We start from the raw sequence: 53482 nt of genomic DNA on the forward strand, positions 1-53482 counted from the left end.
ACCGCAGCAATGGATATGTACACAATCCAACCGTGTTGACTGCCAGGCCGCCTTCGCGAGCAAGCCCGCTCCCACAGCTGGATTGTGGGGTGTCAGGTAGATAGGTGTCGGCTGGCAGGCCGCTATCGCAGGCAAGCCAGCTCCCACACTAGGATCATTGGGGTGTCAGGTAGATGGGCGTCGGCTGTCAGACCGCTATCGCAGGCAAGCCAGCTCCCACATTTTGCCCCTGCCCGCTTGAGTGAACGCGCTTACTTCATGCTGGTGAAGGCCAACTTCACACCAATGGCAATCAACACCGCGCCCATGGTCCGATCAAACCAATGACCCATCTTCGCAAACCCGGCCCGCACGCGCTGCTGGCTGAACAACATGGCCACCAGGCAAAACCACAGGGCCGTGGCCACCGCCAGGTACACCCCATAACCGGCCTGCACCGCCAATGGTGTGTGGGGGTTGATCACCACGGTAAACAACGACAGGAAAAACAACGTGGCCTTGGGGTTCAAGCCATTGGTCACAAAGCCTGCGGTAAACGCGCCACGTGGGGTGCGCTCACCCGCTTCACGGTGCAACTCGCCTTCGGCCACAGGCTTGGCCGGCTGGGCACGCAGGGCCTTGAAGCCGATGTACAGAAGGTAAGCCGCTGCCGCCCACTTCAACGCATTGAACAGTACAATGGACTGGGACACGATCAAGCCAATACCCAGCAATGAGTAACCCACATGCAGGAAAATCGCCGAACCGACGCCCAAGGCCGTCCAGGTTCCAGCGCGGCGGCCATGGGTCACACTCTCACGCACCACCACGGCGAAATCCGGGCCGGGGCTGGCCACCGCCAGCAAGTGAATCAAGGCTACGGTCAAAAACTCGGCGACGTACATGCTCACTCCATTAAGTAACTGATTATTTCATCTGATAGGCTCGGCAGATTACGCCTTCGAACCTCGTCGCAAAAGGTACAGTTGATCATGAACAATCGCCGCGCCGTCTTCCTCGACCACCCTTCCCTGGACTTGGGCGACCTCGACCTCAGCGGTTTGCATGAGTGCTTCAGCCAGTTGCAGCTGTTTGAACAGACCACGCCAGAAAATGTGCAGGAGCGCTTGCAGGGCGCCCAAGTCGCCATCAGCAATAAAATCCCGCTCACGGCCCAAACCCTGGCCGCCTGCCCCGAGCTCAAGCTGATCCTGGTGTCGGCCACTGGCACCAACAATATCGACCTTGAAGCCGCCCGCGCCCAGGGGATTACCGTGAGCAACTGCCAGGGCTATGGCACGCCATCGGTGGCACAACATACGATCATGCTGCTGCTCAACCTCGCCACGCGCTTGAAGGACTATCAACAGGATGTGGCCGCTGGCAAATGGCAGCAGGCCAAACAGTTTTGCCTGCTGGACCATCCGATCGTCGAACTGGAAGGCAAAACCCTCGGCCTGCTCGGCCATGGTGAACTGGGCAGTGCCGTGGCGCGCCTGGCTGAAGCGTTCGGCATGCGTGTGGTGCTCGGCGCGATACCTGGGCGCCCTGCCCGCGCCGACCGTGTGCCGCTGGAAGAATTGCTGACCCAGGTCGATGCGCTGACTCTGCACTGCCCACTCAACGAGCACACTCGCGACTTTATCGGCGCTCGTGAACTGAGCTTGCTCAAGCCCGGCGCGTTTATTGTCAACACCGCACGCGGTGGTTTGATCAATGAACAGGCCCTGGCTGATGCATTGCGCAGTGGTCATCTTGGCGGCGCGGCGACTGATGTGCTGAATGTCGAGCCGCCAGTCAATGGCAACCCGCTGCTGGCTGCAGACATTCCACGACTGATCGTCACGCCCCACAACGCCTGGGGCAGTCGCGAAGCACGGCAGCGCATCGTCGGCCAGCTCACGGAAAACGCCCTGGGCTTTTTCAGCGGCGCCCCGCTGCGCGTCGTCAGTTGATAAACTGCGCCCCTTTTCAAGGAGCAGACCATGGATCCGCGCAGTGAAGTACTGCTTCGCCAGGCCGAACTTTTTCAAGGCAACCTGCTGCTCGTAGGTTTGCCTGCCGACGATTTGCTTGGGCGCCTGCCCAACGCCCACGGCTGGTGCTGGCATGCCGGTGACCAGGCGGCGCTCGATGCGCGCTTTGCCGAACGCAGCCAGTTTGGCGTGAATGTCCCCGAGCGCGCCTTTGATGCGGCCGTGATTTTCCTGCCCAAGTCCAAAGACCTCACCGACTACCTGCTCAACGCCGTGGCTGCGCGCCTGCCTGGCGCCGAGCTGTTTCTGGTGGGCGAGAAAAAGGGCGGTATCGAAAGCGCCGCCAAACAGATGGCTCCCTTCGGCAAACCGCGCAAGCTCGATAGCGCACGGCATTGCCAGTTGTGGCAGGTCACCGTCGCCAACGCACCGCAAGCCGTGGCGCTTGAGAGCCTGGCGCAAGTTTTCGACGTACCGCTGGCCGAAGGCCCGCTGAAAGTGGTGAGCTTGCCAGGTGTGTTCAGCCATGGCCGCCTGGACCGCGGCACCGAGTTGTTGCTGGAGCACTTGGACAAACTGCCCAGCGGCAACCTGCTCGACTTTGGTTGCGGCGCCGGCGTATTGGGGGCTGCGGTCAAGCGCCGCTACCCGCACAACAGGGTGACGATGCTGGATGTGGATGCCTTCGCCGCCGCCAGCAGTCGCCTGACGCTGGCGGCGAACGGCCTGGAAGCCGAGGTGTTGACCGGTGACGGTATCGACGCGGCGCCCATGGGTTTGAACGCGATTTTGAGCAATCCGCCCTTTCACGTCGGCGTGCACACCGATTATTTCGCCACGGAGAACTTGCTGCGAAAAGCAGCGAAACACCTGGCAAAAGGTGGCGAACTTCGCCTGGTCGCCAATAGCTTCCTGAAGTACCAGCCCCTGATCGAAGAGCATTTGGGCATCTGCGCAATCAAGGCCGAAGGCAATGGTTTTCGCATTTACCGTGCCAAGCGCCCCTGAGGGAGGTTTGAAAAAGAACGCTTGCCGAATGGGTTTTGCCTAGGCAGAATCCGCAGCGTCCTAGGGGAGTAGTCTCCCACGAGCGCCATGCTCGTCCGGCATACGTCAACATACTTGGTCAGCAGACCATGGCGTATGCGACCCAGGAGTTCGCACAGACGGACCGGGGTTTGACAAGACCTATGACACGCACACCTTACCCGGGGCGGGAAGGCTGTACGTGTCATAGCCGTGTCGACCCGCCCCTGGAAACTACCTGATGCTGGATTCACTACTCGTTCCTACCGCAATCGTTGCCTTGGCCGAAATCGGCGACAAGACGCAACTGCTCGCACTCATCCTTGCCGCACGCTTTCGCAAGCCCTGGCCGATCATCGCCGGCATTGTCGCCGCGACCCTGGCCAACCATGCGGCGGCCGGTGCCGTGGGCGCCTGGTTCGGGAGTTTCTTCTCGGATGCGGTGCTGCACTGGATCCTCGCCGCAAGCTTCTGCGCCACGGCGCTGTGGACCCTGGTGCCGGACAAACTCGATGATGACGAAGCCAGTACTACCCGTAAGTTCGGGCCCTTCCTGACCACCCTGATTGCGTTCTTCCTCGCCGAAATCGGCGACAAGACCCAGATCGCCACGGTGATGCTGGCGGCGCAATACCCGGAATTGTGGCTGGTGATTATCGGTACCACCCTGGGCATGTTGATTGCCAACGTACCGGTGGTGCTGGCGGGGAATTTTGCCGCGGAGAAACTGCCGCTGACCTTGATTCGTCGCTTGGCGGCTACGGCGTTCTTCGTCCTGGCGATTATTGCGGTGTACAAGGCCATGCAAAGCAGCGGCTGGATCTAAGCCGAACACCGCCTGTAGGAGCGAGCTTGCTCGCGAAAAACGTCAACGATAACGCGTGCTGCCTGAATAAACGCGGCGCCGGTGAGTTTTTCGCGAGCAAGCTCGCTCCTACGCGGCGTCGATCAGGACTTCTTGGCCTGCTGGTAAAGCGGCATTACCTTCGGAATCGCCGCCTGCAACGACGCGATGCGGCTGTCGGAAGCCGGGTGGGTGCTCATGAACTCCGGCGGTGCGCCTTCCGAAGCCTTGGCCATCTTGTTCCACAACGTGATGGCCGCGTTGGGGTTGTAGCCAGCGCGGGCGGCCAGTTCCAGGCCGATCAGGTCGGCTTCGTTTTCATTGCTGCGGCTGTTGGGCAAGGTCATGCCGTAGTTGGCCACGGTATCGGCCAGTGCCAGGCTGTCCTGGCCGAGACCGAATATCGCCCCGGCGCCCTGCTTGGCCATCTGGATACCGTAAGCCTTGGACATGGCTTCGCGGCCGTGTTCACGCAGAGCGTGGGCGATTTCATGGCCCATGACCGCAGCCAGTTCGTCATCGGTGAGCTTGAGGTTGTCGATCAAGCCGCTGTACACCAGGATCTTGCCGCCAGGCCCGCAGTTGGCGTTCATCTCATCGCTTTTGATCAGGTTCACGTCCCAGTTCCACTGGGCGGCATCCGCACGGAAGGTCGGAGCCTGGGCGATCAGGCGCTTGGCAATGGCCTGCACGCGCTTGGCGTTGGCGCTGGTCTTGTCCAGCACCCCTTTGCTGCTGGCTTCACCCAGGGTCTGCTGATAAGACTGGGCATACATCTGGTCGACTTCCTGACTCGACAGCATGCTGAACATGTACTGCTTGCGCTCTACCCCAACGGCGCCGCCGCTGGTGGTATTGACCGACTGACAACCCGCCAGCAGCATCGCTGCAACCAAACCACTTACCACCAATGACTTCTTCATGAACACGCTCCCTGAAAACATGGCGCGTATCGTAGGCGGTCATTTGTATCTGCGCCAGATACACCAGACGTTTAACCGCTGATTTTCAGATACATCTGAACGTGGCCCGACTGGCAAGCTTATGCCGGGGTCAGGCACTCCGGCCCATTGAGCTTCGGATCGTTGACCATATTGGCCAGCACCCGCTCGCGCAACACGGCAGGCTCAGCCGCCAACAGGCCCTGCAACACAGGCAGCGGTGTCGCGGGGTCGAGCCAGGCGGCCTGCCCTGCCGCGTCCAGGATCAATGGCCGGCGCTGACTTTGCGCAGCTTGGGTAATCACCGCCGTACTCAGCCATACCTGCTCCTGCACCGGATACGCTTCCCATACTGCGGCAAAGAACAACGTGGAGCCCTCCCCCGGTGTGAGCCAGTACGGGCGCTTGCGCTGGGTGCCGCGCCATTCATAAAAGCCATTGGCGGGCAGCAGGCACCGGCGCTGGCGGAACGCTTCACGAAACATCGGTTGTTCGGCCAGGGTTTCGGCGCGTGCGTGGGCCGGGGTGCGCGACAGGTCTGTGAGCCAGGGCGGCGTAAGGCCCCAGCGGGCACGCGCCAGGGTGAGTTGGCCCTCGCTCAGGCGCTGGATGAGCACCGAATCATTGGGAGAGATGTTCCACTGGGCCTGCTGGTCGGCGGGGAAGCCAGGCAAGGCAGCAAAGGCAGGGTTCCAGCGAAACAGGGCATAACGTCCACACATGGGGCAACACGACTCTTGGGTAAACCGACCGACAGCCTAACAGACCAATACGTCGGGGAAGCTGTCGGGTTCGTCGCCGGGCAACGGTTGTGCGCCGATATAGGCAGTGATCAGCTCGCGGGCGCAGGCGGCCTGATCGTTGTCGACCTCCAGCCCCAGCAAGCCGAATATCGGCAACTCGCCCGTGCCGCCGAGCAAGTGGCGCCCCATCAGGTGCGCCTCGATACCTTCACTGGCAAGCATCTGCTGCAGCAACTCGCCCTCCATCAGGTTTTCCGGTTCGTAGATTCGCTGCATGAGGCGTACCTGTATTCACTCTCGGCTATTCGTTCTCTGCATGGACATCAAGCATCCATTCACGACCGTCCGTTTGCAGGATGAAATAAATCGGCCGGCAGCACACCGGACAGTCTTCGATGTATGTCTGATCGCCGCCAGAAAGGTCCAGTACAGCCTCGGCCGGTTCCCCACAATAAGGACAATCGTACGGCTCAGTTTCCAGCATCGCAGTCTCCCAGGTGACTTGTGCGTATAATCGCCGGTCTATTTACAGGGCTATTTCCGGCAGAGCCAGTTTACTCACGCCGCCCCTGCTATTTCCTTTACTTACCCTAGCCGTTTCTAACAAGAGAGCATGATGGGCGAATTCGATACCATCCGACCTTACAACGACAGCGAAGTCCCGGCAGTGCTGGCGCGTCTGTTCAGTGACAAGGCCTTTCTGGACATCCTGACCCACTTCCGCTTCCCGCGCTTCGCCGGCGCCCTGGGCTGGCTGCTCAAGCCGATGATCGCGCGCAAACTGCGCCGTGAGTTCGCCGGCGTCACCACCGTGGCCACGCTGCAGGACAAAGTCGAGTACTACGTCGACCACACCATCGACCGGGCGACCGACGGTGTGACCTATACCGGCGTCGAGCAACTGAAATCCGGCACCGCTTACCTGTTTCTGGCCAACCACCGCGACATCGTGATGGACCCGGCCTTCGTCAACTACGCCGTGTACCACGCCGGCCTGCCGACGCCGCGCATCGCCATCGGCGACAACCTGCTGCAAAAACCGTTTGTCAGCGACCTGATGCGCCTGAACAAGAGCTTCATCGTGCACCGTTCGATCACCGGGCGAAAGGAGAAGATGGCGGCTTACAACCTGCTGTCGGCCTACATCAACCATTCGATCCGCAACGACTGCCAGTCGATCTGGATCGCCCAGGCTGAAGGCCGGGCCAAGGATGGCGATGACCGTACCGAATCAGCGATCCTCAAGATGTTCCACGTCAGCCGCAAGGACGAGCCGTTTGCCGAAGTCATCCAGTCGTTGAACCTGACGCCGGTGTCCATCAGCTACGAGTACGACCCTTGCGATGCCGCCAAAGCCCGCGAGCTGTATATCCGTGCCACCACCGGCACCTACACCAAGGCACCGGGCGAGGATGATGTGAGCATTGCGCTGGGCATTACCGGCTATAAAGGCCGGGTGCACGTGAACTTTGCGCCGCCGATCACAGAGCGTTTTGAAGACACCAAGCTGCTGGCCGCGGAAATGGACCGGCAGATCCTGGGCGGCTATCGGTTATTCCCGGTGCACTACCTGGCGTATGCGCAGTGGAGTGATGCCGACCCGCAATTGCAGGTGCCCAAGGCGGCGGACGTATTCCCGGCCGATGAGCTGGCCAAGGCCAAGGCAGAATGGGAACGGCGCTTGAACGCGTGCCCGGCGGAGCACCGGCCTTACCTGGTGGTGCAGTATGCGACGCCGGTACGCAACCAATACCGAGTCAAGGCTGGGATCCCGCTGTAATAGTGAGCCCACAGGGGATATGTGGCAGGCGCTGATTCTGCAGGCAGTGCATGGCCAGTGTGGGAGCTGGCTTGCCTGCGATAGCGGTGGTTCAGTTAAAGATTCAGTGGCTGATACGCCGCCTTCGCGGGCAAGCCCGCTCCCACATTTGACTTGCAGTAGCCTTAAAAGCGGGTGCTGAGCCAGGAGATGGCCAGGGCCAGGCCAAGGCAGGCGAACCCGACGCGGTACGCAAGGCGATGCGCCCGTTCGGTGCGCGTATCCAGAAACAGCATCGGTTGGTCGATAGCGCGCTCTTCGCTGCGCAGGGCCAGATCGGCCATCGCACGTTGCGCATGCAGACGGGTGATGAACAGCACCCAGGCGCCCGAGCAGGCAACCAACAGGGCAACAATATTGATGAGCAGTGCGGGCTGCGCCATCGCAAACCTCGGTGAACCAGTGTTCGGGTATCGGTCCAGATACACACCTGAACGACAGTCGCCTCCTGCGCCTTTAATGCTCCTTCCCCATGGACGGCTAATGTATCGAGTAATTTACGCCGTCACCTGAACGTCACCTTAACAAGCCACTCTGTTGCCCTTCGACGCTTGAGGAGCTTGTCATGTTGCATGCGCAAAACCAGGATCGGCTGTATCTGATCGCCCAGACCGAGGAACAGGAGGCCTTGATCGGCAGCCTCGCGTTCAACGTTCAGGACCGCCATTGGCTGGTGTATTGCGCCCTCGGCGGGCACCAGCATGCCGACCTGCCGGAGCTGGATTTGCTCACCGGTGTGAGCATGCTGGACTTTTATGTCGATACGGCGGCATGACCAAACCACAGGCACAAAAAAACCGGGCTCAGCGATGAACCCGGTTTTTTTATGAACGGCTTATTGCGCGCTGAGCAGTTGACCGATGCTTGGGTCCTTGAACAGGCGGGTCAAGGCATCGCTGAGCACGTCGCTGACCAGCTTGGTGTTGGTTTCCTGGTTGGGCGACATGCCGAAACGCTGGTTGAGCGAGGCGGCGTAGCGGCCACTGTAGCGGCGGGTACCGGCGCTGACGTCAGACTTGAAGGTGGCGCCGATTGAAGCCTCGGTCACATACAGGCCGTCTTTGGGCGACTGGTATTTCAGCTCGGCCAGGGTCACGGTCAGTTGCGGCACGCCTGGCGAGTTGGTCGGCGTAAAGCCCAACAAGCGCACGGCGGCTTCAGCCTGGGCCTGCAACTTGGGCAGCACATCCTGGCCGGTCACCGAAATCAGTGCGGTCTCCGGATACAGGCCGCCACGCGAGCCCAGGGTTGGCGACGGACGACCGTCGACCACGCGCACCGACACCGGCTGGCCGTGGCCTACCGCAGCCAACGGCGCAGTGACTTTAGGTTGCGGGCTGAGTTGTTGCGGGCTGTTGGCGCAGCCGACAAGGGTCAAACTGGTCACAGTGATCAAACCGAACAACAGGCGTTGCAACATCGCATTTCTCCAGGACTAGGTGCAGACAGGTCGCCAGTATAACGGTGCACGCGCGCCACTCACCAGCGATCCTGAACGGCGGCTGAAGCCGCTGTGCAAATTACAAATTCGCATAAATTCGTCACCCCAGTGTCATGCCACACTGGCAACCTTCAAGCATGTAACACACTAGGTACACAGCCATGCGCCTTCTCAAGACCCTGTTCATGTCGCACGCCCGTCACCGCCACTTTGCCCTGCTCGACGCCCACGGTCATTGCCTGGCCTTCAAGCAGTGCAGCCTGCCGCCCGTCGGTGAAGGCTGGGTGGAAGTGACTGAGACTCACCTGGGCTGGATGCACCGCCCACTGCCGGCCAGCGCCCGGGTCAGCCCGCAGGTTTTTCGCCCACGGCACCGGCAAGCGTTGGCCTCCTGACCGACGCCCTAATAAAAGTCATAAAACACGCCCATTTCCCTGGCGTTCTTCGCTACAATCTCCCCCCGATTATAAGGACGTCTCCTGATCGGGCCTCGCAGCATCGTTAATGCCCAGGCATTAGCCCCCAAAATCGCCCACAGAGAGCCGCCCACACAGATCGAGTGAAGCTGGCGTGCTTGCTGTTTCCTTTGCAAACCACCCCGTCTTTTATCGAATCTGCCAGAGCTGCCATTGCGCTCGGCCACTTGAGTTGTTTGCCCGTTTTGCCGCGTGTCGGCAGAGGTTTGCGGGCCAGGTGCCAGGCTGGGGCAGCCCTTTTTTGAGGTTCACGTCTTCAAAAGAGCGTGAAAAAACGGGTTTTCACAACTTCACAAGAGTGTGGCGAGCAAATGAATAGTTTGGCGTTTGTACAAGCACCATCAGCGTCTGGAACAGCCCAATTACACAGGACCGAGCACGCCTCAAAAACCGGAGCTTGAGCCTGTCCGCTACGGATTGGTTGCACGAATCGCACGCTTTGACCATAAGTCGAATTGCCACAGGCGCCCATGAATGCGTTCATAGGCAGATTAGCCCGGCAGGAAGCGTGTGCTGAAGTTGCAAAGAATTGCGAATCGGACATGGCGATCCTGGCCATGGGTAACCTGGGGCAACACGTGAACCGCCCCGTCACTCCTGGCAGCCATGCCGACAATTTGGTGCTGCAGATTTTGGAGACGCGTTAAATGGCGCATAACGAAGCAGTCGACGTAGTACTGGTAGGGGCCGGCATCATGAGTGCCACCCTGGCCGTACTGCTCAAAGAGCTCGACCCCGGCCTCACGCTGGAAGTCGTTGAGCTGATGGATTCGGGTGCCGCGGAGAGTTCCAACCCGTGGAACAACGCCGGTACCGGCCACGCAGGGCTGTGTGAGCTGAACTACACGCCGCAGGCCGCCGATGGCTCCATCGACATCAAGAAAGCCGTGCACATCAACACCCAGTTCGAGGTGTCGAAGCAGTTCTGGGCTTACCTGACCAAGAAGGGCACCTTTGGCTCGTCCAAGTCGTTCATCAGCCCGGTGCCGCACCTGAGCTTCGTGCAGGGCGACAAAGGCGTGTCTTTCCTCAAGAAGCGCTTTGAAACCCTCAGCCAGCACCACGCGTTTTCGGACATGCACTACACCGAAGACCGCAGTGAAATGGCTGAGTGGATGCCGCTGATGATGCCCGGCCGCCCGCTCGACGAAAAAATTGCCGCCACCCGCGTGATGAACGGCACCGACGTCAACTTTGGCGCCCTGACCAACCAACTGCTCAGCCACCTGACCAGCTCGCCGGACGCCCAGGTCAAGTACTGCAAGCGCGTGACCGGCCTCAAGCGCAACGGCGCGGGCTGGACCGTGAGCATCAAGGACGTCAACAGCGGCAACAGCCGCGACGTGGATGCCAAGTTCGTATTCCTCGGCGCTGGCGGTGCGGCGCTGCCGTTGCTGCAGGCCTCGGGCATCGAAGAGAGCAAAGGCTTCGGCGGCTTCCCGGTGAGCGGCCAGTGGCTGCGTTGCGACAACCCGGAAGTGGTCAAGCACCACCAGGCCAAGGTCTACAGCCAGGCTGCCGTGGGCTCGCCACCGATGTCCGTGCCGCACCTGGACACCCGCGTAGTGGATGGCAAGAAATCCCTGCTGTTCGGGCCATACGCCGGCTTCACCACCAAGTTCCTCAAGCACGGCTCGTTCCTTGACCTGCCGATGTCGATTCGCGCCGGCAACATAGGCCCGATGCTGGCCGTCGCCCGCGACAACATGGACCTGACCAAGTACCTGGTCAGCGAAGTGCGCCAGTCCATGGAACAGCGCCTGGAATCCCTGCGTCGCTTCTACCCCGAGGCGAAAGCCGAAGACTGGCGCCTGGAAGTGGCCGGCCAGCGCGTACAGATCATCAAGAAAGACCCGAAGAAAGGCGGTGTGCTGCAATTCGGTACCGAACTGGTCGCGGCCAAGGACGGCTCGCTTGCGGCGCTGCTGGGCGCGTCTCCAGGCGCTTCGGTCACCGTCTCGATCATGCTGGAGTTGATCGAGCGTTGCTTCCCGCAGAAAGCTGCCGGTGAATGGGCTACCAAGCTGCATGAGATCTTCCCGGCGCGCGAGAAAGTGCTGGAGACGGACGCCGAGCTGTATCGCAAGATCAACACGCAGAACAACATCAGCCTGGAGCTGGTGGCCCCTGTAGGAGCGAGCTCGCTCGCGAAAAACGTCAACGATAACGCAGCGCAAGTGGATTAACGCAGCGCTCTCAGGTTCTTCGCGAGCAAGCTCGCTCCTACAGGTAAAAGCAAAACGCCCCGGACTCTCATGAGGCCGGGGCGTTTTTTTGTAGCTCGGATAATCAGCGGCGGGCGTTGTCGATCAGCTCAATGTATTCGGCGGCGTTGCGCTGGTCCTTGATCAGGTCGACGAAGGTCTGGCCATGCTCGTCCTTGCCGTCCAGGTCCAGGCCTGCTGCCTTGAAGAACCCCAAGAACCGCTCAAAGTCGTCGATACGCAGGCCGCGATAGGCCTTGATCAGTTTGTGCAGGGACGGCGACGTCGCATCAACCGGCTCGAAGTCCAGGAACAACTTGATCTGGTCGTCACCGATTTCGTCGCCAATCACCTGTTTCTTATCTTTACGCATTACCGACTCCAGCCTGCAGACATTTACACGGGGCTTGAAGTCTACCTGCGCGACGCCGGATGTGGGAGGGGGCCGGCCTTAATACCTGTAGGAGCGAGCTTGATCGCGAAAAACTCAAACGCGCCGCGTTTATTCAGGAAGCACGCGTTATCGTTGACGTTTTTCGCGAGCAAGCTCGCTCCTACGATTTCAGTGTTCAGTCGAACTGAGCAAGCATCCAGCGGTGATACTCCGCCATCCCTTCTTCGCCTTCGCGGGGTGCCCAGTCGGCCAGCTCACCTTCACCGACAGCGCGGTAAGGGCCAGCCTTGCACTCAAACATGATGCTGTCCGGTTCAAGCACTACCAGGCCATGGAACACGCCCGGCGACAGGTCGACGCCCTGGCACTCTCCGCCCGCTTGCAATACACGTGTGCTCAGCACCTCACCTGTCTCACTGAAAATCAGGATACCCAGGCGCCCTTTGAGCACCAGCAAGGTCTCCGCCTTGTCGGCGCTCAGGTGGCGGTGAGGCTGCACATAGGTGCTGGGCTGCAAACCGACCGCCATGCGATGACAAGGCTCTTGCATCTCATGGAAGTTAACGTTTTGACGGCCACGGGGATTGGCGGCCGCTTTCTCGGCCAACTCGGCAAACAGCGTCTGATCAAGAAAGCGGGCCATCGATTACATTCCTTTAACGGCGTAGATGCCATTGGCGTTACGCCAGTAGCCCTTGTAGTCCATGCCATACCCGAAGATATAACGGTCGACGCACGGCAGCCCGACAAAATCGGCTTTCAGCTCTGGGCGAGCCTTGCGGTCGTGGTCTTTGTCGATCAGCACAGCGGTGTGCACTTTGCGTGCGCCGGCATGTTTGCAGAAGTCGATGATCGCACCCAGGGTGTGACCTTCATCGAGAATGTCATCGATGATCAGCACGTCACGGTCGATGAACGACACTTCCGGCTTGGCCTTCCAGAACAAGTCGCCGCCGCTGGTCTCATTGCGATAGCGGGTGGCGTGCAGGTAAGAGGCTTCCAGTGGGAACTGCAGGTGAGTGAGCAATTTGCCGGCGAAGATCAGGCCACCGTTCATCACGCAGAAGACCACCGGGTTGGTGTCGGCCATTTCGCGGGTGATGTGCGCGCCGACCTTGGCGATCGCTGCTTCGACTTGCGCTTCGGTGTACAGGCAGTCAGCCTCGTGCATGATTTGACGGATATGCTCGAGATCAGCAGACATGGCGCTCTCCAAGGGGGTGCTGTGGCAAGAAAAGCGGGCGAAGGTACGCTTCTCGTGCGCTCCAATCAAGCCTTTATGGACTAACGTACTTGATGTCTATAGGACAACACCCTCGGATAGATTAATCTAGGCCGGTTTTTTTGCCCGCCGCCGGAGCCTTTCCTATGCCCACTCGCGAGATCCGCCACCCGCTGATCCGACACAAACTCGGCCTTATGCGCCGTGCCGACATTAGCACGAAGAACTTCCGTGAGCTTGCTCAGGAAGTCGGAGCATTGCTCACTTACGAAGCCACCAAGGATTTGCCCCTGGAAACCTACGAGATCCCCGGTTGGGCCGGTCCCGTACAGGTGGAGAAAATCGCCGGTAAGAAAATTACCGTGGTGCCGATCCTGCGTGCCGGTATCGGCATGCTTGAAGGTGTACTCAGCCTGATTCCGGGCGCCAAGGTCAGCGCCGTGGGCGTGGCCCGCAATGAAGAAACACTGCAGGCCCACACCTACCTGGAAAAACTCGTCCCGGAAATCAACGAACGCCTGGCCATGATCATCGACCCGATGCTCGCCACCGGCAGTTCCATGGTTGCCACCATCGACCTGCTGAAAAAAGCCGGTTGCCGGGACATCCGCGCCATGGTGCTGGTGGCTGCGCCCGAAGGCATCGCCGCCGTCGAAAAAGCCCATCCGGACGTGCAGATCTACACCGCGTCCATCGATGAGCGCCTGAACGAACACGGCTACATCATCCCGGGCCTTGGCGATGCCGGTGACAAGATCTTCGGCACCAAGCAGAAGGACGCGTGAGCATGCAGGATGAATTCAACGACCCGCTTTGGCGCCAGATCCTGTCTGGCGCACAAATGCTCTTCGTAGCATTTGGCGCGTTGGTGTTGATGCCGCTGATCACAGGTCTTGATCCAAACGTCGCGCTGTTTACCGCAGGCTTGGGCACGTTGCTGTTCCAGGTGGTGACAGGGCGGCAGGTGCCGGTATTTCTGGCATCGAGCTTCGCGTTCATCACCCCGATCATTCTCGCCAAGGGCCAGTTCGGCCTGGCGGCGACCATGGGCGGCGTGATGGCGGCGGGTTTCGTCTATACGTTCCTGGGCCTGGCCGTGAAGGTCAAGGGCACCGGTTTTATCGACCGGCTGCTGCCGCCCGTGGTCATCGGCCCGGTGATCATCTCGATCGGCCTGGCCATGGCGCCGATTGCCGCCAATATGGCCATGGGCAAGGCCGGGGACGGCAGCGAGCTGATTCATTACCAGACAGCAATGCTGATCTCGATGCCAGCACTGCTGACCACCTTGATCGTGGCGGTGTTCGGCAAGGGCATCTTCCGCCTGGTGCCGATCATCTCCGGCGTGCTGGTGGGCTTTGCCATGTCGTTCTACTTTGGCGTGGTCGATACGGCAAAGATCGCCGCTGCACCCTGGTTCGCCCTGCCCCACTTCACCGCGCCGGAGTTCAACTGGCAGGCGATCCTGTTTATCGTCCCGGTGGCCCTGGCCCCGGCGATCGAGCATATCGGTGGCGTGATTGCGGTAGGCAGCGTGACCGGCCGCGATTACCTGAAAAAGCCTGGCCTGCATCGCACGCTGCTGGGTGACGGTATCGCCACCACGGCTGCCGGCATGTTTGGCGGCCCGCCGAACACCACCTACGCCGAGGTGACCGGCGCCGTGATGCTGACCAAGAACTACAACCCGAAGATCATGACCTGGGCGGCAGTGTTTGCCATCAGCCTGGCGTTCATCGGCAAGTTCGGCGCGCTGCTGCAGAGCATCCCCGTACCGGTGATGGGCGGGATTCTGTGCCTGCTGTTCGGCTCGATTGCTGCGGTGGGGATGAACACGCTGATTCGCCACAAGATCGACCTGGGCGAGGCGCGCAACCTGGTGATTGTGTCGGTAACGTTGGTGTTCGGGATTGGCGGTGTACTGGTCGGTACCGGCACCGGCCCGGATGATTTCGGCCTCAAGGGCATCGCCCTGTGTGCGGTGGTAGCGATTGGCTTGAACTTGCTGCTGCCGGGCAATGATGGCTGGAAGAACAAGAAGCCGGATGAGCCGCTGCTGTAACTGACTAAACGCAAATCAGTGTGGGAGCTGGCTTGCCTGCGATAGCGGTGTATCAAACGACAGATAGGTCGACTGTTACACCGTCATCGCAGGCAAGCCAGCTCCCACATTTGATTTTCAGCGTCTTTCAGAGCTCGCCGAGCCCGTCGATCAGCGCCTGGTTCTGCTCCGGCGTCCCGATACTGATCCGCAGGAACTGGGCAATCCGCTCCTGCTTGAAGTGCCGCACAATCACCCCTTGCTCGCGCAACTTGGCGGCCAGCCCTGCAGCGTCATGCCGCGGGTGACGCGCGAAGATGAAGTTCGCCGCCGACGGCAACACCTCGAACCCCTTAGCTTCCAATTGCGCGACGACCTGGTTGCGGCTGTCGATCACCCACTGAGTGGTCTTCTCGAAGTATTCACGGTCATCAAACGCCGCCGCAGCACCAACAATCGCCAACCGATCCAACGGGTAGGAGTTGAAGCTGTTCTTGACCCGCTCCAGCGCCTCGATCAGGTCTGGATGGCCCACGGCCAGGCCCACACGCAAACCGGCCAGTGAGCGCGATTTGGACAGGGTCTGCGTCACCAGCAGGTTCGGGTAACGGTCGACCAGACTGATGGCAGTTTCGCCGCCGAAGTCGATATAGGCTTCATCGACCACCACCACCGAATCCGGGCTGGCCTTGAGGATCTGCTCCACCGCGTCCAGCGCCAGTACGCAGCCGGTGGGCGCGTTGGGGTTGGGGAAGATGATCCCGCCGTTGGGCCTGGCGTAGTCAGCGGCGCGAATCTGGAACTGCTCGTCCAATGGCACCGCATCGAACGTGATGCCGTACAGGCCGCAGTACACCGGGTAGAAGCTGTAGCTGATATCCGGGAACAGCAGCGGCAGATCGTGCTGGAACAGGCCATGGAAGATGTGCGCCAGGACTTCATCGGAACCGTTGCCCAGGAACACCTTGCCGGCGTCGATCCCGTAATACTTGGCCACGGCCTGCTTGAGCAGGTCGCTGTTGGGGTCTGGGTACAGGCGCAAGTTGTCGTTCAACTCGGCCTGCATTGCCGCCAGCGCCTTGGGCGACGGGCCGTAGGGGTTTTCGTTGGTGTTGAGCTTGACCAGCTTGGTCAGCTTCGGTTGCTCACCGGGTACGTAAGGCACCAGGTCCTTGACGAAAGGGCTCCAGAATTTGCTCATGCCTTACTCTCCCTTGACGATGCGGTATTCAGCGCTGCGTGCGTGCGCGCTGAGGGATTCACCACGGGCCAGCACCGAGGCGGTCTTGCCAAGCTCGGAAGCGCCTTGTGGCGAGCAGAAGATAATCGACGAGCGCTTCTGGAAGTCGTACACCCCCAGCGGCGACGAGAAACGTGCAGTGCCGGAGGTCGGCAACACGTGGTTGGGGCCGGCGCAGTAGTCGCCCAGGGCTTCGCTGGTGTGGCGGCCCATGAAGATCGCCCCGGCGTGACGGATCGACGGCAACCAGGCCTGTGGGTCCGCTACGGACAGCTCCAGGTGCTCCGGTGCGATGCGATTGGCCACTTCGATGGCCTGCTCCATGTCACGCACCAGGATCAGCGCACCACGGCCATTGATCGATTTCTCGATAATCTCGGCACGCTCCATGGTCGGCAGCAGCTTATTGATGCTGGCGGCGACCTTGTCGAGGAACTCGGCATCGGGGCTGACCAGGATTGCCTGGGCGTCTTCATCGTGCTCCGCCTGGGAGAACAGGTCCATGGCGATCCAGTCCGGGTCGGTCTGGCCGTCACAGACCACGAGGATTTCCGAGGGGCCGGCGATCATGTCGATACCGACCTGGCCAAACACATGGCGCTTGGCGGTGGCGACGTAGATGTTGCCAGGGCCAACAACCTTGTCGACCTTCGGCACGCTTTCGGTGCCATAGGCCAGCGCTGCGACGGCCTGGGCGCCACCGATGGTGAACACGCGGTCGACGCCGGCGATGCAGGCGGCAGCCAGCACCAGCTCGTTGATTTCGCCACGGGGGGTCGGCACCACCATGACCACTTCGGTCACGCCGGCGACTTTGGCCGGGATGGCATTCATCAACACCGACGATGGATACGAAGCTTTTCCACCCGGCACGTACAGGCCGGCGCGGTCCAGTGGCGTGACCTTCTGGCCCAGCACAGTGCCGTCGGCCTCGGTGTAGCTCCAGGAGTCCTGCTTCTGTTTTTCGTGGTAGCTGCGTACCCGCGCCGCTGCGACTTCCAGGGCTTCGCGCTGTGGCGCGGTAATGCGCGTCAGCGCCAGCTCCAGGCGTTCACGCGGCAGGATCAGGTCGGCCATGGACTTTACGTCCAAGCCGTCGAACTGGCGGGTGAAGTCCACCAGCGCCGCATCACCGCGCTCGCGCACGGCCTTGATGATGTCGAGCACCCGCTGGTTGACCGAGTCGTCAGACACGCTTTCCCAGCTCAGCAGATGATCCAGATGATGGGCGAAATCCGGGTCGGCAGCGTTGAGTCGGGCAATTGCAGTGGACGTGGTCATAGCGAGGGCCTCAATAGAATTGGCAAAAACTCAGGCGCCCTAAACTAGCAGTCGTTTCCGCTTGGGCACCTGAGAATTCTGGCTATGAGGCGGATAGACGGGCGTAGCTTTTCAGCTACGCGGGTGAGTCAACCGCGGTGTCGAGACTCCACTGCCTTGCGCAGGGTGTCGATCAACGCCTGGATACGGGCGTGCTGCATCTTCATCGATGCTTTGTTGACGATCAGGCGAGAGCTGATGTCCGCGATAAAATCCTGGGGCTCCAAACCGTTGGCGCGCAGGGTGTTGCCGGTGTCGACCACGTCGATGATCTTGTCGGCCAGGCCGATGAGCGGTGCCAGCTCCATGGAGCCGTAGAGCTTGATGATATCGACCTGACGGCCTTGTTCGGCGTAGTAGCGCTTGGCAACGTTGACGAACTTGGTGGCGACCCGCAGGCGGCCCTTGGGTTCGACATCACCGACGCGGCCGGCGGTCATCAGCTTGCACAGCGCGATGCGCAGGTCCAAAGGCTCGTACAGGCCCTGGCCGCCGTATTCCATCAGCACGTCCTTGCCGGCGACACCCAGGTCGGCGGCGCCATGTTCAACGTAGGTCGGCACGTCGGTAGCCCGCACGATCAGCAGGCGCACGTCGTCCTGGGTCGTGGGGATGATCAGCTTGCGGCTCTTGTCCGGATTCTCGGTCGGCACGATGCCCGCTTCAGCCAGAAGCGGCAACGTGTCGTCAAGGATGCGGCCCTTGGACAGTGCGATGGTCAACATGGGAAATGTCAGTCCTTCATCAGGCTATTGCTGTCCGGTCGCAAACGGCGCCAGACACAGATCGAGGCCATGACAGCCTCGACTTGAAACAAACCGGTGTGTGTAGGAGCGAGCTTGCTCGCGAAGAACGTCAACGATAACGCGTTTATTCAGAGTCAACGCGGTGCACATGAGGCCTTCGCGAGCAAGCTCGCTCCTACAGGGCAGCGGGGACTAGCCCGGTACGCGGCGGATTTTCGCGCCGAGCATCTGCAGTTTCTCTTCGATGCACTCGTAACCACGGTCTATGTGGTAGATGCGGTCGATCAGGGTGTCGCCTTCGGCGCACAGTGCCGAGATTACCAGGCTGGCCGAAGCACGCAGGTCGGTTGCCATGACTGGCGCGCCCTTGAGCTTGTCGATGCCGGTGACGATGGCAGTGTTGCCTTCGACCTGGATCTTGGCGCCCATGCGGTGCAGTTCATACACGTGCATGAAGCGGTTTTCGAAGATGGTCTCGATCACGGCACCAGTGCCTTCGGCAATTGCGTTCAGGGAAATGAACTGCGCTTGCATGTCGGTCGGGAACGCCGGGTACGGAGCGGTACGCACGTTGACAGCCTTTGGCCGCTTGCCGTGCATGTTCAGCTCGATCCAGTCTTCACCGGTGGTGATCTCTGCGCCGGCTTCCTTGAGTTTTTCCAGGACGGCTTCCAGGATGGTCGGATCGGTGTCCTTGACCTTCACACGGCCACCGGTCACAGCAGCGGCAACCAGGTAGGTGCCGGTCTCGATGCGGTCAGGCATGACTTTGTAAGTGGCGGTGTGCAGACGCTCTACGCCATCAATCGTGATGGTGTCGGTGCCAGCACCGGAAACCTTCGCGCCCATGGCGTTGAGGAAGTTGGCCAGGTCGACCACTTCCGGCTCGCGCGCGGCGTTCTGCAGCACGCTGCGACCGTTGGCCAGGGCAGCAGCCATCATGATGTTCTCGGTACCGGTCACACTGACGGTATCAAAGAAGAAGTTCGCGCCCCGCAGGCCGCCTTCCGGCGCCTTGGCCTTGATGTAGCCGCCTTCGACGTCGATGACTGCGCCCATGGCCTCAAGGCCACGGATGTGCAGGTCGACCGGACGCGAACCAATGGCGCAACCGCCAGGCAAGGCCACTTCGGCTTCGCCGAAACGGGCAACCATCGGGCCCAGCACCAGGATCGACGCACGCATGGTTTTCACCAGTTCGTACGGTGCGATCAGAGTCTTGATGGTGCGCGGGTCGATTTCGACCGCCAGCTTCTCGTCGATCACCGGCTCAATGCCCATGCGACCGAACAGCTCGATCATGGTGGTAATGTCGTGCAAGTGCGGCAGGTTGGCCACAGTCACTGGGCCATCGCACAGCAGGGTCGCTGCCAGAATCGGCAAGGCGGAGTTTTTCGCACCGGAAATGCGGATCTCGCCATCAAGGCGGGCACCGCCGGTAATAATCAATTTATCCATAAGAATCTCGACGCCTTGGGGGCTCAGGTGCGCTCGGCCCAGGCCGCGCGGCTGAAAAATTTCATAGTGACCGCATGGATGCTGCCATCGGTGATCCATGGGTTCAAATGGGCATAGATCTGCTGCTGACGCTTGACCGGGCTCAATGCCGCCAGTTCATCGCTAATCACGTTCAGCTGGAAATTGCAGCCTTCGCCTTCAACTTCTACAGTCGTTTCCGGCAGCTTTCCTTCAAGGAAGCTCTTAACTTCTAGGGCCTGCATGCTCAACCTCTATCGGCGCCCAGTGCGCACGGGTCGCACATCATACAAAAAAGCCCCGCGCCTGCGAACCCCGCGTAGCAGGACTCTGACGGGGGGCTTTTCTAATAATGTGTATTAAGGATGCGCCAGCAGCTCGGTCAAACCGGAAACTTCGGCAATTTCACGCATGTCTTCCGGCAACGCACGGATGCTGACCGGCTTTTTCGCCGCCTCGGCATCACGCATGAAGCACAGCAACAACGACAGGCCGACACTGCTGGACTTGGTCACCGCCGAACAATCGAGCACCAGCTGCGGCGCCTTGCTGGCCTTGATCAACGCCTGGCCCTGCTTGCGCAGGTCAGGCCCGGTGCGGTAATCCAGCACGCCGCTGAGGAACAGCTCGCCGGCGTCGCCGATACGAACAGCCGACTCGGTCATTGCGCAGGCTTCCCGGCAGCTTTGTCGGTTTCTTCCTTGGCCTTGGCCACTTCACCGGCCCAACCATTGATGGTCTTGTCCAGGTCGTTGCCATTGCGCTGCATCGCGTCGGCGAACTGGTCACGGAACAGCTTGCCGATGTTGATACCGTTGATGATCACGTTACGCAGTTTCCACTCGCCGTTGATCTTCGTCAGGGTGTAGGACACCGGATAGATCGCGCCATTGCTGCCCGAGACTTTCATCCCGACCTCGGCACGGTCGCCCGACTCCTCCTTGGCAGGGTCAACGACGATGCCCTGGTTGTTGTATTCCAGCAGAGCGTTGCCGTAGAACTGGAACAGACCCTTCTTGAAGTTTTCCTGGAAAGTCTGCATTTGCGCAGGCGTAGCCTTGCGCGAATACTTGACCGTCATGATGCTTTTGGAGATGCCTTCAGCATCGACCACAGGGCCAACGATGGTGTTGAGCGCATTGTAGAACTTGGAAGGGTCTTGCTTGTACTGTTCTTTGTTAGCCTTGAGGTCAGCCAGCATTTTGCTGGTGGTGTCCTGCACCAAATCGTGCGCAGAACCTGCCGCGTTGGCCATCATCGGCAATGCTGCAAGCAGTACCAGCAGGCCACGTCGCAAGGTAGAGATCATGAACAGATTCCTCATTTGGCGTCTTTATTGACCGTATTGAGCAAAAATTTTCCGATCAGGTCTTCAAGCACCAGCGACGACTGTGTGTCGTGGATGGTCGAACCATCCTTGAGCAGGGCTGTTTCCCCGCCCACGCTGACACCGATGTACTTCTCGCCCAGCAACCCCGCAGTGAGGATAGATGCTGTGGAGTCAGTCGGCAGATTATCTACCTTCTTGTCCAGTTGCATCGTCACCCGACCGGTAAAGCTGTCGCGATCCAGATCGATTGCCGTGACCTTGCCGATGGTGACACCGGCCATGGTCACTTTGGATCTGACCGTCAAACCGGCGATATTGTCGAAGTACGCGTAAAGTTTATAGGTATCGGCGGTAGGGCTGGCCGAAAGGCCGCTGACTCGCAGGGCCAACAACAGTAAAGCCAGGATGCCAGCCAGCAAGAAAAGGCCGACACCGATTTCCACAGTGCGGTTTTGCATCAGAAATCTCCAAACATCAAGGCGGTCAAAATGAAGTCAAGGCCCAGTACCGCCAGCGAGGCGTACACAACGGTCTTGGTAGTGGCACGGCTGATCCCCTCTGAAGTGGGCTCGCAGTCATAGCCTTGGAATACGGCAATCCAGGTCACCACAAAGGCAAAGACAATGCTCTTTATGATGCCGTTGAGCACGTCACCGGTGAAGGTCACGCTGTTTTGCATGTTGGCCCAGTAGGAGCCGTCGTAGACCCCCAGCCAGTCAACCGCCACCCACGAACCGCCCCAGATACCCACCACGCTGAAGATCATCGCCAGCAATGGCAGGGAAATGAAGCCGGCCCACAGGCGCGGGGCAACAATGTACTTGAGCGGGTCCACGCCGATCATTTCCAGGCTGGACAGCTGCTCGGTGGACTTCATATTGCCGATTTCAGCAGTCAGCGCCGAACCTGCACGCCCCGCGAACAACAAGGCGGTGACCACCGGGCCAAGCTCGCGCAACAGGGTCAGTGCCACCATCTGCCCTACCGCCTGCTCCGAGCCGTAGCTGGAGAGGATATTGAAACCCTGCAGCGCCAGCACCATGCCGATGAACACGCCGGAGACCACGATGATCACCAGGGACATCACCCCCACCGAGTGCAACTGCTTGACCAGCAGGCCAAAGCCGCCGCCGATGCCGCCGCGCCCCAGCAAGGCGTGGAACAGGAAAATGGTCGAACGCCCCAGCACTTCGACGATGTCGATGCCCGAGCGACCGAAAAGGCGAACCTTCTCGATAAGAGATGTCTTGCGCATCAGCGCTTCCCCAGAAGATCTGAGCGGTAGTCCGCTGCCGGAAAGTGAAAAGGCACCGGGCCATCGGGGTTGCCGGTCATGAATTGGCGAATGCGCGGGTTATCGGCATTCATCAACTCTTCAGGCGTACCCTGCCCCAGCACCTGACCATCACCGACTACATAGAGGTAGTCGGCAATGCTCGCGGTTTCGGCCAGGTCGTGGGACACCACGATACTGGTGATCCCCAATGCATCGTTGAGCAGGCGGATCAGGCGCACCAATACGCCCATGGCGATCGGGTCCTGGCCCACGAATGGCTCGTCGTACATGAGGATCTGTGGGTCGAGGGCAATGGCCCGCGCCAGGGCGACACGGCGCTTCATGCCGCCGGACAACTCGTCCGGCATCAGGTCGATGGCACCGCGAAGGCCCACGGCCTGCAGCTTCAGCAATACGATGTCACGAATCATCTCGTCGGACAGCTGGGTGTGCACCCGTAGCGGGAAGGCCACGTTTTCGAACACATCGAGGTCGGTGAACAGCGCGCCGCTCTGGAACAGCACGCCCATGTGCTTGCGCGCATCGAACAGATCGCTGCGCGACAGCGTCGGCAGGTTCTGGCCGTTGACCCACACTTCCCCGGCACTGGGGCGCAATTGCATGCCCATCAGGCGCAACAGGGTGGTCTTGCCGCAACCGGAAGGCCCCATGATGCCCGTGACCTTGCCGCGAGGAATGCGAATATCGACGTTATTGAAGATGCTGCGCGTCCCGCGCTTGAAGGTAAGACCCTTCAGCTCGACCGCGTAGGCGTTATCGGCACTCATCTAATCTCCTTGGGATGCAGCCTTTCACTCAGACACCATGTGTGCGACTTTGGTTTTCAACGGATGCGCAATAATAAGGCACATGGGTTGGGCGGACCGAACTGGCGGCGAACTATATCACTGCTGGTACAGAGCGCCCAAGGCCGGAACAGCGCTGGTTCAGATTTGAGACAGGGAAAAAACGTTGCTTGCTATGTTACCGACGGTGCTTTTCAGTTATCCCGCGCACAAAGCCTGACGAACTTGCGTGAGGGAATCGATCATTACCGCTATAATCGCCGACTTTTCGTCAGGCTATACGATTTCAGACATGAGCCAATCCAGCGACCTTATTCAATCCGCACAACGCACCATACGCCTTGAGCTTGAAGCCGTAGAAGGCTTGCTGGCGCATATCGACGCGGATTTCGTGCGCGCCTGCGAGATGATTCTGGCCAGCAAGGGCCGCGTTGTGGTGGTCGGCATGGGCAAATCCGGCCACATTGGCAACAAGATCGCCGCGACCCTGGCGAGCACCGGGACCACTGCGTTTTTCGTGCACCCGGCCGAAGCCAGCCACGGCGACATGGGCATGATCACCAAGGATGACGTGATTTTGGCGCTGTCCAACTCCGGCACCACCAACGAAATCGTGACCCTGTTGCCGCTGATCAAGCGCCTGGGCATCCAGATGGTCAGCCTCACAGGCAACCCTGAGTCAACGCTGGCCAAGGCCGCCGACGTCAACCTCAACGTGCACGTGGCCCACGAGGCCTGCCCGCTGAACCTGGCGCCCACCTCCTCCACCACCGCAGCGCTGGTAATGGGCGATGCCCTGGCGGTGGCACTGCTGGAGGCTCGCGGGTTTACCGCTGAAGACTTCGCATTTTCCCATCCCGGTGGTGCACTGGGCCGTCGCCTGTTGCTGAAAGTGGAAAACGTGATGCACAGCGGCACAGAACTGCCGAGCGTTCCACGCGGCACCCTGCTCCGGGATGCGCTGATGGAAATGACCCGCAAGGGCTTGGGCATGACCGCTATTGTCGAGACCGATGGCCGGCTGGCCGGGATATTCACCGACGGCGACCTGCGTCGCACCCTGGACCGCACCATTGATATCCATACCGCCACCATCGACGCCGTAATGACCCCTCACGGCAAGACCGCCCGCGCCGAAATGCTCGCGGCTGAAGCGTTGAAAATCATGGAAGACCACCGCATAGGCGCACTTATAGTGGTCGACCACGATGATCGGCCGATCGGGGCCCTTAACCTTGGCGATTTGCTGCGCGCAGGAGTGATGTAAATGACCAGCGACCTGATGCAACGCGGTAAGAACATCAAACTGGCGATTTTCGACGTTGACGGCGTGCTGACGGATGGCCGCCTGTACTTCCTCGAAGACGGCAGCGAATTCAAGACGTTCAACACCCTCGACGGCCAAGGCATCAAGATGCTGATGGCGGCGGGCGTGCAAACCGCAATTATCAGCGGTCGAAAAACACCGGTTGTGGAACGCCGCGCACAAAACCTCGGTATTCCTCACCTGTATCAGGGCCGCGAGGATAAACTGGTGGTACTGGACGAGCTTCTTGGCCAACTCAACCTAAGCTATGAACAGGTCGCCTATCTGGGCGACGACCTGCCAGACCTGCCGGTGATTCGCCGGGTAGGCCTGGGCATGGCCGTCGCGAATGCCGCAGCGTTTGTGCGCGAACACGCCCATGGCATCACCACCGCCCGTGGCGGGGAAGGTGCCGCCCGCGAGTTCTGCGAGTTGATCCTGCGTGCCCAGGGCAGTCTTGAAGCGGCCCACGCCGCCTACCTATAGAGCGTTATATGCTGAGCAAAAAGATTCGCAACTTTCTGTTATTCGGGGTCATCGCCGCGCTGCTCCTGGCGGTGGGCTACTGGAATATCAGCCCGGAGCGCTTTCTCGACAAGCCTGTTGCACAGGTTGACGAAGGCCTTATCGACTATTACGCCACCAATGCCTACAGCATTCAGTACCTGCCCGACGGCAAGGTGCAGTATGAGATGACATCGGACAAGGTCGAGCACTTGAAGGCTTCCGAAGTCAGCCTGCTGACCAATCCGGACCTGAACCTGTATCGCGGCACCGAATTTCCCTGGCACGTCACCAGCAAGCGTGGCGAGGTCAACCCGGACGGCACCGAAGTTGAACTGATCGACTCGGTACGCGTCGCACGTACAGACGCGCAGAACCGCGACACCATCATTACCAGCAGTCGCATGACCGTATTCCCACAGAAGCAATATGCGCAGACCGAGCAAGACGTTAGAATCGACGGCGCTGGCGGTGTATCGACTGGCAAGGGAATGAAAGCGTATTTGAAAGAAAGCAGGATACACCTGCTATCGAACGTAAGAGGACAGTATGAGGCTCGTTAAAACCCTCCCTATTTTGCTCGGTCTGGGCGCAGCACTGGGAAGCGTGAGCGCCTGGGCTCTGCCGAACGATAGCCAGCAACCGATCCATATTTCGGCTGACGATGCGCAGCTCGATGACAAGCAAGGTGTCGCCACCTACACCGGCGGCGTGATCATCACCCAGGGCTCGATGAAGATTACCGGCAACACGGTGACCCTGACGCGTACCAAGACCGGCGATATCGATGTGGTGACGTCGGTGGGCAACCTGGCTTATTTCGAGCAGAAGCAGTCCGCCACCGACACCGGCCCGATGAAGGGCTACGGTAAGACTATCCAGTATCACGCCCAGCAGAACCGCATCGTACTGATTGACCAGGCCAAGGTGCTGAGCCCGGACGGTAACTCCACGGAAGGTGAAAAAATCACCTATGACACCGTGAAGCAGATCGCTAACGCCGGTCGCGCCAACGGCAACAAGGTCACCGCACCGCGCCCACGCATCGACATGGTTATCCAGCCGAAGAAGAAGGCCGAGTAATGGCAACCCTGAAAGCCCAGCATCTGGCCAAGGCCTATAAAAGCCGCCAGGTGGTACGCGACGTCAGCCTGTCGATCGACAGCGGCCAGATCGTCGGTTTGCTCGGCCCCAACGGTGCTGGCAAAACCACCTGCTTCTATATGATCGTCGGGCTGGTCCAGGCAGACCAGGGTCGCGTATTGATCGACGACCTGGACGTCAGCCACCAACCCATGCACGGTCGTGCACGGGCAGGTATCGGCTATCTTCCCCAGGAAGCGTCGATCTTCCGCAAACTGTCGGTAGCCGACAACATCATGGCGATCCTCGAGACCCGCAAGGAACTTGATCGCGATGGCCGCCGCCAAGAGCTGGAAAGCCTGCTGCAGGAATTCCACATCAACCATATTCGCGACAACCTCGGCATGAGCTTGTCCGGTGGTGAGCGTCGCCGCGTGGAAATCGCTCGCGCCCTGGCGACCGCGCCGAAATTCATCCTGCTGGATGAACCCTTCGCCGGTGTCGACCCGATTTCGGTGGGTGACATCAAGCAGATCATCCATCACCTCAAGGCCAAGGGCATTGGCGTGCTGATCACCGACCACAACGTGCGCGAGACCCTCGATATCTGCGAAACCGCTTATATCGTCAACGATGGTCAGCTGATTGCCGAAGGCGATGCCGAGACGATCCTGGCTAACGAGCTGGTGAAGGAAGTGTACCTGGGTCACGAGTTCCGCCTGTAAACACAGGGGTATCGCGCTTTTCCCTTGAGCGCGCGGGAGTCAATAGAAACCTCGGTTTTTTTATTGTTACCGCGCTCTAGGCAAAGGCCCCGAGATCAGGCATATAATTTGCTTATGTTTGGCGCTCACGCGCCCTGTCGTGGATGGCGCATTGCGCCGGCGAATAAGGTGTTAAGCCCCTGCCATGAAACCATCGCTAGTCCTGAGAATGGGCCAGCAGCTGACGATGACACCGCAGCTGCAACAGGCCATCCGCCTGCTCCAATTGTCGACCCTGGACCTGCAACAGGAAATCCAGGAGGCCCTGGAGTCCAATCCGATGCTCGAACGCCAGGAAGAAGGCGACGACTTCGACAACGCAGATCCGCTGGCCGACAACATCGAGCAAAAACCCAATCCCGACGTGCAGGAACCCTCCTATCAGGAAACCGCCCCGACGGTGGACAACCTGGAGGAAGGCGACTGGAACGAACGCATTCCCAACGAGCTTCCCGTGGACACTGCGTGGGAAGACGTTTACCAGACCAGCGCCAGCAGCCTGCCGAGCAACGATGATGACGAGTGGGACTTCACCACCCGTACGTCGGTGGGCGAGAGCCTGCAGAGCCACTTATTATGGCAACTGAACCTGGCGCCGATGTCCGATACCGATCGCCTGATCGCGGTCACCCTGATCGACTGCATCAACAACCAGGGCTACCTGGACGAAACCCTCGACGAGATCCTCGAGGCCTTCGACCCGGAACTGGACATCGAACTGGACGAAATCGAAGCCGTCCTGCACCGCATCCAGCAATTCGAGCCCGCCGGCATTGGTGCCCGCACGCTCAGCGAGTGCCTGTTGCTGCAACTGCGCCAACTGCCGGCCAAGACGCCATGGCTCACCGAAGCGCAACGGCTGGTCAGTGACTACATCGACCTGCTGGGCAGCCGCGACTACAGCCAACTGATGCGCCGCATGAAGCTCAAGGAAGATGACTTGCGCCAGGTCATCGAGCTAGTGCAAAGCCTCAACCCGCGTCCGGGCTCGCAGATCGAGTCCAGCGAAGCCGAATACGTGGTGCCCGACGTCATCGTGCGTAAAGACAACGAGCGCTGGCTGGTGGAGTTGAACCAGGAATCGGTACCGCGCCTGCGGGTCAACCCGCAGTACGCAGGCTTTGTGCGCCGCGCTGACACCAGCGCCGACAACACCTTCATGCGCAACCAGTTGCAGGAAGCGCGGTGGTTCATCAAGAGCCTGCAAAGTCGCAACGAAACCCTGATGAAAGTCGCTACCCAGATCGTCGAACACCAGCGCGGTTTCCTGGAATACGGCGACGAGGCCATGAAGCCTCTGGTGCTGCACGACATCGCCGAAGCCGTTGGCATGCATGAATCGACGATTTCCCGGGTCACCACGCAGAAATTCATGCATACCCCACGGGGTATTTATGAGCTGAAATACTTTTTCTCCAGCCACGTCAGCACCTCCGAAGGCGGCGAATGCTCGTCCACGGCGATCCGCGCGATCATCAAAAAACTGGTTGCCGCGGAAAATCAGAAAAAGCCGTTGAGTGACAGCAAGATCGCTGGTTTACTGGAGGCACAAGGCATTCAGGTCGCCCGTCGAACCGTCGCCAAGTACCGCGAGTCCCTAGGGATCGCGCCTTCCAGCGAGCGTAAGCGGTTGATGTGACGGGCGGGCCACAGCGTTCCAGTGGTGGGTATTCCTGCCCACCGCTTTATGCACTGGCAACGAAGGAGAAGCTGTATGCAAGTCAACATCAGTGGACACCAGCTGGAAGTCACCAAGCCCCTGCGTGAATACACCGAGAGCAAGCTGAACAAGCTTGCGGGGCATTTTGACAAGATCACTAACGTGCAGGTCATCATGGAGGTCGATAAGCTCAAGCAGAAAATCGAGGCCACCCTGCACGTACCGAATGCCAAGCTCGTCGCCAATGCGGAACATGAAGACATGTACGCGGCAATCGACTCGCTCTACGACAAGCTCGACCGCCAACTCATAAAGCATAAGGAAAAGAATCTGCACCTGATGCAAGGTACAGGTCGTTAACTCTCCCCCCATGATCCGACTTGAAACCATCCTGACCCCCGGCCGTTCCCTTGTGAACGTGCCGGGCGGCAGTAAAAAGCGCGCCCTCGAACAAATTGCCAACCTGATCGGCCGCGAAGTGCCCGAATTGGACACGCAAGCTGTGTACGAAGCGTTGATCGCCCGTGAAAAACTCGGCTCGACCGGTTTTGGCAACGGTATCGCCATTCCTCACTGCCGCCTCGAAGGCTGCGATACCCCGGTCAGCGCACTGCTGCACCTGGAGAAACCCATCGATTTCGACGCCATCGACGGTGCCCCGGTTGACCTGCTGTTCGTTCTGCTGGTCCCGCAAGCCGCCACCGATGCGCACCTGGAACTGCTCCGGCAGATCGCCAGCATGCTGGACCGCAAGGATGTACGCGACAAACTGCGCAGCGCCCCCACCAGTGAGGCGCTGTACCAAGTTGTGCTGGATGAACAAAACGGGCAGTAATCATGCGTTTGATCATCGTCAGCGGTCGCTCCGGCTCGGGTAAGAGCACCGCCCTCAATGTGCTTGAGGACAACGGCTTCTATTGCATCGACAACCTGCCAGCCGGCCTGCTGCCAGAGCTGGCGGAACGTGCATTGATCCATACCGAATTGGCACAGCCACTTGTGGCTGTCTCGATTGATGCGCGCAACCTGCCCAGCCACCTCTCACGGTTCCCGGAACTGTTGGAAGAAGTGCGCGCCAAGCACATTCATTGCGACGTGCTGTACCTGGATGCCGACGAAGAAACCCTGCTCAAGCGTTTCTCCGAAACCCGTCGACGTCACCCCCTCAGCAGTGCCAACCGCTCCCTGGCCGAAGCCATCGAGGACGAGACCAAGCTGCTGGGGCCGATCATTGACCTGGCCGACCTGAAGATCAACACCACCCACCTGAACCTGTATCAGTTGCGCGATGCGATCAAGCTGCGCCTGCTGAACCAGCCTGAGCCGGGTACGGCGTTCCTGGTCGAGTCGTTTGGCTTCAAGCGCGGCATGCCGGTCGATGCCGACCTGGTGTTCGATGTGCGCTGCCTGCCCAACCCTTACTGGAAGCCGGAATTACGCGATCAGTCCGGGCTGGATCAGCCTGTGGTCGACTATCTGGCCGCGCAACCAGACGTAGAAGAGATGTTCCAGGACATCTCCAGCTACCTGCTCAAATGGTTGCCGCGCTTTGCCGCCAGCAATCGGGCCTATGTCACCATTGCAATTGGCTGCACGGGTGGCCACCACCGCTCGGTTTATTTGACTGAACGGCTGGGCCAGGTGCTGCAACAAACCCTCAAGAACGTCCAGGTTCGCCACCGCGACCTTAGCTGAAAGGAACACCACTGCGATGCCGGCTCGGGAAATTGAAATCATCAACAAGCTGGGCCTGCACGCCCGGGCGTCGGCTAAATTCGTTGGAGTGGCCGGGCAGTTCCCCTGCCAGATCCGTGCAGGGCGCACGCCAGAGTCCATGGTCGATGGCAAAAGCATCATGGCGATGATGATGTTGGCGGCCGGCAAAGGCACCAAGATCCATCTGAGTACCGAAGGTGAGCAAGAAGACGAAGCAATGGCCGCACTGGTTAAGTTGATCGACAATTACTTCGACGAAGGCGAATAACCCCTACTGTAGGAGCGAGCTTGCTCGCGAAAAACGTCAACGATAACGCGGGCATCCTGGTTTAACGCGGTGCTCTTGCGTTCTTCGCGAGCAAGCTCGCTCCTACAGGGAGCCATCCTCAGCCCAGCGCCGTATCCATCACCATCATCAGGCAAAACCCGAGGCACAGCCCAAGGCTGGCGAGCTTTTCATGGCCATTGCGGCGCGACTCGGGGATGACTTCATGAGTCACCACCAGCAACATTGCCCCGGCGGCCAGCGCCAGACCCAACGGCAACAACACTTCGGCAAGGCTCACCAGCCATGCGCAAAGCACCGCAAATACCGGTTCAACCAAGCCTGATGCAGCGCCAATCAAGAAGGCCTTGACCCGCGACATTCCCGCCCCAGCCAATACCAACGCAATCACCAGCCCTTCAGGGACATCCTGCAGGGCAATGCCCATGGCGAGACTATCGGCATCCGCCATGCCTCCGCCCGCCGAAACACCCACAGCCATGCCTTCCGGGATGTTGTGCGCAATGATGGCAAACACGAATAACCAAATGCGCGGCGGGATAACCGGTTTATCCGGTGTCCCCACCAGCATTTCCGGGCTGGCGCCGGAAACTTTGCGGTCCACAAGGTACAGGCCGAACGCCCCGAGCATGATGCCGAAGCTGATCAGGCCACCGGCGCCCCAAGGTGAAAGCCCCAGGCTTTCGGCGGCAGCGATACCCGGCACGACCAGGGAGAAAGCAGTCGCCGCCAGCATTACACCCGCTCCAAAGCCCAGCAGGGTATCGCTCAGCGCCATCGGCATGCGCCGAATCACCAACACTGGCACCGCGCCCAGCGCCGTGCCGAGCGCGCAGATCGCTCCGCCCTGCAACGCGCGCAGGATGCGTGGCTCCAGGTTCAACCAGGCCAGCCCATGGGCCACCCATAACGCAGTACCTGCCAATAGCAGCAGCGTGCCAAACGCATAACGAAACATTCGTACGCTACCGATCGCCAGTGTTTGAGTGCCCATAGTCGGCCTTAGATCTTGTTATGGAGTGAATTTCAGGCCAGGGCCGCCTGATAACGCGCGGCAACTTCCGGCCAGTTGATGACGCTATAAAATGCATTGATGTACTCGGGTCGTCGGTTTTGATATTGCAGGTAATAAGCGTGTTCCCAGACGTCCAGACCAAGGATGGGTGTATTGCCGCTCATCAACGGGCTGTCCTGGTTGCCGCTGCTTTCCACCACCAGCGTTTTCTGGGGCGTAACGCTCAGCCAGGCCCAACCGCTGCCAAAACGCGTCAACGCCGCCTTGGTAAACGCTTCCTTGAAGCTGTCGAAGCCGCCAAGTTGTTCGTCGATGGCCTTGCCCAGCGCACCCTCGGGTTTGCCGCCCCCTGTCGGTGACATGACCGCCCAGAACAACGAGTGGTTCGCATGCCCGCCTCCTTGGTTGACCACGGCGGCGCGTAATTTCTCCGGCAATGTTTGGACGCTGGAGACCAGCTTCTCCACCGGCCAGCCGGCGAACTCAGTGCCCTCGACCGCGGCATTGAGGTTATTGATGTAGGTCTGGTGGTGTTTGGTGTAGTGAATTTCCATGGTTTGCGCGTCGATATGCGGCTCGAGGGCGTCGTAGGCGTAAGGCAAGGCCGGCAAGGTATAGGTCATATCAATGTGCTCCATAGTGGGACGTGGACGTTGGCGTCGCAGCATTGCCCAGCAGCCGATGAGTGCGTGGGTATTCGCCGTGATCGCTGATGAAATTCAGCAGCTCGACGTAGGTCTTGCTGCTCTGGCGCAGCGCGGCCTCGCGCAATGACGGGCTGAGGCGTGGGTCCTGCATGGTCTGCAAAAGGCGCTGATGGATAGCGCACAGGTATTCCGCGCTTTCCTCAGGCTGGTTCAGGCGCAAGTGCAGGTCCGCCAGGTTGTGATGGGAAATGACGCAAGCCGCCACTGCTTCGTCAGCGTCTGCCCAGCGTTCGAATAACACTTGGGCCAAGGCCAGGGCTTGCAGATAGGCCTCGCGAGCGTCAACCAGCTCACCCGCCATAAAGCAGCGATTGGCCCGTTCGATCGTGCGTTTCCAGTGCTCCATGGAGAGCCTCCAAAGCAGGGTCGTTGATTACACGCCGCCAGCCGTGAGCTTTTCCGGGTCCAGCAGGACTTCCAGTTGGCTGCGAGGCAGGTCGGTGTGTTCGAGGGCGACATCGATCACCGGGCGGCCTTGCTGATACGCCTTCTTGGCGATTTCAGCGGCTTTCTGGTAGCCGATGATCGGGTTAAGTGCGGTGACCAGGATGGGATTGCGCGACAGCGCTTCCTTGAGCTTGGGCTCATTGACCTTGAAGCTGGCAATGGCCTTGTCCGCCAGCAACCGGCTGGAGTTGGCCAGCAACTCAAGGCTACTGAGCAGGTTCTGGGCAATGATCGGCAACATCACATTCAGCTCGAAGTTGCCCGATTGGCCGGCCACGGTGATCACTGTGTCGTTGCCAATCACCTGGGCGGCCACCATGGCCGTGGCTTCTGGAATTACCGGGTTGACCTTGCCCGGCATGATCGACGAGCCCGGCTGCAGCGCCTCCAGCTCGATTTCACCGAGGCCGGCCAATGGGCCAGAGTTCATCCAGCGCAGGTCATTGGCGATCTTCATCAGTGACACCGCCGTGGCTTTCAACTGGCCAGAGACTGCAACGGCGGTGTCCTGGGAGCCAATCAGCGCAAACAGGTTCTTGCCGGGCGTGAACTTCACCCCGGTCAACAGGCTCAGTTGCTGGCTGAAACGCCCGGCAAACTCGGGGTGCGCATTGACCCCGGTACCGACCGCCGTGCCGCCCTGGGCCAGTGCTTGCAGCGCCGGTAGCAAGTCCTGCAAGTGGCCGATATTGGCCTTGAGCTGCTGCGCCCAGCCGTTCAGCACCTGGCTCATGCGCACCGGCATGGCGTCCATCAAATGCGTGCGGCCGGTCTTGATGAACGGGCGAACCGCCTCGGCTTTTTGCTCGATGACCTGCACCAGATGCAGCAGGGCCGGCAGTGTTTGCTCGTGCAGCACCAACGCGGCACTGACGTGGATGGTGGTGGGGATGATGTCGTTGCTGCTCTGGCCGCAATTGACATGGTCATTTGGGTTGACCGCCTCGCCGAGCAAACGGCTGGCAAGGGTCGCGATCACTTCGTTGGCGTTCATGTTGGAGCTGGTGCCGGAGCCGGTCTGGAAGATATCCACCGGGAAGTGCTGCATGTAGTCGCCTTCCAGCAGGCCTTGGGCGGCATCGACAATGGCCTTGCCCTGCCCTTCGCTGATTTGCTTGAGGTCGACGTTGACCCTCGCGGCGGCGGTCTTGGCCAGGATCAGGGCGCGGATGAATTGCGCCGGCATGGCTTGATGACTGATCGGAAAATTATTCACGGCACGCTGGGTTTGCGCGCCATACAAAGCTTCTTGCGGGACACGCAGTTCGCCCATGCTGTCGCGTTCGATACGGGTGTTACTCATCATTAGATCCTTGCACCAAGTCAGAAACGGAAATCGAAGGCAGTAATTCGCAGCTCGCCAATTGCCAGGCAAAGGTCTGCCAGCGCTTGAGGCGGCAGGCACAGTGGGAGAGTTTTTCCAGGTCGCGCAGTGGCCGCCAGGCCTGGTCCAGGCACAGGGAGCGCCAATGCCAGGGCAAGGCGATATCGCTGGCGGTGTCGATCAACAAGCGAAAGGAGGTTTCAGCGATCGTCCACGGATGGGTTGCGGTGCAACACGCCAGGTACCGACCTTCGTTGAGGTAATGCTCGATCAGGCGGGGTTCATTGGGATCCAGGCCACAGCGAATCTGGCGGCTCATCCAGCGCCAGCTTTCCAGATAGGGATCCTCATGCAGGACAGAACTCATGAGCCACACTCACTCGGTAATGATATTTATTATTAAATGATATTGAGAATCAAAACAAGGGTAGCCCATTGATCCCACAAAAAGAGCTGCAATAAAAAAGGCGCGCCATCTTTGCGATGGCGCGCCTTTTGAGGACGTGCTGGAGGATTAGCTGCCAGCGACTGTCATGCGTTCGATCAGCACCGAACCCGTACGGATATTGCTGCGCAGTTCCAGGTCGTTACCCACGGCAACGATCTGCTTGAACATATCGCGCATATTGCCAGCGATGGTCACTTCCTGGACGGCGAACTGAATCTCGCCGTTCTCCACCCAGAAGCCCGCCGCACCGCGCGAGTAGTCACCGGTGACCATGTTCAGGCCATGGCCCATCAATTCAGTCACCAACAACCCACGCCCCATCTGCCGCAACAATGCCGCCTGGTCTTCATCGCCATGGGTCACGAACAGGTTATGCACGCCGCCCGCGTTGGCGGTGCTTGGCAGGCCCAGCTTGCGACCGGCATAAGTGCCCAACACATAGGACACCAACTCACCCTTCTCGACAAACGGCTTGGCATAGGTTGCCAAGCCATCGCCGTCGAACGAAGAACTGCCCATCGCGCGCATCAGATGCGGGCGCTCGTCGATGGTCAGCCACTCAGGGAACAGCTTCTGGCCGATGGCGCCTTCCAGGAACGAAGACTTGCGATACAGGTTGCCACCGGAAATCGCCCCCAGGAAGCTGCCGAATAAACCACCGGCCAACTCTGCAGAAAACAGCACAGGCACTTCGCAGGTCGGCACCGGGCGCGCGCCCAGGCGGCTCGCAGCCCGTTGCGCTGCACGCAGGCCAATGCTTGCAGGGTCTGCCAGTAACTCGCCTTGGCGGTTTACGTCGTACCAGTAATCACGCTGCATCTGCCCGTTGGCTTCGGCAATCATCACGCAACTGAGGCTGTGACGCGTGGAGGCATAACCACCGATAAAGCCATGGCTGTTGCCGTAGACGCGGCAGCCCTGATGGGTGCTCAAGGTGGTGCCGTCCGCATTCTTGATGCGGGCATCGGCATCGAAGGCTGCCGCTTCGCAGGTCAGCGCCAGCTCGATGGCTTGCTCAGGGGTAATATCCCAGGCATGGAACAGGTCGAAATCCTGCACTTCCTTGGCCATCAGCGCTTTGTCGGCCAGGCCCGAGCTTTCATCCTCGGACGTGTGCTTGGCAATCGCCAGTGCCGCGGCGACGGTCTCGCGAATCGCCTCAGGGCCACTGGCTGAGGTGCTGGCCGAGCCTTTTCGCTGGCCCGCGTACAAGGTAATGCCAAACCCTTGGTCACGATTGAATTCGACCGTTTCCACTTCCCGCTGGCGCACCGAAGTCGACAAGCCTTGCTCCAGCGACACCGCCACTTCACAGGCGCTGGCCCCTTGGCGCTTGGCTTCGGCAAGGATCTGCTCGACTTGTTCCTGCAGTGCCGGTAACGCTTGTGGACCGACGCTTTGGGCTGCACTCATGGTTTTCTCCACTCAAATTCTGCTTTCGGTAATGGCCATCGAGCGACCGGGCCGGACAAGCGGCCCCCGACTGGTTATCATGGCGGCGTTTCTTTGCGGACTGCCACCATGGTTGATTCTTACGACGACTCCCTCGATGGGGAGAAAAGCAAAACCCAGGTCAAACGTGAGCTGCATGCTCTGGTTGACCTTGGCGAGCGCCTTACAACGCTCAAAAAGGATTTGGTTGCCAAACTGCCACTGACCGACGAAATGCGTCGGGCCCTGGCCGATGCACCCAAGCACACCGCGAATATTGCGCGTAAACGGCACATCTCGTTTATCGGCAAACTGATGCGCGACCAAGACATTGACGCCATTCTGACTTTGCTCGATCAAACCGATGCCTCCACTCGCCAGTACAACGAACGCTTCCACAACCTGGAACGTTGGCGTGACCGCCTGATCTCGGGCGATGACGCGGTGCTGGAGAAATTCGTACTGGACTACCCGGACGCGGACCGCCAGCAATTGCGCTCCCTGATCCGTCAGGCCCAGCACGAGCTGGCGCATAACAAGGCGCCAGCCACCAGCCGTAAAATCTTCAAGTACATCCGTGAGCTGGACGAGACTCAACGCGGCCTGCGCTGATCCTCTTCCCCGGGTGGCGGTCTTCGCCACCCGAAGCTCCCGCTCCTACGACCCCGTGCCACCCACGGTGATCGCATCAATTTTCAAGGTTGGCTGGCCGACACCTACCGGCACCGATTGCCCATCCTTGCCGCACGTGCCCACGCCGCTGTCCAGCGACAGGTCGTTACCGACCATCGACACCTTGCTCATGGCTTCCGGCCCATTACCAATCAGCGTCGCCCCTTTGACCGGCGCAGTAATCTTGCCGTCTTCGATCAGGTACGCCTCGCTGGTGGAGAACACGAACTTGCCGCTGGTGATGTCCACCTGGCCGCCGCCGAGGTTGGCGCAGTAGATACCGCGTTTGACCGAGGCAATGATTTCCGCCGGATCGCTTTGGCCACCGAGCATGTAGGTGTTGGTCATGCGCGGCATCGGCAGGTGCGCGTAAGACTCGCGCCGACCATTACCGGTACGCGCCACGCCCATCAGACGGGCGTTGAGTTTGTCTTGCATGTAGCCCTTGAGCACGCCGTTCTCGATCAGGGTGGTGCATTCGGTCGGCGTCCCTTCGTCATCGACACTCAGCGAACCACGGCGGCCGGCCAGGGTGCCGTCATCGACAATGGTGCACAGCTTGGACGCAACCATTTCGCCCATGCGCCCGCTGTAGGCAGAACTGCCCTTGCGGTTGAAATCGCCTTCCAGCCCATGGCCCACGGCTTCGTGGAGCAACACCCCAGACCAACCCGAGCCCAGCACCACCGGCAAGGTGCCGGCCGGTGCCGGTATCGCTTCCAGGTTGACCAATGCTTGGCGCAGCGCTTCACGGGCATAGCCCATGGCACGGTCGTCAGCGAGGAAGTAACGGTAGTCGGTGCGCCCGCCGCCGCCATGGCCACCGCGCTCGCGGCGCCCGTTCTGCTCGACGATCACACTCACATTGAAACGCACCAGCGGCCGTACATCCGCCGCCAACCCACCGTCGGTGGACGCCACGAGGATGCGCTCCCACACGCCCGCCATGCTCACGGTCACTTGCTGGATACGCGGGTCCAAGGCACGGGTAGCTGCGTCGATACGCTTGAGCAGCTCGACCTTTTCCGCACGGCTGATCACTTCCAAGGGGTTATCCGGTGCATACAACTGGGCCACGTCCTGGGTACTGAACGCCTGTACCGTGCCATTCTGGCCGGCACGGGAAATCGAACGGGCGGCACGCGCCGCCAGGCCCAGGGCCTCCAGGGTGATCGCATTGCTGTAGGCAAAGCCGGTCTTCTCACCCGATTGCGCGCGAACGCCTACGCCTTGGTCAAGGTTGAAACTGCCTTCCTTGACGATCCCATCTTCCAGCGCCCAGGACTCGGAAATCTGCCCCTGGAAATACAGGTCAGCCGCATCGATACCCGGTCCGGCCAGATCGCCGAGCACGGTTTGCAGGCTTTCGATGGTCACGCCACCGGGTGCCAGGAGGTGATCACTGACTGAGGACAACAACTCGCTCATAGGTTTGGCCTTAAATTCATCGTTCTGAAGCAGGCCGCTGCGCGCCCTGCGAGAAAAAGCGCCGGTGATTGGCCACCGGCATGCGCGCCCGTATCGACGCCTGTTCACTGCTATCGCGTTCGGCCAGTAACACCGCTTCGCCTTGATCCTGTTGCGCCAGCACTCGACCCCAAGGGTCGACAATCGCTGCGTGGCCAAAAGTTTCCCGTGGGCCTGGGTGCACACCGCCCTGGGCGGCTGCCAGCAGGTAGCACTGGGTTTCGATGGCACGTGCGCGAATAAGCACATCCCAGTGCGCTGCGCCGGTCACCGCCGTGAAGGCCGAGGGCGCGGTAATCAGTTCAGCCCCCGCCGCGCGTAACTCGCTGTACAGCTCGGGGAAACGCAGGTCGTAACACACCGTCAACCCCACACGGCCCACCGGCGTATCCGCCACCACCACCTGGTTACCGAAAGCATAGTCGTCAGATTCGCGATAACGGCCGCGAGCATCCGCCACGTCCACATCAAACAGATGGAGTTTGTCGTAGCGAGCGACGATTTCACCCTGATCGTTGATCAGCAGCGAGCAAGCATTGGGCTTGGCGTGGGGCTGGTCCTTGGGCGGCAACGGCAATGTGCCGGCCACTATCCATAAGGTGAGGTCGCGGGCGGCCTGTTTCAACCAGGGCAGCACAGGCCCTTGGCCCAACGCCTCGGCGCGGCCAATGTCGGCCACGTCGCGGCGCCCCATGGCGGCAAAATTTTCTGGCAGCACCGCGAGTTTCGCGCCACCGGCCGCCGCCTGCTCCAGCAGGCGACGCGCCTGGGCGAGGTTGGCCAGCACGTCACTCTGGCTGACCATTTGAATTACCGCAAAGGACATGGGCCGACACTCCATACAGGGCATGGGGCCATGCTACTCCACAGGCTCTCAGTTTGGCTTTTCAAATGGCTTGTCGAAGGTGATTTTCGGATCCTTCCAGGGGCCTTGCACCTTGTATTGCACACTGGCAAAGCGCGAAACCCGGTCACCGATCAGCTTGTCGATCAAAAACAACGCACCGCCAATGGCCGGCGCGCCGACAATCAGCGCCGCAATCGGCAGATTGTTGGTCACAGGCAACGTGACCAGCAGCTTGGCGTCGACGCGATCGGCAACCAGATCCAGGGTGCCGTTAAGCTCCAGATTGGTGGAGGGCCCGGTCATGGTGATGGGCTCGCGGGTCACGAACACGCCATTACTGGCGGCCAACAAGCCTTTGACCCGGTCATAACTCAAGCCCTTGCCGAACAAGTCGGAAAAGTCCAAACGCAAACGCCGGCCAATGGAGTTGAAGTTAAGCAAGCCAAACACTCGCAATGCCTGGGCCCCGCCCTCCACTTCGACGAACTGACCTTTACGGAACGCGGCATCCAGGCTGCCGGAAAACCGCTTGGGCCCCACCCAAGCCGGCGAACCCGGCCAGCGGCCATCCACGTCCAGGTGGAAGTCTTCGCTGGTCACCGTGGGCGCAAACCCCCACCCCTTGAGCACGTCGGCAATGTTACGGCCATCGAGGCGGCCCTTGTACCAACTGCTGCTGGCGCCTGGCGCACCTTCCCACCCCCCGGCGCCCTTGAGCAACATGCCCTTGAGGCCAAGGTCGAGGTTATTGAAAGCCAGGCCCTTGGCGGTCGGGCGGATTCTCAGCGACCAGGCGCCGATCAGGTCCGAGCCCTGGAACAACTGGTCGACGGCAATATCCAGTGCCGGAATGCTCTTGGGGTCGATATCGGCCAGCGGGTCCGGCGCGTTTTCATCCGCCTGCGCGGTTGGGTCTGCCGCAGGCAATTTCACATACTTTAGGTTGACCGCAATCGGCGCGCCTTTGGCGTCCGGCAGGTTCACCGTGCCCTTGGCTTGCTGGCTATCGAGTTGCAGGCCCCAGGCTGCCGGCTTGCGATCAAGCTGCAAGCTGACCCGGTCAAACTGGGTACCAAACCCGGTCAGTTTGCCTACGTTGAAATCAGCGCCACTGAGCAGTTGCTTGGCATTGCCACCTGGATCATTGCCCGCGTAGCGATCCACGAGTTTCTTCCAGGGATCGATATCCAGTTCCGACAACACGCCACGAATGCGCAGGCCCTTGGCACCGGGCAACACGGCATCACCGTCGCCGAGGAACAGTTCGCCGCGGCCATCATTGAACTTGTCCGGCGGCGCGGCAAAAGTGAAATTCGCCAACTCGCCGTAATCAAACCAGTAACGGCGCTCAGCACCCTGCAAGGTCATGCGAAAGGTGCTGTCACGCCCCTGGCTGGCGGGCATGCCGAACGGTGCCGGCAGGTCCACCGCGACACCCTTGAGGTTGGAGTTGACCATCAACTGGCTGTCCGCGCCGTCCAGGATCACTTGCAACTGGTACGGAATATCGCCGGAGACCGGCAACGGCTGGCTGATTTTCAACCAGTCCGTAAGTCGCTTGACGGTGACCTGGCCATTGGCAGTCACCCGCGTGCTGATATTGCCCGGTTTGCCTTCGGCAAAGATCTGCGCCGTGATGGGGCGGTCGAACGCCTGGGCCGAAATCTTCTGCCCGCTCAGGCCCTTGGCGCTGTCGAAGCGAAAATCACCCTTGAGCTGGGTCAGGTCCAGCGGCGGTTCCGCCAATTGCAGGCGCGCCTTGTCAGTCTTGAAGTCCACCACGATCTTGGGCTCAGTGCCTTTGGCCAGCGGTACGTCCAAGTCCAGGCTACCTTGCAGGTCGCCCTCGCCTTTCCAGCCGGCGAACGTAGACGCCGTGCCGATAGGGGCTTCTTGAAGAATCTTCAGGCCGTCGCCCAAACCGCCGGAGAACCCGCCCGTGAGCAGCAGATGACTGTCCCCGCCCGCTGGGGCGTGAGGGATATTGACGTAGACATCCTTGACCTGGGTGTCGAGCAACTGGCCCTTGCTCGCCAGAATGCGTACACCGCTCTCCTCGACGAACACTTCCCCATTGACCTTGTTCACATGAGGCCAGCCGGGCTGGAAGGCCAGTTCGGCATCATGCACCTTGAAGAACAGGCTGATATTGCGCGACGCCGGCAGTGCATTGTGGCTGAGCGAACCCTGGTACTGGAAGAAGCCTTCGTCCACCGCACCCTTGAGGATCGCCGTGCGCAGCCATTCATCCAGCGCCGGGCTCAACACGGCCGGTAGGTACTTGGGAGTGAAACGGCCATCGCCATCGACCATGCCGACCCGCAGGTCCATGTAGTCTTCCTGGCTGTGGTCGAAATGCAGGCGAATCAGGAAGTCCGCCGCCACCTTCCCTTCCTCGCCCAGCACCTTGATGTACGGGGCAATCAAGGTGAAGCCTTGTTTGTCCAGTTTCCAGGTCAGGCGTGCATTGGCCTGGATGTACTGCCACGGCTTGGCGAAGATCGGATACAGATGCAAGGAAAAGTCCTTGCTGTCCATGCGCAACTCGCCCTGGCCCAGGTCGCCACTGATGCTGCCGGACACATTGCGTGCGGCCGGCGCGCCGAAGTACGCATCGAAGCCGACACGCTCCAGGTTGGCGGCAAAACTGAGTTTGCGGTCGGTGGTGTCTTGCGGTCGGAAGTCCACCAGCACATTGCGTAACAGGCCGGTGGCTTTGAGGTGTTCGACGGTCTTGGCGAAACCTTCCGGCAGCGGCGCCAAGGCGTTGAGCAGCGGTGTGATAGGCGTGAGGTCGAGACGATCGGCCTGCAACTTCCACACTTCCTGTTCCTTGTCGGTGGCCAGGCTCTGCTGCAATTGCAGGCGCGACTCCCAACGGGTTTCGCCAATATTCATCGCCAGGGAATCAAACAGCACCTTGAGGCCAGTGTCACTGCGCTGCAGGTAGGCGGTCAGGGCCAGGTTTTCGAGATGCACCGGCTTACGGTCGGCGTAGCTGCCCTTCACTTGGGGCGAATTGAGGCGTACCGCCGCGCTTTGCACCGTACCCTTGGCCCAACTGAGCCAAAACTCGCCGCCGGCCTTCAATTGCGTCAGCTTCCATTGCTGGGTCAGCCTGGCGGGAATCCACTTGGCCCAGTCGCTTTGCGGCAGGCTCAGGTAGGCATCGACCTCAGCGTCTTGCCACTGGCTCGCGCGGATGCGGCTACGCAGGCTGACCGCCAACGGCTGGCCGTCGGGCAATGTCAGGCGAGCGTCCAGGCGCTGCTGGCTCATGCCGGTATGCAGGCTCAGGCCCACGTAGGTCACGGTCACCGGGGCCTGATCGAAGGGTTGCAAGGTGACCTGGCTGTCCAGCACCGACACGCGCTTGACCATCTGCATGCGCGTCAGCAGCTGTTGCGGGTCCAACGGCTGATCGTCTTGTACCGGCAAGCCTTGCAGGGTCCAGCGGCCGTCCTGGTCTTCCTTGACGCTCAGTTGCAAGCCACTGACTTGCAGATGAACGATGCGCACTTCGCGGGCCAACAGGCTGGCCCACATATCCGGCACCACCTCCACCTGGTCCAGGCGCAAGGCACTGCTGCCCTCGCCGACCATGACGTCGTGGGCCAGCAATACCGGGGCAAACCCGCTCCAGCGGCCTTCAAGGCTACCGATATGCAGCGGCGTATCCAGCGCAGCCTGGGCCTTGGCTTCGACTTCGGCGCGATATTCGGCCACCAGCGGGGTCAGTTCGCGCCCCAGGCTCACGTACACCGCTGCCAATACCAGCAACAAGGCGCACAGGCCCAGGCCCCAACGGGTCAAAGCGGCAAAAAAGCGTATCAGACGCTCCATGTCAGGCGACCCTCAAAAAACAGTTAGCGGACGGCAGATCAAGGTCTGCCGGTCTCGAAGAAAGTGCACAGCTGGGGATCAGAGCAACACCACGTCGTATTGTTCCTGTGAATACATGGTTTCGACCTGGAAGCGAATGGTGCGACCGATAAAACTTTCCAGTTCGGCGACGTTACCGGACTCTTCGTCCAGCAGGCGATCCACCACCTTCTGATTGGCAAGTACTCTATAACCTTCGGCCTGGTAGGCGCGTGCCTCGCGCAGGATCTCGCGAAAAATCTCGTAGCAAACCGTTTCAGGGGTCTTCAACTTGCCGCGCCCCTGGCAACTGCTACACGGCTCGCACAGCACTTGCTCGAGGCTTTCGCGCGTGCGCTTGCGGGTCATCTGCACCAGGCCCAACTCGGTGATGCCGATGATGTTGGTCTTGGCGTGATCGCGCTCCAGTTGCTTCTCAAGCGTACGCAGCACCTGGCGCTGGTGCTCTTCATCTTCCATGTCGATGAAGTCGATGATGATGATGCCGCCCAGGTTACGCAGGCGCAGTTGACGAGCGATGGCGGTGGCCGCTTCGAGGTTGGTCTTGAAGATGGTCTCTTCAAGGTTGCGATGGCCCACGAATGCACCGGTATTGACGTCGATGGTGGTCATGGCTTCTGCCGGGTCCACCACCAGATAGCCGCCGGATTTGAGTGGCACCTTGCGTTCCAGGGCTTTCTGGATTTCGTCTTCGACGCCATACAGGTCGAAGATCGGCCGCTCGCCGGGGTAGTGTTCCAGGCGATCGGCGATTTCTGGCATCAACTCAGCAACAAACTGCGTGGTGCGCTGGAAGGTTTCCCGCGAGTCGATGCGAATTTTCTCGATCTTCGGGCTGACCAGGTCGCGCAGCGTGCGCAACGCCAGGCCGAGGTCTTCATAAATGACGCTGGGCGCGCCAATGGTCTTGATCTGTGCGTCGATCTGGTCCCACAGGCGCCGCAGGTAGCGAATATCCATGAGGATTTCATCCGCGCCAGCACCTTCTGCGGCGGTGCGCAGGATAAACCCGCCCGCTTCCTTGATGCCCTCGGCGGCGACGCAGTCGCTGACCACCTTCTTCAGGCGCTCGCGCTCGGCTTCATCTTCGATCTTCAGGGAAATGCCCACATGGGCGGTGCGCGGCATGTACACCAGGTAGCGCGAGGGAATCGACAACTGGGTGGTCAAGCGGGCGCCCTTGGAACCGATAGGGTCCTTGGTGACTTGCACCACCAGGCTCTGGCCCTCGTGCACCAGGGCGCTGATGCTTTCCACCGCAGGGCCTTCGCGCAGGGAAATTTCCGAGGCATGGATAAACGCTGCACGGTCCAGGCCGATGTCGACGAAGGCCGCCTGCATGCCCGGTAATACGCGCACCACCTTGCCCTTGTAGATATTGCCGACGATTCCGCGTTTCTGGGTGCGCTCGACATGCACTTCTTGCAGAACACCGTTCTCTACCACCGCCACGCGCGATTCCATCGGCGTGATATTGATCAGAATCTCTTCACTCATGGCTGGGTCTCGTTCAGGCGTTTTCACAATAGTGACCGGTCGCTTAAGGCTGGCGCTGGAATACGGCGTTCAGCACACGGTAAGGTTTTGCCAACAGGGTATGCCGAATTGGGCAAGCAGTTGCGCGGTTTCGCAGACGGGCAGGCCCACCACGGCGGAATAACTGCCATTAAGCCCGGCCACAAACACCGAACCCAGCCCTTGGATAGCATAGCCGCCGGCCTTGTCCTGCGGTTCGCCACTGTGCCAGTAGGTGGTAGCCTCCTGCACAGAAACCTCGCGGAAACGTACACGGCTGCTGACACATCGGGTTTCACATTGCTGGCCGTCGGTCAGGGCAACGGCGGTAAGCACTTCATGCTCACGACCGGAAAGGGCCATCAGCATGGCCAGCGCATCGGCCTGGTCCACCGGCTTGCCCAGGATCCGCCCATCCACGATCACCGCCGTGTCGGCCCCTAGTACGCAGATGCCCGAGGTGTGGCCAAGCGCAACAAAACCCGCCGTCGCCTTGCCTCGCGCAAGGCGCTCGACATAGGCAACGGCAGGTTCGTCGTTCAGGGGCGTTTCATCAATAGCGGCGCTGATCAGGGTGAAGGGCACACCGATCTGGGCCAGCAGTTCACGTCGCCGCGGGGAGCCCGAGGCCAGATAAAGCGAATTCATTGCAGCCTCTCCCTGTGGGGTTCGATAACCAGGCAGAGCCTCGCAATCCATTCAATTGATTTTATAGCGACGACGCAGCCCACGCAGGCCAAAACTGATCCAGGGCCACAACAAGGCACTAACCAGCGCCGGCAAGACCAGCGCCAGGGTCGGCTGGCGATTGCCGGTCAACGCGCTGAGCCACAGTTGCACCAACTGCGCCAGGCCGAAGATCACCAGGATAACCAGGCATTGCTGCCACATCGGAAACATGCGCAAGCGCTGCTGCAGCGACAGCACCAAGAAGGTGATCAGGGTGAGGATCAACGCGTTCTGGCCCAGCAAGGTGCCATACAGCACATCTTCGGCCAACCCCAGGCACATCGCCGTGACCATGCCCACCTTGTGCGGCAGGTTCAATGACCAGAACGCCAGCAACAAGGCCAGCCAGAGCGGGCGCAGGATTTCCATGAACTGCGGCAGCGGCGAGACGCTGAGCAGCAAGCCGATGGCGAAGGTCAGCCAGACGATCCAGCCATTGCGCGAATGAGTACCGGCCATTATTCCTCCCTCTGCCGTGTAGTGGCCGGAGCGGTGCTCGGCGTAGTGGCCGGGGGTTTGGCTGCCGCTGGCTTAGCCGGGCGCGCGTTGTGCGCCGCAGGTTTGGCCGGGGTTGCCACAGGTGCTGCCGTTGCCGGCGCAGGTGACGTCGCTGGCGCGGGTGCAGGCGGACCAACAAAAGCAGGTTTGGGCACCGTGGCCGGCACGATAGGCGCTGTGCCGTTCTGCTGGTCTTCCGCTTCCTGGGCCTGGGCGGCGTCATTGGCACGCTCTTCCGGGGTACGGTTGTCGCTGAACACCAACAGCAGGTAACGGCTGCGGTTCAGCGCGGCAGTCGGTACCGCCCGAACGATAGCGAACGGCTGGCCGGAATCGTGGATCACTTCCTTGACCGTCGCCACCGGATAGCCGGCCGGGAAGCGCTGGCCCAGGCCAGAGCTGACCAGCAGGTCGCCTTCCTTGATGTCCGCAGTGTCGGCCACATGGCGCAGTTCCAGGCGTTCCGGGTTGCCGGTGCCGCTGGCAATTGCGCGCAGGCCGTTACGGTTGACCTGTACCGGAATGCTGTGGGTCGTGTCCGTCAGCAACAGCACCCGCGAGGTGTAGGGCATCAACTCGACCACCTGGCCCATCAGGCCACGGGCGTCGAGCACCGGCTGGCCAAGCACCACACCGTCGCGCTCACCCTTGTTGATGATGATGCGGTGGGTAAAGGGGTTGGGGTCCATGCCGATCAGCTCGGCCACTTCGACCTTTTCGTTGACCAGTGCGGAAGAATTGAGCAACTCGCGCAGCCGAACGTTCTGCTCGGTGAGGGCCGCCAGCTTCTGCATGCGCCCCTGCAACAGCAGGTTTTCAGTCTTGAGTTTTTCGTTCTCGGCGACCAGTTCGGTGCGGCTGCCAAATTGGCTGGACACACCCTGGAAGAGACGTTGCGGCAGGTCGGTGATCCAGTAGGTCTGCATCAACACCAGCGACATCTGGCTACGCACCGGCTTGAGCAGTGCAAAGCGGGCATCGACCACCATCAGCGCGACCGAAAGCACGGTCAGCACCAATAAGCGCACACCCAATGAGGGGCCTTTGGCGAAAAGCGGTTTAATAAGCCGCTCCTCCCAGGCAAATGTTCTCTTTATTCATACGGCATCAAACCGGCCTGGATGCAGATTGAAGAAGATAAACGCCAACAGGCAGCACTGCAAAGTGCTGCCTGCCGACGAAGCATGAACCATCCAGGCAATCTTATTCGCTGGAGAGCAGGTCCATGGTGTGTTTATCCATCATTTCCAGCGCACGACCACCGCCACGGGCAACACAGGTCAGCGGGTCTTCGGCGACGATCACCGGCAGGCCGGTTTCCTGGGCCAGCAACTTGTCGAGGTCGCGCAGCAAGGCGCCACCACCGGTCAGTACCAGGCCACGCTCGGCGATATCGGAAGCCAGCTCCGGCGGCGATTGCTCCAGGGCGCTTTTCACGGCCTGAACGATGGTGGCCAGGGACTCTTGCAGAGCCTCCAGCACTTCATTGGAGTTCAGGGTGAAAGCACGTGGAACGCCTTCGGCCAGGTTGCGACCGCGCACATCGACTTCGCGCACCTCACCGCCTGGGTAAGCGGTGCCGATTTCCTGCTTGATGCGCTCGGCGGTGGATTCGCCGATCAGGCTGCCGTAGTTACGACGCACATACGTGATGATCGCTTCGTCGAAGCGGTCGCCACCCACGCGTACGGACTCGGCATACACCACACCGTTCAGGGAAATCAGGGCGATCTCGGTAGTACCACCACCGATATCCACCACCATCGAACCGCGTGCTTCCTCAACCGGCAGGCCGGCACCGATCGCAGCGGCCATCGGCTCTTCGATCAGGAAGACTTCACGGGCACCGGCGCCAAGGGCCGATTCACGGATGGCGCGACGCTCAACCTGGGTGGACTTGCACGGAACGCAGATCAGCACGCGAGGGCTGGGCTGCAGAAAACTGTTTTCGTGAACTTTGTTGATGAAGTACTGCAGCATCTTTTCGCAGACGCTGAAATCGGCGATCACGCCATCCTTCATCGGACGAATGGCAGCAATATTGCCTGGTGTACGGCCGAGCATGCGCTTGGCCTCGGTGCCAACGGCAACGACACTTTTCTGATTACCATGGGTCCGAATGGCCACAACCGATGGCTCATTCAGAACGATACCGCGCTCGCGCACGTAAATAAGGGTGTTGGCAGTGCCCAGGTCAATGGAGAGATCGCTGGAAAACATGCCACGCAGTTTCTTGAACATGGGGAAAGGACCCTAGGCAACGCGTGGGTAAAAAAGTGCGGCAAACTCTAACAACGACAGGGATTTTGGGCAAGGCGCCAATGTGCTAAATTGGCCGACTTTCTGTGCACCAACCCCCACAATCGCGGCCTTATGACCGTAGAAATGCGGTAGTGTTCCGACAATCTAACACACGGACGCCCTCCGTTCTGTTTTCCACTGGAGAATCCCATGGCGCTTGAACGCTCCGACGTGGAAAAAATCGCACATTTGGCCTCGCTTGGCCTTAATGATGCCGATCTTCCACAGACCACCGCAGCCCTGAACAGCATTCTCGGGCTGGTCGACCAAATGCAAGCCGTGAATACCGACGGCATCGAGCCCCTGGCTCACCCACTGGAAGCCAGCCAGCGCCTGCGCGCAGACGTCGTGACCGAACGCAATAATCGCGAGGCCTACCAGTCCATCGCGCCAGCGGTCGAAAACGGCCTGTACCTGGTTCCGAAAGTCATCGACTAAAGGGAAAGAGCCTTTCATGCATCACATGACTCTGGCCGAGATCGCCCGTGGTCTCGCCGACAAATCGTTTTCCAGCGAAGAGCTGACCCAGACCTTGCTGGCGCGTATCGCCGCGCTCGATCCGAAGGTCAACAGCTTCATCAGCCTCACCGAGGAGCTGGCCCTGAGCCAGGCCAAGGCCGCCGACGCCCGTCGCGCCAACGGTGAGAACGGCGCGCTGCTTGGCGCACCGATCGCCCACAAGGACCTGTTCTGCACCCAGGGCATTCGCACCAGCTGCGGCTCGAAGATGCTCGACAACTTCAAGGCGCCCTACGACGCCACTGTGGTCGCCAAGCTGGCCGCTGCCGGGGCCGTGACCCTGGGCAAGACCAACATGGACGAATTCGCCATGGGGTCGGCCAACGAGTCGAGCTACTACGGCGCGGTGAAAAACCCGTGGAACCTGGAACACGTACCGGGCGGTTCGTCCGGTGGCTCGGCTGCGGCCGTGGCTGCGCGCTTCCTGCCCGCCGCTACCGCCACCGACACCGGCGGTTCGATCCGCCAGCCAGCTGCGTTCACCAACCTCACCGGCCTGAAGCCGACCTACGGTCGCGTTTCCCGCTGGGGCATGATCGCCTACGCCTCAAGTCTCGATCAGGGCGGCCCTCTGGCACGCACGGCTGAAGACTGCGCAATATTGTTACAAGGCATGGCAGGCTTCGATAAACAGGACTCCACCAGCATCGACGAGCCAGTGCCGGACTACAGCGCCAGCCTGAACACTTCGATCAAGGGCCTGCGCATCGGCGTGCCGAAGGAATACTTCAGCGCCGGCCTCGACCCGCGTATCGCCGAGCTGGTGCAAAACAGCATCAAGGAGCTGGAAAAGCTGGGCGCCGTGATCAAGGAAATCAGCCTGCCGAACAACCAGCACGCGATTCCCGCCTACTACGTGATCGCGCCAGCAGAGGCGTCTTCCAACCTGTCGCGTTTCGACGGCGTGCGCTTCGGCTACCGCTGCGAGAACCCGAAAGACCTCACCGACCTGTACAAACGCTCCCGTGGCGAAGGCTTCGGCAGTGAAGTGCAACGCCGGATCATGGTCGGCGCCTACGCCCTGTCGGCCGGCTACTACGACGCGTACTACCTCAAGGCGCAGAAAATCCGTCGCCTGATCAAAAACGACTTCATGGCCGCCTTTGAAGAAGTCGATGTGATCCTCGGCCCGACCGCGCCGAACCTGGCGTGGAAGATCGGCGCCAAGACCGGCGACCCGATCGCCGAGTACCTGGAAGACCTCTACACCATCACCGCCAACCTCGCGGGCTTGCCGGGCTTGTCCATGCCCGCAGGTTTCGTCGATGGCCTGCCGGTGGGCGTGCAATTGCTCGCCCCGTATTTCCAGGAAGGCCGCCTGCTCAATGTGGCGCACCAGTACCAGTTGAACACCGACTGGCACACCCGCACCCCTACCGGCTTCTGAGGAGAACACTATGCAATGGGAAGTTGTGATCGGGCTGGAGATTCATACCCAGCTCGCCACCCAATCGAAGATTTTCTCCGGTAGCGCCACCACGTTCGGCTCTGAGCCCAATACCCAGGCCAGCCTGGTAGACCTGGGCATGCCCGGCGTGCTGCCGGTGCTGAACCAGGAAGCGGTGCGCATGGCGGTGATGTTCGGCCTGGCGATTGACGCCGAGATCGGCCAGCACAACGTGTTTGCGCGCAAGAACTACTTCTACCCGGACCTGCCCAAGGGCTATCAGATCAGCCAGATGGAACTGCCGATTGTCGGCAAGGGCCACCTGGACATTCCTCTGGAAGACGGCACCATCAAGCGCGTCGGCGTGACCCGTGCGCACCTGGAAGAAGACGCAGGCAAAAGCCTGCACGAAGAATTCCCGGGCGCGACCGGCATCGACCTGAACCGTGCCGGCACGCCGCTGCTGGAAATCGTGTCCGAGCCGGACATGCGCAGCGCCAAGGAAGCCGTGGCCTACGTCAAGACCATCCACGCACTGGTGCGCTACCTGGGCATCTGCGACGGCAACATGGCCGAAGGCTCGCTGCGTTGCGACTGCAACGTATCGATCCGTCCCAAGGGCCAGGTCGAGTTCGGCACCCGCTGCGAGATCAAGAACGTCAACTCCTTCCGCTTCATCGAGAAGGCGATCAACAGCGAAGTGCGTCGCCAGATCGAGCTGATCGAAGACGGCGGCAAGGTGATCCAGCAAACGCGCCTGTACGACCCGAACAAAGACGAAACCCGCGCCATGCGCAGCAAAGAGGAAGCCAACGACTACCGTTACTTCCCCGACCCGGACCTGTTGCCGGTAGTGCTGGAGGACTCGTTCCTCAATGATATCCGCGCCACCCTGCCGGAGTTGCCGCAGCAAAAACGCGAGCGTTTCCAGGAGCAGTTCGGCCTGTCCGTCTACGATGCCAGCGTTCTGGCCTCCAGCCGTGAGCAAGCCAACTACTTCGAAAAAGTCGTAAGCATTGCCGGCGACGCCAAGCTGGCGGCCAACTGGGTGATGGTCGAGCTGGGCAGCCTGTTGAACAAACAGGGCCTGGAAATCGATGAAGCGCCGGTCACCGCCGAGCAACTGGGCGGCATGCTACTGCGCATCAAGGACAACACCATCTCCGGCAAAATTGCCAAGACCGTGTTCGAAGCGATGGCCGCCGGTGAAGGCAATGCCGACGAGATCATCGAGAAGCGTGGCCTCAAGCAAGTCACCGACAGCGGCGCCATCTCGGCCGTACTCGATGAAATGCTCGCGGCCAATGCCGAGCAGGTCGAGCAATACCGCGCGGCAGACGAAGCCAAGCGCGGCAAGATGTTCGGCTTCTTTGTCGGCCAGGCGATGAAAGCCTCCAAGGGCAAAGCCAACCCGCAACAGGTGAACGAACTGCTCAAAAGCAAGCTCGAAGGCTGATTGCAGTGAAATGGTTGGAGTGGAGTTTCACCTACACCCCGACCTTTTGTGGGAGCTGGCTTGCCTGCGATTCAGGCACCTCGGTGTTTCAGTTACACCGAGCCGACGCTATCGCAGGCAAGCCAGCTCCCACATTTACATCTGGGACTTCCCGACAATGAAGCGTCTACTCGGTCTACTGGCCTTGTCCTCCCTGCTGGCCGGTTGCGCCAGCGGCCTCATCGACCCCAACGGCTACGACGAAACCGGCACCGCGTCCTATTACGGCGCCAAGCACCATGGCAAGAGAACTGCCAGCGGTGAACCTTTCAACCAGAACGCCTTGACCGCCGCCCATCGGCGCCTGCCCTTCGGCACCCAGGTCAAGGTGACCAACCTCGACAACAACCGTTCTGTCGTGGTGCGTATCACTGATCGCGGCCCGCACACCCGTGGCCGCCTGATCGACCTTTCACGCAAGGCTGCCGAGCAACTGCGCATGCTGAGCAGCGGCACCGCGCGGGTTCGCGTGCAAGCCTTGAACAACTGATCGAGGCAGCCTTGAGCATTTTCGGATTGAACGCCCTCTCGCCCTGGAGCCTGCTCGAACTGGTGGGCGGCCTGATATTGCTGATCGTCGGCGCTGAAATCCTGGTGCGCGCTGCGGTGCGCCTGGCGGCCAGCCTCAAGGTGCGGCCACTGATCATCGGCTTGAGCATCGTCGCCTTCGGCAGCAGTGCGCCACAGATGACCGTGAGCCTGCAGGCCACGCTGGCTGGCAATACGGACATTGCCGTGGGCAGCGTCATCGGCAGCAGCATCTTCAATATCCTCGTGACCCTGGGCTTGTCCGCACTGATCATTCCACTGCGAGTCTCGCGGCAGCTGGTGCGCGTGGATATCCCGGTGATGATCGTCGCCGGCCTGCTGGTGTTTATCCTGGCCGCCAATGAAATGCTGACGCCCTTCGATGGCGCCGTGCTACTGGTGGCGCTGCTGGCCTACCTGGGCGTATTGCACTACCAGACGCGGCATTCCCGCCGCCCACGCACCCTCGACACCGTGACCAAGGCGCCATGGCTGAGCAGTGTGCTGCTGATGCTCGGCGGCTTGCTGGTGCTGGTGCTGGCCGGGCATTTGTTACTCGGCGCAGCGGTGGACGTGGCGGGCGACCTGGGCCTGTCGGAGCGCGTCATCGGCCTGACGCTGATCGGCGTCGGCACCTCGCTGCCGTGCCTGGCCACGTCGCTGATCGCCGCCTTGCGTGGCGAACGGGAGATCGCCGTGGGCAACGTGATCGGCAGCAACCTGTTCAACCTGCTCGGCGTGCTGGGGTTTACCGCCCTGGTGGCGCCGACGCCGCTGTCGGTCTCGCCCAACGCCCTGGACTTCGATTTACCGGTGATGCTCGGCGCCATCATCCTGTGCCTGCCGGTGTTTTATACCGGCTACCGGGTAACGCGCATCGAAGGGCTGGTGTTGCTGGGGCTGTACCTGGCCTACGGCCTGCATGTCATGGCCTTCACCACTGGCATGCCGCTGGCCAACAAACTTGAACAATTGATGCTGTATTACGTCCTGCCGGCGTTAGGCGCTCTGCTGTTATTCACCTCACTGCGCGCCTGGCACCGCCAACACCAGAGGGAATCGCAATGACCGATCAGAAAAAGCCAGGGGTTGAAGTACGTCGCCAGGTCATGGGCGATGTGTTCGTCGACCGCGCCCTGGGCAATGCCACGGCGTTCACCCAACCGCTGCAGGACTTCGTCAATGAGCACGCGTGGGGCAGCGTCTGGAACCGCGAAGGTTTGCCACTCAAGACCCGCAGCCTGATCACCCTCGCCGCCCTCACCGCCCTCAAGTGCCCGCAGGAACTCAAGGGGCATGTGCGCGGTGCGCTGAATAACGGCTGTACGGTTGAGGAGATTCGCGAAGCGCTGCTGCATTGCGCGGTGTATGCCGGAGTGCCGGCGGCGATTGATGCATTTCGGGCGGCGCAGGAAGTGATTGAGGCGTATCAGGCCGATCAGCAGTGACTGCCAGATAGCTATCGCAGGCAAGCCAGCTCCCACACTTGAAGGTATTCACACTTCCACATGTGGGAGCAGGCTTGCCTGCGATGGCCATAGGTATCTACACAACTTTGTGGGTTGTAACTGCAGACGGTAACCACGATGCGAAGCGAGTCGCTCTTGATCTGCTTTTGATCTTGATCTCAGGCGCCCCGTTAAACCACGCT

Annotated in this window: 60 protein-coding genes and 1 riboswitch; of the genes, 26 read left to right on the top strand and 34 right to left on the bottom strand. The window is 60.4% G+C overall.

Annotated features, from left to right (window positions below):
- Nucleotides 1–251 precede the first annotated feature (251 nt).
- A complete protein-coding gene (locus DK871_RS20085; protein ID WP_124365860.1) occupies nucleotides 252–884 on the bottom strand; it encodes a LysE family translocator in 633 nt (210 codons plus the stop codon).
- 84 nt (nucleotides 885–968) lie between these two features.
- Between DK871_RS20085 and DK871_RS20090 the strand changes: the two genes are divergently transcribed.
- The 3 genes from DK871_RS20090 to DK871_RS20100 all read left to right on the top strand — a co-directional run bounded on the left by DK871_RS20090 (nucleotide 969) and on the right by DK871_RS20100 (nucleotide 3807).
- Nucleotides 969–1934, top strand: a complete 966-nt coding sequence (locus DK871_RS20090) for a 2-hydroxyacid dehydrogenase (RefSeq protein WP_161906422.1) — start codon at nucleotides 969–971, stop codon at nucleotides 1932–1934.
- Between the two features lie 30 nt (nucleotides 1935–1964).
- Entirely contained in the window at nucleotides 1965–2963 is a 999-nt protein-coding gene (locus tag DK871_RS20095) for a class I SAM-dependent methyltransferase (RefSeq protein WP_161906402.1), read from the top strand.
- Between the two features lie 51 nt (nucleotides 2964–3014).
- Nucleotides 3015–3134: riboswitch (yybP-ykoY riboswitch) on the top strand.
- Nucleotides 3135–3222: 88 nt separating this feature from the next.
- Entirely contained in the window at nucleotides 3223–3807 is a 585-nt protein-coding gene (locus DK871_RS20100; RefSeq protein ID WP_054897011.1) for a TMEM165/GDT1 family protein, read from the top strand.
- A gap of 122 nt (nucleotides 3808–3929) precedes the next feature.
- Here DK871_RS20100 and DK871_RS20105 read toward each other — a convergent pair whose 3' ends face one another.
- The 4 genes from DK871_RS20105 to DK871_RS20120 form a co-directional block, all read right to left on the bottom strand.
- A complete protein-coding gene (locus DK871_RS20105; RefSeq protein WP_014716953.1) occupies nucleotides 3930–4748 on the bottom strand; it encodes a M48 family metallopeptidase in 819 nt (272 codons plus the stop codon).
- Nucleotides 4749–4867: 119 nt separating this feature from the next.
- Nucleotides 4868–5488: an SOS response-associated peptidase gene (locus tag DK871_RS20110; protein WP_047712605.1), complete on the bottom strand. Its 621-nt coding sequence runs from the start codon at nucleotides 5486–5488 to the stop codon at nucleotides 4868–4870.
- 36 nt (nucleotides 5489–5524) lie between these two features.
- Nucleotides 5525–5785 carry a putative signal transducing protein gene (locus DK871_RS20115; protein WP_161906403.1) on the bottom strand — a complete coding sequence of 87 codons (261 nt, stop codon included), beginning with the start codon at nucleotides 5783–5785 and terminating at the stop codon, nucleotides 5525–5527.
- Between the two features lie 25 nt (nucleotides 5786–5810).
- Complete coding sequence (locus DK871_RS20120) at nucleotides 5811–5993, bottom strand: CPXCG motif-containing cysteine-rich protein (RefSeq protein WP_161906404.1); 183 nt, start codon at nucleotides 5991–5993, stop codon at nucleotides 5811–5813.
- Between the two features lie 132 nt (nucleotides 5994–6125).
- On the opposite strand from DK871_RS20120, the gene DK871_RS20125 reads away from it, so the two are divergent.
- Entirely contained in the window at nucleotides 6126–7289 is a 1164-nt protein-coding gene (locus DK871_RS20125) for a 1-acyl-sn-glycerol-3-phosphate acyltransferase (protein ID WP_178116069.1), read from the top strand.
- 164 nt (nucleotides 7290–7453) lie between these two features.
- Here DK871_RS20125 and DK871_RS20130 read toward each other — a convergent pair whose 3' ends face one another.
- The gene (locus tag DK871_RS20130) at nucleotides 7454–7711 is read right to left on the bottom strand and encodes a hypothetical protein (protein WP_161906406.1); all 258 of its coding nucleotides are present in this window, start codon (nucleotides 7709–7711) and stop codon (nucleotides 7454–7456) included.
- A gap of 182 nt (nucleotides 7712–7893) precedes the next feature.
- On the opposite strand from DK871_RS20130, the gene DK871_RS20135 reads away from it, so the two are divergent.
- On the top strand, nucleotides 7894–8103 hold the full coding sequence (locus DK871_RS20135; protein WP_161906407.1) for a hypothetical protein: 210 nt from the start codon (nucleotides 7894–7896) through the stop codon (nucleotides 8101–8103).
- A 60-nt stretch (nucleotides 8104–8163) separates the two neighbouring features.
- Here DK871_RS20135 and DK871_RS20140 read toward each other — a convergent pair whose 3' ends face one another.
- Nucleotides 8164–8748 (bottom strand): YajG family lipoprotein, encoded by a 585-nt coding sequence (locus tag DK871_RS20140; protein ID WP_014716946.1) that lies wholly within the window; start codon nucleotides 8746–8748, stop codon nucleotides 8164–8166.
- 182 nt (nucleotides 8749–8930) lie between these two features.
- Here DK871_RS20140 and DK871_RS20145 point away from each other — a divergent pair, with 182 nt between their 5' ends.
- A complete protein-coding gene (locus DK871_RS20145) occupies nucleotides 8931–9164 on the top strand; it encodes a hypothetical protein (RefSeq protein WP_003188617.1) in 234 nt (77 codons plus the stop codon).
- Between the two features lie 728 nt (nucleotides 9165–9892).
- Nucleotides 9893–11431 (top strand): malate dehydrogenase (quinone), encoded by a 1539-nt coding sequence (gene mqo, locus DK871_RS20150; protein WP_256677496.1) that lies wholly within the window; start codon nucleotides 9893–9895, stop codon nucleotides 11429–11431.
- Between the two features lie 103 nt (nucleotides 11432–11534).
- On the opposite strand, the gene DK871_RS20155 is transcribed toward mqo, so the two are convergent.
- From DK871_RS20155 to DK871_RS20165, 3 genes are all read right to left on the bottom strand, one after another.
- Nucleotides 11535–11822 (bottom strand): PA4642 family protein, encoded by a 288-nt coding sequence (locus tag DK871_RS20155; RefSeq protein WP_161906408.1) that lies wholly within the window; start codon nucleotides 11820–11822, stop codon nucleotides 11535–11537.
- Nucleotides 11823–12018: 196 nt separating this feature from the next.
- Entirely contained in the window at nucleotides 12019–12486 is a 468-nt protein-coding gene (locus tag DK871_RS20160) for a WbuC family cupin fold metalloprotein (RefSeq protein ID WP_094774462.1), read from the bottom strand.
- A 3-nt stretch (nucleotides 12487–12489) separates the two neighbouring features.
- On the bottom strand, nucleotides 12490–13047 hold the full coding sequence (locus DK871_RS20165) for a hypoxanthine-guanine phosphoribosyltransferase (protein WP_003188610.1): 558 nt from the start codon (nucleotides 13045–13047) through the stop codon (nucleotides 12490–12492).
- A gap of 164 nt (nucleotides 13048–13211) precedes the next feature.
- Between DK871_RS20165 and upp the strand changes: the two genes are divergently transcribed.
- Together upp and DK871_RS20175 are read left to right on the top strand one after the other, a co-directional pair.
- Nucleotides 13212–13850 (top strand): uracil phosphoribosyltransferase, encoded by a 639-nt coding sequence (upp, locus tag DK871_RS20170; protein WP_003188608.1) that lies wholly within the window; start codon nucleotides 13212–13214, stop codon nucleotides 13848–13850.
- 2 nt (nucleotides 13851–13852) lie between these two features.
- Nucleotides 13853–15127 carry a uracil-xanthine permease family protein gene (locus DK871_RS20175; protein ID WP_161906409.1) on the top strand — a complete coding sequence of 425 codons (1275 nt, stop codon included), beginning with the start codon at nucleotides 13853–13855 and terminating at the stop codon, nucleotides 15125–15127.
- 127 nt (nucleotides 15128–15254) lie between these two features.
- Here DK871_RS20175 and hisC read toward each other — a convergent pair whose 3' ends face one another.
- The 10 genes from hisC to DK871_RS20225 all read right to left on the bottom strand — a co-directional run bounded on the left by hisC (nucleotide 15255) and on the right by DK871_RS20225 (nucleotide 23282).
- Nucleotides 15255–16307 carry a histidinol-phosphate transaminase gene (hisC, locus tag DK871_RS20180; RefSeq protein ID WP_161906410.1) on the bottom strand — a complete coding sequence of 351 codons (1053 nt, stop codon included), beginning with the start codon at nucleotides 16305–16307 and terminating at the stop codon, nucleotides 15255–15257.
- Nucleotides 16308–16310: 3 nt separating this feature from the next.
- Nucleotides 16311–17627: a histidinol dehydrogenase gene (hisD, locus tag DK871_RS20185; protein WP_003188601.1), complete on the bottom strand. Its 1317-nt coding sequence runs from the start codon at nucleotides 17625–17627 to the stop codon at nucleotides 16311–16313.
- A 128-nt stretch (nucleotides 17628–17755) separates the two neighbouring features.
- Complete coding sequence (gene hisG, locus DK871_RS20190) at nucleotides 17756–18391, bottom strand: ATP phosphoribosyltransferase (RefSeq protein WP_003188599.1); 636 nt, start codon at nucleotides 18389–18391, stop codon at nucleotides 17756–17758.
- 213 nt (nucleotides 18392–18604) lie between these two features.
- On the bottom strand, nucleotides 18605–19870 hold the full coding sequence (murA, locus tag DK871_RS20195; RefSeq protein ID WP_003188598.1) for a UDP-N-acetylglucosamine 1-carboxyvinyltransferase: 1266 nt from the start codon (nucleotides 19868–19870) through the stop codon (nucleotides 18605–18607).
- Nucleotides 19871–19893: 23 nt separating this feature from the next.
- Nucleotides 19894–20133: a BolA family protein gene (locus tag DK871_RS20200; protein ID WP_003188597.1), complete on the bottom strand. Its 240-nt coding sequence runs from the start codon at nucleotides 20131–20133 to the stop codon at nucleotides 19894–19896.
- Between the two features lie 114 nt (nucleotides 20134–20247).
- Nucleotides 20248–20553: a lipid asymmetry maintenance protein MlaB gene (locus DK871_RS20205; RefSeq protein WP_161906411.1), complete on the bottom strand. Its 306-nt coding sequence runs from the start codon at nucleotides 20551–20553 to the stop codon at nucleotides 20248–20250.
- Entirely contained in the window at nucleotides 20550–21197 is a 648-nt protein-coding gene (locus DK871_RS20210; RefSeq protein ID WP_161906412.1) for a phospholipid-binding protein MlaC, read from the bottom strand. Before DK871_RS20210 ends, DK871_RS20205 begins: the two co-directional genes overlap by 4 nt.
- 11 nt (nucleotides 21198–21208) lie before the next feature.
- Nucleotides 21209–21676 carry an outer membrane lipid asymmetry maintenance protein MlaD gene (gene mlaD / locus DK871_RS20215; RefSeq protein WP_003188593.1) on the bottom strand — a complete coding sequence of 156 codons (468 nt, stop codon included), beginning with the start codon at nucleotides 21674–21676 and terminating at the stop codon, nucleotides 21209–21211.
- Nucleotides 21676–22473 (bottom strand): lipid asymmetry maintenance ABC transporter permease subunit MlaE, encoded by a 798-nt coding sequence (mlaE, locus tag DK871_RS20220; protein ID WP_003188592.1) that lies wholly within the window; start codon nucleotides 22471–22473, stop codon nucleotides 21676–21678. Before mlaE ends, mlaD begins: the two co-directional genes overlap by 1 nt.
- On the bottom strand, nucleotides 22473–23282 hold the full coding sequence (locus DK871_RS20225; RefSeq protein WP_003188590.1) for an ATP-binding cassette domain-containing protein: 810 nt from the start codon (nucleotides 23280–23282) through the stop codon (nucleotides 22473–22475). Before DK871_RS20225 ends, mlaE begins: the two co-directional genes overlap by 1 nt.
- A 310-nt stretch (nucleotides 23283–23592) precedes the next feature.
- On the opposite strand from DK871_RS20225, the gene DK871_RS20230 reads away from it, so the two are divergent.
- The 10 genes from DK871_RS20230 to DK871_RS20275 all read left to right on the top strand — a co-directional run bounded on the left by DK871_RS20230 (nucleotide 23593) and on the right by DK871_RS20275 (nucleotide 30601).
- Nucleotides 23593–24567, top strand: coding sequence for a KpsF/GutQ family sugar-phosphate isomerase (locus DK871_RS20230; RefSeq protein WP_161906413.1), 975 nt, complete (start codon nucleotides 23593–23595; stop codon nucleotides 24565–24567).
- Nucleotides 24568–25092: an HAD family hydrolase gene (locus tag DK871_RS20235; protein WP_003188588.1), complete on the top strand. Its 525-nt coding sequence runs from the start codon at nucleotides 24568–24570 to the stop codon at nucleotides 25090–25092.
- Between the two features lie 8 nt (nucleotides 25093–25100).
- Nucleotides 25101–25673 carry an LPS export ABC transporter periplasmic protein LptC gene (gene lptC / locus DK871_RS20240; RefSeq protein ID WP_014716937.1) on the top strand — a complete coding sequence of 191 codons (573 nt, stop codon included), beginning with the start codon at nucleotides 25101–25103 and terminating at the stop codon, nucleotides 25671–25673.
- The gene (gene lptA, locus DK871_RS20245) at nucleotides 25660–26193 is read left to right on the top strand and encodes a lipopolysaccharide transport periplasmic protein LptA (protein WP_032893554.1); all 534 of its coding nucleotides are present in this window, start codon (nucleotides 25660–25662) and stop codon (nucleotides 26191–26193) included. Before lptC ends, lptA begins: the two co-directional genes overlap by 14 nt.
- Nucleotides 26193–26918: an LPS export ABC transporter ATP-binding protein gene (lptB, locus tag DK871_RS20250; protein WP_003188582.1), complete on the top strand. Its 726-nt coding sequence runs from the start codon at nucleotides 26193–26195 to the stop codon at nucleotides 26916–26918. The genes lptA and lptB overlap by 1 nt, the downstream gene beginning before the upstream one ends.
- Nucleotides 26919–27102: 184 nt before the next feature.
- Nucleotides 27103–28596 (top strand): RNA polymerase factor sigma-54, encoded by a 1494-nt coding sequence (locus DK871_RS20255; protein WP_003188580.1) that lies wholly within the window; start codon nucleotides 27103–27105, stop codon nucleotides 28594–28596.
- Between the two features lie 75 nt (nucleotides 28597–28671).
- Nucleotides 28672–28977, top strand: coding sequence for a ribosome hibernation-promoting factor, HPF/YfiA family (gene hpf, locus DK871_RS20260; protein WP_003171804.1), 306 nt, complete (start codon nucleotides 28672–28674; stop codon nucleotides 28975–28977).
- Nucleotides 28978–28987: 10 nt separating this feature from the next.
- Nucleotides 28988–29452, top strand: coding sequence for a PTS IIA-like nitrogen regulatory protein PtsN (gene ptsN / locus DK871_RS20265; RefSeq protein WP_161906414.1), 465 nt, complete (start codon nucleotides 28988–28990; stop codon nucleotides 29450–29452).
- Between the two features lie 2 nt (nucleotides 29453–29454).
- The gene (rapZ, locus tag DK871_RS20270) at nucleotides 29455–30312 is read left to right on the top strand and encodes an RNase adapter RapZ (protein ID WP_073524057.1); all 858 of its coding nucleotides are present in this window, start codon (nucleotides 29455–29457) and stop codon (nucleotides 30310–30312) included.
- 16 nt (nucleotides 30313–30328) lie between these two features.
- Nucleotides 30329–30601 (top strand): HPr family phosphocarrier protein, encoded by a 273-nt coding sequence (locus DK871_RS20275; RefSeq protein WP_161906415.1) that lies wholly within the window; start codon nucleotides 30329–30331, stop codon nucleotides 30599–30601.
- 118 nt (nucleotides 30602–30719) lie between these two features.
- On the opposite strand, the gene DK871_RS20280 is transcribed toward DK871_RS20275, so the two are convergent.
- The 6 genes from DK871_RS20280 to pmbA form a co-directional block, all read right to left on the bottom strand.
- On the bottom strand, nucleotides 30720–31613 hold the full coding sequence (locus DK871_RS20280; RefSeq protein ID WP_161906416.1) for a ZIP family metal transporter: 894 nt from the start codon (nucleotides 31611–31613) through the stop codon (nucleotides 30720–30722).
- 32 nt (nucleotides 31614–31645) lie between these two features.
- On the bottom strand, nucleotides 31646–32257 hold the full coding sequence (locus DK871_RS20285; protein ID WP_044271631.1) for a superoxide dismutase: 612 nt from the start codon (nucleotides 32255–32257) through the stop codon (nucleotides 31646–31648).
- A 1-nt stretch (nucleotide 32258) separates the two neighbouring features.
- Nucleotides 32259–32687 carry a hypothetical protein gene (locus DK871_RS20290; protein ID WP_161906417.1) on the bottom strand — a complete coding sequence of 143 codons (429 nt, stop codon included), beginning with the start codon at nucleotides 32685–32687 and terminating at the stop codon, nucleotides 32259–32261.
- A gap of 27 nt (nucleotides 32688–32714) precedes the next feature.
- Complete coding sequence (locus tag DK871_RS20295; RefSeq protein ID WP_161906418.1) at nucleotides 32715–34091, bottom strand: lyase family protein; 1377 nt, start codon at nucleotides 34089–34091, stop codon at nucleotides 32715–32717.
- Nucleotides 34084–34479 (bottom strand): hypothetical protein, encoded by a 396-nt coding sequence (locus DK871_RS20300; RefSeq protein WP_032893559.1) that lies wholly within the window; start codon nucleotides 34477–34479, stop codon nucleotides 34084–34086. The genes DK871_RS20295 and DK871_RS20300 overlap by 8 nt, the downstream gene beginning before the upstream one ends.
- A gap of 147 nt (nucleotides 34480–34626) precedes the next feature.
- Nucleotides 34627–35973, bottom strand: coding sequence for a metalloprotease PmbA (gene pmbA / locus DK871_RS20305; protein ID WP_161906419.1), 1347 nt, complete (start codon nucleotides 35971–35973; stop codon nucleotides 34627–34629).
- A 108-nt stretch (nucleotides 35974–36081) separates the two neighbouring features.
- On the opposite strand from pmbA, the gene yjgA reads away from it, so the two are divergent.
- A complete protein-coding gene (gene yjgA, locus DK871_RS20310; RefSeq protein WP_003188568.1) occupies nucleotides 36082–36603 on the top strand; it encodes a ribosome biogenesis factor YjgA in 522 nt (173 codons plus the stop codon).
- Nucleotides 36604–36648: 45 nt separating this feature from the next.
- Here yjgA and tldD read toward each other — a convergent pair whose 3' ends face one another.
- The 8 genes from tldD to mreB all read right to left on the bottom strand — a co-directional run bounded on the left by tldD (nucleotide 36649) and on the right by mreB (nucleotide 47842).
- Nucleotides 36649–38091, bottom strand: coding sequence for a metalloprotease TldD (gene tldD, locus DK871_RS20315; protein WP_003188566.1), 1443 nt, complete (start codon nucleotides 38089–38091; stop codon nucleotides 36649–36651).
- A gap of 16 nt (nucleotides 38092–38107) precedes the next feature.
- Entirely contained in the window at nucleotides 38108–38956 is an 849-nt protein-coding gene (locus DK871_RS20320) for a carbon-nitrogen hydrolase family protein (protein ID WP_094774472.1), read from the bottom strand.
- A 48-nt stretch (nucleotides 38957–39004) separates the two neighbouring features.
- Complete coding sequence (locus DK871_RS20325; protein WP_161906420.1) at nucleotides 39005–42820, bottom strand: YhdP family protein; 3816 nt, start codon at nucleotides 42818–42820, stop codon at nucleotides 39005–39007.
- Nucleotides 42821–42898: 78 nt separating this feature from the next.
- A complete protein-coding gene (gene rng, locus DK871_RS20330; protein WP_003188562.1) occupies nucleotides 42899–44356 on the bottom strand; it encodes a ribonuclease G in 1458 nt (485 codons plus the stop codon).
- Between the two features lie 69 nt (nucleotides 44357–44425).
- Nucleotides 44426–45022: a nucleoside triphosphate pyrophosphatase gene (locus DK871_RS20335; protein WP_161906421.1), complete on the bottom strand. Its 597-nt coding sequence runs from the start codon at nucleotides 45020–45022 to the stop codon at nucleotides 44426–44428.
- A gap of 51 nt (nucleotides 45023–45073) precedes the next feature.
- Entirely contained in the window at nucleotides 45074–45562 is a 489-nt protein-coding gene (gene mreD, locus DK871_RS20340) for a rod shape-determining protein MreD (RefSeq protein ID WP_003188558.1), read from the bottom strand.
- Nucleotides 45562–46665 (bottom strand): rod shape-determining protein MreC, encoded by a 1104-nt coding sequence (gene mreC / locus DK871_RS20345; protein WP_161906423.1) that lies wholly within the window; start codon nucleotides 46663–46665, stop codon nucleotides 45562–45564. The genes mreD and mreC overlap by 1 nt, the downstream gene beginning before the upstream one ends.
- Before the next feature lie 139 nt (nucleotides 46666–46804).
- Nucleotides 46805–47842, bottom strand: coding sequence for a rod shape-determining protein MreB (mreB, locus tag DK871_RS20350; protein ID WP_002555108.1), 1038 nt, complete (start codon nucleotides 47840–47842; stop codon nucleotides 46805–46807).
- Between the two features lie 210 nt (nucleotides 47843–48052).
- Between mreB and gatC the strand changes: the two genes are divergently transcribed.
- From gatC to DK871_RS20380, 6 genes are all read left to right on the top strand, one after another.
- Nucleotides 48053–48340, top strand: a complete 288-nt coding sequence (gatC, locus tag DK871_RS20355) for an Asp-tRNA(Asn)/Glu-tRNA(Gln) amidotransferase subunit GatC (protein ID WP_003188556.1) — start codon at nucleotides 48053–48055, stop codon at nucleotides 48338–48340.
- A 16-nt stretch (nucleotides 48341–48356) separates the two neighbouring features.
- Nucleotides 48357–49808 carry an Asp-tRNA(Asn)/Glu-tRNA(Gln) amidotransferase subunit GatA gene (gene gatA, locus DK871_RS20360; RefSeq protein ID WP_014716920.1) on the top strand — a complete coding sequence of 484 codons (1452 nt, stop codon included), beginning with the start codon at nucleotides 48357–48359 and terminating at the stop codon, nucleotides 49806–49808.
- A gap of 10 nt (nucleotides 49809–49818) precedes the next feature.
- Nucleotides 49819–51264, top strand: a complete 1446-nt coding sequence (gene gatB, locus DK871_RS20365) for an Asp-tRNA(Asn)/Glu-tRNA(Gln) amidotransferase subunit GatB (RefSeq protein ID WP_005784800.1) — start codon at nucleotides 49819–49821, stop codon at nucleotides 51262–51264.
- A 157-nt stretch (nucleotides 51265–51421) separates the two neighbouring features.
- Nucleotides 51422–51793 carry a septal ring lytic transglycosylase RlpA family protein gene (locus DK871_RS20370; protein ID WP_044271607.1) on the top strand — a complete coding sequence of 124 codons (372 nt, stop codon included), beginning with the start codon at nucleotides 51422–51424 and terminating at the stop codon, nucleotides 51791–51793.
- Nucleotides 51794–51843: 50 nt separating this feature from the next.
- Entirely contained in the window at nucleotides 51844–52899 is a 1056-nt protein-coding gene (locus DK871_RS20375; RefSeq protein WP_161906424.1) for a calcium/sodium antiporter, read from the top strand.
- Complete coding sequence (locus DK871_RS20380) at nucleotides 52896–53279, top strand: carboxymuconolactone decarboxylase family protein (RefSeq protein WP_044271602.1); 384 nt, start codon at nucleotides 52896–52898, stop codon at nucleotides 53277–53279. The genes DK871_RS20375 and DK871_RS20380 overlap by 4 nt, the downstream gene beginning before the upstream one ends.
- Nucleotides 53280–53482: the final 203 nt, after the last annotated feature.

Origin of the sequence: Pseudomonas sp. L13 (assembly GCF_009935965.1) — a bacterium.
In the GTDB taxonomy this organism is placed as follows: domain Bacteria; phylum Pseudomonadota; class Gammaproteobacteria; order Pseudomonadales; family Pseudomonadaceae; genus Aquipseudomonas; species Aquipseudomonas lactis.

What these genes read in the sequence shown, in the direction of transcription:
- DK871_RS20140 (WP_014716946.1), bottom strand. Translation starts at nt 8,748, where the DNA reads ATGTTGCAACGCCTGTTGTTCGGTTTGATCACTGTGACCAGTTTGACC.
- gatB (WP_005784800.1), top strand. Translation starts at nt 49,819, where the DNA reads ATGCAATGGGAAGTTGTGATCGGGCTGGAGATTCATACCCAGCTCGCC.
- DK871_RS20110 (WP_047712605.1), bottom strand. Translation starts at nt 5,488, where the DNA reads ATGTGTGGACGTTATGCCCTGTTTCGCTGGAACCCTGCCTTTGCTGCC.
- ptsN (WP_161906414.1), top strand. Translation starts at nt 28,988, where the DNA reads ATGATCCGACTTGAAACCATCCTGACCCCCGGCCGTTCCCTTGTGAAC.
- mreB (WP_002555108.1), bottom strand. Translation starts at nt 47,842, where the DNA reads ATGTTCAAGAAACTGCGTGGCATGTTTTCCAGCGATCTCTCCATTGAC.
- rapZ (WP_073524057.1), top strand. Translation starts at nt 29,455, where the DNA reads ATGCGTTTGATCATCGTCAGCGGTCGCTCCGGCTCGGGTAAGAGCACC.
- DK871_RS20205 (WP_161906411.1), bottom strand. Translation starts at nt 20,553, where the DNA reads ATGACCGAGTCGGCTGTTCGTATCGGCGACGCCGGCGAGCTGTTCCTC.
- tldD (WP_003188566.1), bottom strand. Translation starts at nt 38,091, where the DNA reads ATGAGCGAGTTGTTGTCCTCAGTCAGTGATCACCTCCTGGCACCCGGT.
- yjgA (WP_003188568.1), top strand. Translation starts at nt 36,082, where the DNA reads ATGGTTGATTCTTACGACGACTCCCTCGATGGGGAGAAAAGCAAAACC.
- lptB (WP_003188582.1), top strand. Translation starts at nt 26,193, where the DNA reads ATGGCAACCCTGAAAGCCCAGCATCTGGCCAAGGCCTATAAAAGCCGC.
- DK871_RS20085 (WP_124365860.1), bottom strand. Translation starts at nt 884, where the DNA reads ATGTACGTCGCCGAGTTTTTGACCGTAGCCTTGATTCACTTGCTGGCG.
- rng (WP_003188562.1), bottom strand. Translation starts at nt 44,356, where the DNA reads ATGAGTGAAGAGATTCTGATCAATATCACGCCGATGGAATCGCGCGTG.
- DK871_RS20255 (WP_003188580.1), top strand. Translation starts at nt 27,103, where the DNA reads ATGAAACCATCGCTAGTCCTGAGAATGGGCCAGCAGCTGACGATGACA.
- DK871_RS20100 (WP_054897011.1), top strand. Translation starts at nt 3,223, where the DNA reads ATGCTGGATTCACTACTCGTTCCTACCGCAATCGTTGCCTTGGCCGAA.
- DK871_RS20160 (WP_094774462.1), bottom strand. Translation starts at nt 12,486, where the DNA reads ATGGCCCGCTTTCTTGATCAGACGCTGTTTGCCGAGTTGGCCGAGAAA.
- DK871_RS20105 (WP_014716953.1), bottom strand. Translation starts at nt 4,748, where the DNA reads ATGAAGAAGTCATTGGTGGTAAGTGGTTTGGTTGCAGCGATGCTGCTG.
- DK871_RS20135 (WP_161906407.1), top strand. Translation starts at nt 7,894, where the DNA reads ATGTTGCATGCGCAAAACCAGGATCGGCTGTATCTGATCGCCCAGACC.
- DK871_RS20300 (WP_032893559.1), bottom strand. Translation starts at nt 34,479, where the DNA reads ATGAGTTCTGTCCTGCATGAGGATCCCTATCTGGAAAGCTGGCGCTGG.
- mqo (WP_256677496.1), top strand. Translation starts at nt 9,893, where the DNA reads ATGGCGCATAACGAAGCAGTCGACGTAGTACTGGTAGGGGCCGGCATC.
- DK871_RS20175 (WP_161906409.1), top strand. Translation starts at nt 13,853, where the DNA reads ATGCAGGATGAATTCAACGACCCGCTTTGGCGCCAGATCCTGTCTGGC.
- DK871_RS20210 (WP_161906412.1), bottom strand. Translation starts at nt 21,197, where the DNA reads ATGATCTCTACCTTGCGACGTGGCCTGCTGGTACTGCTTGCAGCATTG.
- gatA (WP_014716920.1), top strand. Translation starts at nt 48,357, where the DNA reads ATGCATCACATGACTCTGGCCGAGATCGCCCGTGGTCTCGCCGACAAA.
- DK871_RS20235 (WP_003188588.1), top strand. Translation starts at nt 24,568, where the DNA reads ATGACCAGCGACCTGATGCAACGCGGTAAGAACATCAAACTGGCGATT.
- DK871_RS20285 (WP_044271631.1), bottom strand. Translation starts at nt 32,257, where the DNA reads ATGACCTATACCTTGCCGGCCTTGCCTTACGCCTACGACGCCCTCGAG.
- DK871_RS20335 (WP_161906421.1), bottom strand. Translation starts at nt 45,022, where the DNA reads ATGAATTCGCTTTATCTGGCCTCGGGCTCCCCGCGGCGACGTGAACTG.
- DK871_RS20155 (WP_161906408.1), bottom strand. Translation starts at nt 11,822, where the DNA reads ATGCGTAAAGATAAGAAACAGGTGATTGGCGACGAAATCGGTGACGAC.
- DK871_RS20275 (WP_161906415.1), top strand. Translation starts at nt 30,329, where the DNA reads ATGCCGGCTCGGGAAATTGAAATCATCAACAAGCTGGGCCTGCACGCC.
- DK871_RS20165 (WP_003188610.1), bottom strand. Translation starts at nt 13,047, where the DNA reads ATGTCTGCTGATCTCGAGCATATCCGTCAAATCATGCACGAGGCTGAC.
- DK871_RS20370 (WP_044271607.1), top strand. Translation starts at nt 51,422, where the DNA reads ATGAAGCGTCTACTCGGTCTACTGGCCTTGTCCTCCCTGCTGGCCGGT.
- DK871_RS20145 (WP_003188617.1), top strand. Translation starts at nt 8,931, where the DNA reads ATGCGCCTTCTCAAGACCCTGTTCATGTCGCACGCCCGTCACCGCCAC.
- DK871_RS20325 (WP_161906420.1), bottom strand. Translation starts at nt 42,820, where the DNA reads ATGGAGCGTCTGATACGCTTTTTTGCCGCTTTGACCCGTTGGGGCCTG.
- lptA (WP_032893554.1), top strand. Translation starts at nt 25,660, where the DNA reads ATGAGGCTCGTTAAAACCCTCCCTATTTTGCTCGGTCTGGGCGCAGCA.
- DK871_RS20230 (WP_161906413.1), top strand. Translation starts at nt 23,593, where the DNA reads ATGAGCCAATCCAGCGACCTTATTCAATCCGCACAACGCACCATACGC.
- mreD (WP_003188558.1), bottom strand. Translation starts at nt 45,562, where the DNA reads ATGGCCGGTACTCATTCGCGCAATGGCTGGATCGTCTGGCTGACCTTC.
- DK871_RS20225 (WP_003188590.1), bottom strand. Translation starts at nt 23,282, where the DNA reads ATGAGTGCCGATAACGCCTACGCGGTCGAGCTGAAGGGTCTTACCTTC.
- DK871_RS20115 (WP_161906403.1), bottom strand. Translation starts at nt 5,785, where the DNA reads ATGCAGCGAATCTACGAACCGGAAAACCTGATGGAGGGCGAGTTGCTG.
- DK871_RS20200 (WP_003188597.1), bottom strand. Translation starts at nt 20,133, where the DNA reads ATGCAGGCCCTAGAAGTTAAGAGCTTCCTTGAAGGAAAGCTGCCGGAA.
- DK871_RS20280 (WP_161906416.1), bottom strand. Translation starts at nt 31,613, where the DNA reads ATGGGCACTCAAACACTGGCGATCGGTAGCGTACGAATGTTTCGTTAT.
- hisD (WP_003188601.1), bottom strand. Translation starts at nt 17,627, where the DNA reads ATGACCACGTCCACTGCAATTGCCCGACTCAACGCTGCCGACCCGGAT.
- hisG (WP_003188599.1), bottom strand. Translation starts at nt 18,391, where the DNA reads ATGTTGACCATCGCACTGTCCAAGGGCCGCATCCTTGACGACACGTTG.
- lptC (WP_014716937.1), top strand. Translation starts at nt 25,101, where the DNA reads ATGCTGAGCAAAAAGATTCGCAACTTTCTGTTATTCGGGGTCATCGCC.
- DK871_RS20130 (WP_161906406.1), bottom strand. Translation starts at nt 7,711, where the DNA reads ATGGCGCAGCCCGCACTGCTCATCAATATTGTTGCCCTGTTGGTTGCC.
- mlaD (WP_003188593.1), bottom strand. Translation starts at nt 21,676, where the DNA reads ATGCAAAACCGCACTGTGGAAATCGGTGTCGGCCTTTTCTTGCTGGCT.
- pmbA (WP_161906419.1), bottom strand. Translation starts at nt 35,973, where the DNA reads ATGAGTGCAGCCCAAAGCGTCGGTCCACAAGCGTTACCGGCACTGCAG.
- DK871_RS20095 (WP_161906402.1), top strand. Translation starts at nt 1,965, where the DNA reads ATGGATCCGCGCAGTGAAGTACTGCTTCGCCAGGCCGAACTTTTTCAA.
- DK871_RS20320 (WP_094774472.1), bottom strand. Translation starts at nt 38,956, where the DNA reads ATGTCCTTTGCGGTAATTCAAATGGTCAGCCAGAGTGACGTGCTGGCC.
- hisC (WP_161906410.1), bottom strand. Translation starts at nt 16,307, where the DNA reads ATGAGCAAATTCTGGAGCCCTTTCGTCAAGGACCTGGTGCCTTACGTA.
- upp (WP_003188608.1), top strand. Translation starts at nt 13,212, where the DNA reads ATGCCCACTCGCGAGATCCGCCACCCGCTGATCCGACACAAACTCGGC.
- gatC (WP_003188556.1), top strand. Translation starts at nt 48,053, where the DNA reads ATGGCGCTTGAACGCTCCGACGTGGAAAAAATCGCACATTTGGCCTCG.
- DK871_RS20295 (WP_161906418.1), bottom strand. Translation starts at nt 34,091, where the DNA reads ATGAGTAACACCCGTATCGAACGCGACAGCATGGGCGAACTGCGTGTC.
- murA (WP_003188598.1), bottom strand. Translation starts at nt 19,870, where the DNA reads ATGGATAAATTGATTATTACCGGCGGTGCCCGCCTTGATGGCGAGATC.
- mlaE (WP_003188592.1), bottom strand. Translation starts at nt 22,473, where the DNA reads ATGCGCAAGACATCTCTTATCGAGAAGGTTCGCCTTTTCGGTCGCTCG.
- DK871_RS20125 (WP_178116069.1), top strand. Translation starts at nt 6,126, where the DNA reads ATGGGCGAATTCGATACCATCCGACCTTACAACGACAGCGAAGTCCCG.
- hpf (WP_003171804.1), top strand. Translation starts at nt 28,672, where the DNA reads ATGCAAGTCAACATCAGTGGACACCAGCTGGAAGTCACCAAGCCCCTG.
- DK871_RS20120 (WP_161906404.1), bottom strand. Translation starts at nt 5,993, where the DNA reads ATGCTGGAAACTGAGCCGTACGATTGTCCTTATTGTGGGGAACCGGCC.
- DK871_RS20380 (WP_044271602.1), top strand. Translation starts at nt 52,896, where the DNA reads ATGACCGATCAGAAAAAGCCAGGGGTTGAAGTACGTCGCCAGGTCATG.
- DK871_RS20290 (WP_161906417.1), bottom strand. Translation starts at nt 32,687, where the DNA reads ATGGAGCACTGGAAACGCACGATCGAACGGGCCAATCGCTGCTTTATG.